The 52,859-nt window shown below is 67.4% G+C and carries 58 protein-coding genes and 4 pseudogenes; 30 read left to right on the top strand and 32 right to left on the bottom strand.

From position 1 onward, the window contains the following. From PV679_RS30555 to PV679_RS30520, 8 genes and pseudogenes are all read right to left on the bottom strand, one after another. Positions 1-197: pseudogene (locus PV679_RS30555) on the bottom strand (ATP-binding protein); the annotation flags it as partial. Between the two features lie 28 nt (positions 198-225). Beyond that, a complete protein-coding gene (locus tag PV679_RS30550; protein WP_319683853.1) occupies positions 226-690 on the bottom strand; it encodes a DUF6238 family protein in 465 nt (154 codons plus the stop codon). 27 nt (positions 691-717) lie between these two features. Then, positions 718-1,023 (bottom strand): hypothetical protein, encoded by a 306-nt coding sequence (locus PV679_RS30545; protein ID WP_319683852.1) that lies wholly within the window; start codon positions 1,021-1,023, stop codon positions 718-720. Between the two features lie 83 nt (positions 1,024-1,106). Beyond that, complete coding sequence (locus PV679_RS30540; protein WP_416069837.1) at positions 1,107-2,612, bottom strand: SCO6880 family protein; 1,506 nt, start codon at positions 2,610-2,612, stop codon at positions 1,107-1,109. A 69-nt stretch (positions 2,613-2,681) separates the two neighbouring features. Continuing rightward, the gene (locus PV679_RS30535) at positions 2,682-4,010 is read right to left on the bottom strand and encodes an SCO6881 family protein (RefSeq protein WP_319683849.1); all 1,329 of its coding nucleotides are present in this window, start codon (positions 4,008-4,010) and stop codon (positions 2,682-2,684) included. 27 nt (positions 4,011-4,037) lie between these two features. Continuing rightward, the gene (locus PV679_RS30530) at positions 4,038-4,721 is read right to left on the bottom strand and encodes a hypothetical protein (protein ID WP_319683847.1); all 684 of its coding nucleotides are present in this window, start codon (positions 4,719-4,721) and stop codon (positions 4,038-4,040) included. Next, positions 4,721-5,035: a DUF6112 family protein gene (locus tag PV679_RS30525; RefSeq protein WP_319683863.1), complete on the bottom strand. Its 315-nt coding sequence runs from the start codon at positions 5,033-5,035 to the stop codon at positions 4,721-4,723. The genes PV679_RS30530 and PV679_RS30525 overlap by 1 nt, the downstream gene beginning before the upstream one ends. Before the next feature lie 125 nt (positions 5,036-5,160). Continuing rightward, positions 5,161-6,264, bottom strand: coding sequence for a C40 family peptidase (locus PV679_RS30520; RefSeq protein ID WP_319683846.1), 1,104 nt, complete (start codon positions 6,262-6,264; stop codon positions 5,161-5,163). A 517-nt stretch (positions 6,265-6,781) separates the two neighbouring features. On the opposite strand from PV679_RS30520, the gene PV679_RS30515 reads away from it, so the two are divergent. The 18 genes from PV679_RS30515 (at position 6,782) to PV679_RS30430 (ending at position 20,428) form a co-directional block, all read left to right on the top strand. Beyond that, positions 6,782-7,537 (top strand): site-specific DNA-methyltransferase, encoded by a 756-nt coding sequence (locus tag PV679_RS30515; protein WP_319683845.1) that lies wholly within the window; start codon positions 6,782-6,784, stop codon positions 7,535-7,537. Between the two features lie 143 nt (positions 7,538-7,680). After that, positions 7,681-8,331, top strand: a complete 651-nt coding sequence (locus tag PV679_RS30510; protein ID WP_319683843.1) for a DUF4913 domain-containing protein — start codon at positions 7,681-7,683, stop codon at positions 8,329-8,331. Then, on the top strand, positions 8,328-8,840 hold the full coding sequence (locus PV679_RS30505) for a hypothetical protein (RefSeq protein ID WP_319683842.1): 513 nt from the start codon (positions 8,328-8,330) through the stop codon (positions 8,838-8,840). The genes PV679_RS30510 and PV679_RS30505 overlap by 4 nt, the downstream gene beginning before the upstream one ends. 10 nt (positions 8,841-8,850) lie before the next feature. Then, positions 8,851-9,405, top strand: coding sequence for a DUF3631 domain-containing protein (locus tag PV679_RS30500; protein WP_319683841.1), 555 nt, complete (start codon positions 8,851-8,853; stop codon positions 9,403-9,405). A 133-nt stretch (positions 9,406-9,538) separates the two neighbouring features. After that, positions 9,539-10,231, top strand: a complete 693-nt coding sequence (locus PV679_RS30495) for a hypothetical protein (RefSeq protein ID WP_319683839.1) — start codon at positions 9,539-9,541, stop codon at positions 10,229-10,231. Between the two features lie 51 nt (positions 10,232-10,282). Continuing rightward, complete coding sequence (locus PV679_RS30490; protein ID WP_319683838.1) at positions 10,283-11,002, top strand: hypothetical protein; 720 nt, start codon at positions 10,283-10,285, stop codon at positions 11,000-11,002. 211 nt (positions 11,003-11,213) lie between these two features. Then, complete coding sequence (locus tag PV679_RS30485) at positions 11,214-11,576, top strand: SH3 domain-containing protein (protein WP_319683836.1); 363 nt, start codon at positions 11,214-11,216, stop codon at positions 11,574-11,576. A 67-nt stretch (positions 11,577-11,643) separates the two neighbouring features. Continuing rightward, the gene (locus PV679_RS30480) at positions 11,644-12,087 is read left to right on the top strand and encodes a hypothetical protein (protein WP_319683835.1); all 444 of its coding nucleotides are present in this window, start codon (positions 11,644-11,646) and stop codon (positions 12,085-12,087) included. Next, positions 12,084-12,506: a hypothetical protein gene (locus PV679_RS30475; RefSeq protein WP_319683834.1), complete on the top strand. Its 423-nt coding sequence runs from the start codon at positions 12,084-12,086 to the stop codon at positions 12,504-12,506. The genes PV679_RS30480 and PV679_RS30475 overlap by 4 nt, the downstream gene beginning before the upstream one ends. 11 nt (positions 12,507-12,517) lie before the next feature. Next, positions 12,518-12,949, top strand: coding sequence for a hypothetical protein (locus PV679_RS30470; protein WP_319683833.1), 432 nt, complete (start codon positions 12,518-12,520; stop codon positions 12,947-12,949). A gap of 84 nt (positions 12,950-13,033) precedes the next feature. Then, a complete protein-coding gene (locus PV679_RS30465) occupies positions 13,034-13,927 on the top strand; it encodes a winged helix-turn-helix transcriptional regulator (protein WP_319683832.1) in 894 nt (297 codons plus the stop codon). Then, on the top strand, positions 13,924-14,502 hold the full coding sequence (locus PV679_RS30460; protein ID WP_319683831.1) for a hypothetical protein: 579 nt from the start codon (positions 13,924-13,926) through the stop codon (positions 14,500-14,502). The genes PV679_RS30465 and PV679_RS30460 overlap by 4 nt, the downstream gene beginning before the upstream one ends. Then, positions 14,499-15,734, top strand: a complete 1,236-nt coding sequence (locus tag PV679_RS30455) for an MFS transporter (protein WP_416069836.1) — start codon at positions 14,499-14,501, stop codon at positions 15,732-15,734. Before PV679_RS30460 ends, PV679_RS30455 begins: the two co-directional genes overlap by 4 nt. A gap of 161 nt (positions 15,735-15,895) precedes the next feature. Continuing rightward, positions 15,896-17,089 carry an ATP-grasp domain-containing protein gene (locus PV679_RS30450; protein WP_319683830.1) on the top strand — a complete coding sequence of 398 codons (1,194 nt, stop codon included), beginning with the start codon at positions 15,896-15,898 and terminating at the stop codon, positions 17,087-17,089. 68 nt (positions 17,090-17,157) lie between these two features. Continuing rightward, positions 17,158-18,018 (top strand): DUF317 domain-containing protein, encoded by an 861-nt coding sequence (locus PV679_RS30445; RefSeq protein WP_319683829.1) that lies wholly within the window; start codon positions 17,158-17,160, stop codon positions 18,016-18,018. A 93-nt stretch (positions 18,019-18,111) separates the two neighbouring features. Next, positions 18,112-18,531, top strand: coding sequence for a hypothetical protein (locus tag PV679_RS30440; protein ID WP_319683828.1), 420 nt, complete (start codon positions 18,112-18,114; stop codon positions 18,529-18,531). Positions 18,532-18,589: 58 nt separating this feature from the next. Beyond that, positions 18,590-19,375 carry a DUF317 domain-containing protein gene (locus PV679_RS30435; protein WP_319683826.1) on the top strand — a complete coding sequence of 262 codons (786 nt, stop codon included), beginning with the start codon at positions 18,590-18,592 and terminating at the stop codon, positions 19,373-19,375. Positions 19,376-19,408: 33 nt separating this feature from the next. Next, complete coding sequence (locus PV679_RS30430) at positions 19,409-20,428, top strand: SpaA isopeptide-forming pilin-related protein (protein ID WP_319683825.1); 1,020 nt, start codon at positions 19,409-19,411, stop codon at positions 20,426-20,428. Positions 20,429-21,040: 612 nt separating this feature from the next. Here PV679_RS30430 and PV679_RS30425 read toward each other — a convergent pair. Further along, positions 21,041-21,139, bottom strand: a pseudogene (locus tag PV679_RS30425) (transposase); the annotation flags it as partial. Between the two features lie 158 nt (positions 21,140-21,297). Between PV679_RS30425 and PV679_RS30420 the strand changes: the two are divergent. Then, positions 21,298-21,468 (top strand): annotated as a pseudogene (locus PV679_RS30420) (transposase); the annotation flags it as partial. A gap of 11 nt (positions 21,469-21,479) precedes the next feature. Here PV679_RS30420 and PV679_RS30415 read toward each other — a convergent pair. The 3 genes from PV679_RS30415 to PV679_RS30405 all read right to left on the bottom strand — a co-directional run bounded on the left by PV679_RS30415 (position 21,480) and on the right by PV679_RS30405 (position 23,847). Then, positions 21,480-22,013: a mismatch-specific DNA-glycosylase gene (locus PV679_RS30415; protein ID WP_319683823.1), complete on the bottom strand. Its 534-nt coding sequence runs from the start codon at positions 22,011-22,013 to the stop codon at positions 21,480-21,482. A 116-nt stretch (positions 22,014-22,129) separates the two neighbouring features. Beyond that, entirely contained in the window at positions 22,130-22,747 is a 618-nt protein-coding gene (locus PV679_RS30410; RefSeq protein WP_319683822.1) for an alpha-ketoglutarate-dependent dioxygenase AlkB, read from the bottom strand. Positions 22,748-23,010: 263 nt separating this feature from the next. Then, positions 23,011-23,847: an isocitrate lyase/phosphoenolpyruvate mutase family protein gene (locus PV679_RS30405; RefSeq protein ID WP_319683820.1), complete on the bottom strand. Its 837-nt coding sequence runs from the start codon at positions 23,845-23,847 to the stop codon at positions 23,011-23,013. A 20-nt stretch (positions 23,848-23,867) separates the two neighbouring features. On the opposite strand from PV679_RS30405, the gene PV679_RS30400 reads away from it, so the two are divergent. Beyond that, entirely contained in the window at positions 23,868-24,035 is a 168-nt protein-coding gene (locus PV679_RS30400; protein WP_319683819.1) for a CGNR zinc finger domain-containing protein, read from the top strand. Between the two features lie 158 nt (positions 24,036-24,193). On the opposite strand, the gene PV679_RS30395 is transcribed toward PV679_RS30400, so the two are convergent. Next, the gene (locus PV679_RS30395; protein WP_319683817.1) at positions 24,194-25,030 is read right to left on the bottom strand and encodes an SDR family NAD(P)-dependent oxidoreductase; all 837 of its coding nucleotides are present in this window, start codon (positions 25,028-25,030) and stop codon (positions 24,194-24,196) included. Positions 25,031-25,066: 36 nt separating this feature from the next. After that, positions 25,067-26,200 (bottom strand): alkene reductase, encoded by a 1,134-nt coding sequence (locus tag PV679_RS30390; protein WP_319683815.1) that lies wholly within the window; start codon positions 26,198-26,200, stop codon positions 25,067-25,069. 550 nt (positions 26,201-26,750) lie between these two features. On the opposite strand from PV679_RS30390, the gene PV679_RS30385 reads away from it, so the two are divergent. Next, positions 26,751-27,392 (top strand): TetR/AcrR family transcriptional regulator, encoded by a 642-nt coding sequence (locus PV679_RS30385; protein ID WP_319683814.1) that lies wholly within the window; start codon positions 26,751-26,753, stop codon positions 27,390-27,392. Positions 27,393-27,638: 246 nt separating this feature from the next. On the opposite strand, the gene PV679_RS30380 is transcribed toward PV679_RS30385, so the two are convergent. The 4 genes from PV679_RS30380 to PV679_RS30365 all read right to left on the bottom strand — a co-directional run bounded on the left by PV679_RS30380 (position 27,639) and on the right by PV679_RS30365 (position 30,429). After that, complete coding sequence (locus PV679_RS30380; RefSeq protein WP_319683812.1) at positions 27,639-27,836, bottom strand: hypothetical protein; 198 nt, start codon at positions 27,834-27,836, stop codon at positions 27,639-27,641. A 68-nt stretch (positions 27,837-27,904) separates the two neighbouring features. Then, the gene (locus PV679_RS30375) at positions 27,905-28,531 is read right to left on the bottom strand and encodes an FMN-dependent NADH-azoreductase (protein WP_319683811.1); all 627 of its coding nucleotides are present in this window, start codon (positions 28,529-28,531) and stop codon (positions 27,905-27,907) included. A gap of 189 nt (positions 28,532-28,720) precedes the next feature. Beyond that, a complete protein-coding gene (locus PV679_RS30370) occupies positions 28,721-29,728 on the bottom strand; it encodes a saccharopine dehydrogenase family protein (RefSeq protein ID WP_319683809.1) in 1,008 nt (335 codons plus the stop codon). 152 nt (positions 29,729-29,880) lie between these two features. Then, positions 29,881-30,429 (bottom strand): DUF4437 domain-containing protein, encoded by a 549-nt coding sequence (locus tag PV679_RS30365; RefSeq protein WP_319683807.1) that lies wholly within the window; start codon positions 30,427-30,429, stop codon positions 29,881-29,883. Between the two features lie 120 nt (positions 30,430-30,549). Here PV679_RS30365 and PV679_RS30360 point away from each other — a divergent pair, with 120 nt between their 5' ends. Together PV679_RS30360 and PV679_RS30355 are read left to right on the top strand one after the other, a co-directional pair. Beyond that, entirely contained in the window at positions 30,550-30,768 is a 219-nt protein-coding gene (locus tag PV679_RS30360) for a hypothetical protein (protein WP_319683864.1), read from the top strand. Further along, positions 30,749-31,096: a protein NO VEIN domain-containing protein gene (locus tag PV679_RS30355; protein WP_319683861.1), complete on the top strand. Its 348-nt coding sequence runs from the start codon at positions 30,749-30,751 to the stop codon at positions 31,094-31,096. The genes PV679_RS30360 and PV679_RS30355 overlap by 20 nt, the downstream gene beginning before the upstream one ends. A gap of 167 nt (positions 31,097-31,263) precedes the next feature. On the opposite strand, the pseudogene PV679_RS30350 reads toward PV679_RS30355, so the two are convergent. Continuing rightward, positions 31,264-31,464 (bottom strand): annotated as a pseudogene (locus PV679_RS30350) (transposase); the annotation flags it as partial. Then, complete coding sequence (locus PV679_RS30345) at positions 31,404-31,742, bottom strand: hypothetical protein (RefSeq protein WP_319683805.1); 339 nt, start codon at positions 31,740-31,742, stop codon at positions 31,404-31,406. The gene PV679_RS30345 and the pseudogene PV679_RS30350, both read right to left, overlap by 61 nt. Before the next feature lie 664 nt (positions 31,743-32,406). Between PV679_RS30345 and PV679_RS30340 the strand changes: the two genes are divergently transcribed. The 4 genes from PV679_RS30340 to PV679_RS30325 all read left to right on the top strand — a co-directional run bounded on the left by PV679_RS30340 (position 32,407) and on the right by PV679_RS30325 (position 35,655). Then, positions 32,407-32,760, top strand: coding sequence for a DUF317 domain-containing protein (locus PV679_RS30340; RefSeq protein ID WP_319683804.1), 354 nt, complete (start codon positions 32,407-32,409; stop codon positions 32,758-32,760). A 363-nt stretch (positions 32,761-33,123) separates the two neighbouring features. After that, entirely contained in the window at positions 33,124-33,423 is a 300-nt protein-coding gene (locus PV679_RS30335; RefSeq protein WP_319683803.1) for a hypothetical protein, read from the top strand. Positions 33,424-33,428: 5 nt separating this feature from the next. Beyond that, positions 33,429-34,238 carry a DUF317 domain-containing protein gene (locus tag PV679_RS30330; protein WP_416069838.1) on the top strand — a complete coding sequence of 270 codons (810 nt, stop codon included), beginning with the start codon at positions 33,429-33,431 and terminating at the stop codon, positions 34,236-34,238. 169 nt (positions 34,239-34,407) lie between these two features. Next, a complete protein-coding gene (locus PV679_RS30325; RefSeq protein WP_319683802.1) occupies positions 34,408-35,655 on the top strand; it encodes an IS110 family transposase in 1,248 nt (415 codons plus the stop codon). A gap of 175 nt (positions 35,656-35,830) precedes the next feature. On the opposite strand, the gene PV679_RS30320 is transcribed toward PV679_RS30325, so the two are convergent. The 4 genes from PV679_RS30320 to PV679_RS30305 all read right to left on the bottom strand — a co-directional run bounded on the left by PV679_RS30320 (position 35,831) and on the right by PV679_RS30305 (position 40,217). Continuing rightward, complete coding sequence (locus PV679_RS30320; RefSeq protein WP_416069835.1) at positions 35,831-37,054, bottom strand: IS30 family transposase; 1,224 nt, start codon at positions 37,052-37,054, stop codon at positions 35,831-35,833. 158 nt (positions 37,055-37,212) lie between these two features. Then, positions 37,213-37,917 carry a hypothetical protein gene (locus PV679_RS30315; RefSeq protein ID WP_319683801.1) on the bottom strand — a complete coding sequence of 235 codons (705 nt, stop codon included), beginning with the start codon at positions 37,915-37,917 and terminating at the stop codon, positions 37,213-37,215. A 56-nt stretch (positions 37,918-37,973) separates the two neighbouring features. After that, a complete protein-coding gene (locus PV679_RS30310; RefSeq protein WP_319683800.1) occupies positions 37,974-38,408 on the bottom strand; it encodes a hypothetical protein in 435 nt (144 codons plus the stop codon). An 81-nt stretch (positions 38,409-38,489) separates the two neighbouring features. Then, the gene (locus tag PV679_RS30305; RefSeq protein ID WP_319683798.1) at positions 38,490-40,217 is read right to left on the bottom strand and encodes a relaxase/mobilization nuclease domain-containing protein; all 1,728 of its coding nucleotides are present in this window, start codon (positions 40,215-40,217) and stop codon (positions 38,490-38,492) included. An 85-nt stretch (positions 40,218-40,302) separates the two neighbouring features. Between PV679_RS30305 and PV679_RS30300 the strand changes: the two genes are divergently transcribed. Continuing rightward, complete coding sequence (locus PV679_RS30300; RefSeq protein ID WP_319683796.1) at positions 40,303-40,788, top strand: hypothetical protein; 486 nt, start codon at positions 40,303-40,305, stop codon at positions 40,786-40,788. 9 nt (positions 40,789-40,797) lie between these two features. Here PV679_RS30300 and mobC read toward each other — a convergent pair whose 3' ends face one another. The 6 genes from mobC to PV679_RS30270 all read right to left on the bottom strand — a co-directional run bounded on the left by mobC (position 40,798) and on the right by PV679_RS30270 (position 45,644). Next, positions 40,798-41,331 (bottom strand): plasmid mobilization relaxosome protein MobC, encoded by a 534-nt coding sequence (gene mobC, locus PV679_RS30295; RefSeq protein ID WP_319683795.1) that lies wholly within the window; start codon positions 41,329-41,331, stop codon positions 40,798-40,800. Between the two features lie 261 nt (positions 41,332-41,592). Then, positions 41,593-41,784, bottom strand: a complete 192-nt coding sequence (locus PV679_RS30290) for a hypothetical protein (RefSeq protein ID WP_319683794.1) — start codon at positions 41,782-41,784, stop codon at positions 41,593-41,595. Further along, positions 41,781-43,076: a DUF2637 domain-containing protein gene (locus PV679_RS30285; protein WP_319683793.1), complete on the bottom strand. Its 1,296-nt coding sequence runs from the start codon at positions 43,074-43,076 to the stop codon at positions 41,781-41,783. The genes PV679_RS30290 and PV679_RS30285 overlap by 4 nt, the downstream gene beginning before the upstream one ends. Next, complete coding sequence (locus PV679_RS30280) at positions 43,073-43,741, bottom strand: WhiB family transcriptional regulator (RefSeq protein WP_319683792.1); 669 nt, start codon at positions 43,739-43,741, stop codon at positions 43,073-43,075. The genes PV679_RS30285 and PV679_RS30280 overlap by 4 nt, the downstream gene beginning before the upstream one ends. A 116-nt stretch (positions 43,742-43,857) precedes the next feature. Then, positions 43,858-44,616, bottom strand: coding sequence for an ATP-binding protein (locus PV679_RS30275; protein WP_319683790.1), 759 nt, complete (start codon positions 44,614-44,616; stop codon positions 43,858-43,860). Continuing rightward, on the bottom strand, positions 44,613-45,644 hold the full coding sequence (locus PV679_RS30270; protein WP_319683788.1) for a hypothetical protein: 1,032 nt from the start codon (positions 45,642-45,644) through the stop codon (positions 44,613-44,615). Before PV679_RS30270 ends, PV679_RS30275 begins: the two co-directional genes overlap by 4 nt. Positions 45,645-46,502: 858 nt before the next feature. Here PV679_RS30270 and PV679_RS30265 point away from each other — a divergent pair. Next, on the top strand, positions 46,503-48,131 hold the full coding sequence (locus tag PV679_RS30265; RefSeq protein ID WP_319683856.1) for a helix-turn-helix transcriptional regulator: 1,629 nt from the start codon (positions 46,503-46,505) through the stop codon (positions 48,129-48,131). A 326-nt stretch (positions 48,132-48,457) separates the two neighbouring features. Next, complete coding sequence (gene fabG, locus PV679_RS30260) at positions 48,458-49,162, top strand: 3-oxoacyl-ACP reductase FabG (protein WP_319683855.1); 705 nt, start codon at positions 48,458-48,460, stop codon at positions 49,160-49,162. 184 nt (positions 49,163-49,346) lie between these two features. Here fabG and PV679_RS30255 read toward each other — a convergent pair whose 3' ends face one another. Next, the gene (locus tag PV679_RS30255) at positions 49,347-52,097 is read right to left on the bottom strand and encodes a DEAD/DEAH box helicase (protein ID WP_319683786.1); all 2,751 of its coding nucleotides are present in this window, start codon (positions 52,095-52,097) and stop codon (positions 49,347-49,349) included. A 135-nt stretch (positions 52,098-52,232) separates the two neighbouring features. After that, positions 52,233-52,859 (bottom strand): lanthionine synthetase LanC family protein (locus PV679_RS30250; protein WP_319683785.1); only part of this gene is annotated, 627 nt, incomplete at its 5' end.

The following is a 52,859-nucleotide window of genomic DNA, read 5'->3' as shown; positions in this document are numbered from 1 at the left end:
CCGCTCGGGGGGTAGAGCGGGGCGGGTGTCTCGTGCGCGGCGGGTGTGCTTTCTGCCTGGTGGTCGCTGGCTTCGGCACGGGCCTTGGCGGTGGCCTCGGCAATCTGGCGACGGGCTGCCTTGCGGCTGGCGCGGTCGGTTTCGTGGGGGGTGAACAGCGGGCTGGCGGAGACGCGACGGGCGGGCCGGTGGCTCATCGGAGGCCCTCGATTCTGCGGGTGGTGCTCATCGCACGCAGGCAGTGGTGTGCGCGCGGAGGTCGGTGGGTGTGGTCTTGCGCCGGATGATGTGTCCGGCGGTGAGGTGGCGCTGGCAGATGGTCAGCACGGGCGGCCCCTCGGGCAGCCGTTCCGGGGGGCACGCGCTCGCCGCGGCGCTGTCTGCCGTTGTGTTGCTGGGCAGCAGGTGGAAGGCCGAGTGGATTTCGGTGGCGGCCTGCCACAGGCGGGTGTGGGCGGTGGCCAGGTGATGGCCCGCTGCCGGATGGGGTGGCCGGGTGGCGTCGGTCAGGTGGTCGAGGAGCTGGTGCAGCGTGGTCAGGTGGGCGTGCAGCGCGTCGAGATGGACGCGGTCCGCGGGCGCGGGTGGTGTGTCGGTGTTTTTGCCGGTGTACGCGCGGGTGTGATGGCGGATGCCGGCGCTCGCGGCGCGCAGGTAGGGGGAGGAGTCGGTCTCGGGGGGAGAATTCACAGAGGTCCCTCGCTGTGGTGAGGCAGGTCAGCGGCGGTGTGTCCGCAGGGAGGCCGGGCCGTGTGGTGGTGGAGCGGCCTGATGGCGGCGCTCCAGGGCGGTGCGCAGGTGGTGGTCCTGGTCTGCGGTGGCGTGGGCGGTGAGCCATTCGACTCCGGCCCAGCTGGTGCGGCAGTCGATGCGGGCGGGGTGGCCGGTCTCGACGATCACCCGGTATTGGAAGCTGCCGCCGACGGGTACGAAGGTCGCCTGGCCGTGCTCGGTCGGGTGGAAGGGGAGTTCGGCGGCCATAGCGAAGACCCGGGCGGCCGTCGCGGGATCGACGACGCTCACAAGAGTCCGCCTTTCTGAAGAGCGGCCCCCTTTTTTTCAGAGGGCGGTCGGCGGATGAAGAGAGCCCTTCGGAAGGGCCCGGCTCAGGCCGCGAGACGGTCCTTCTTCTGAGCATCAGTGCGTGCGAGGGGAAGTGCGGCAAGGGTGAAGGCGTCGGGCTGCTGGTAGGTGAGCCGTCTCAGGTCGACGCCCGAGGTGACGGCGTGGGTCTCGATCTGCGCGCAGGCGGCGTCGAGGAGGGCGTCGGTCTCGGCCGTGACGGTGACCAGACCGGTCAGGGCCACGTCGGCGTGCCCGGCGATGAGCTGGCGCTCACGCTGCTTGACGTCGGCGTACTCGACGGAGTCGGCCTCGCTGTCGACCTGTCCCCGGCGGGCGCGCTCGTTGGCGTCGGCGATGATCGCGCTTTTCTTCCGCTGGACGTCCCGCAGCGCAGACTCGAACCCCTGCGGCATATATATAAGGGACAGGCTGCGCCGCACTCCAGCCGTGAACATGATCCCGTGGAGGAACCCGGCTCCTATTTCGGTGCGCGGCCAGTTCTCCACCCAGTACGTCGCGTGCCGCGCGGAGTCGGTGGCGAGGCGGTCGTACTCCTCGAACTGGACGACAGGCCCGGCGGCTGCGGGGTCGGCCTCGGCGCGGCCGGTTTCGGACCACTGCTGGAGTGCGGCGAGCGCCTTCGGGTCGTAGGCGGTGCGGATGACGGCGGCGATCTCCCGTGAGGTCAGCCAGCCGGTCACCTGGAGTCCGGCGGTGCGGGCGGCCTGCGCGATGCTGGCCGTGGTCTGCTCCATAACGGTGAATGCTCCGGGAAGCCCTCCGCCGGCCTGCGCGATCAAACGCCGGGCGGCTTTGAGGTCGAGGGAGATGGCGAGGTAGGTCTCGTGCGGGGCGGCGGCGGGGCCGGCCGAGGCGACCAGGTCGGAGTAGATGTGTCCGGCGATTGGGGTCTGGGGCTGACCGTTCTGGGTCCAGTGGCGGGTGAGCGTGTTGCCGCTGTCGGGGACGGTGCGCTCCAGCACCTGCACGGTGGCGATGTGCCCGGTACGGGCGATGCCGGCCAGTGCGCGTCCCCAGCTATTGGCGTTGTGGTTCTGGGTGGCGGGGTCGAGGAGGGCGAAGGCGCGGCTGGTGACGCGGGCGATAGCGGTCAGCGTCTGCCGGTGCGGGTCGTGCACGGCGGCGGCCTGCGTCCCTGCGGGGGTGACCACACGCAGGGACGCGGCGGTGCCGGGCAGGTGGAGCAGACCGTCCTGCCGGGGGCGGGAGACGGGCCGGGCCAGCCACAGAGTCTGCACGGTGCAGCGGCGCAGAACGTAACGGGCGACGATCGGCGCCCAGTCGACCAGGGAGCGGCCGTGCCGGCGGATCGCGACGAGCGCACCCGACGCCGCCCACAACGGGGTCAGGGCGATGGCGCCGAGCAGCCCGGTGGAGACCACCGTCATCAGCAGCAGAGCCAGCGTGCAGGAGACGAGGACGAGTTGGGGCAGGGAGAGCCCGAGGAGGATGCCGCGCCTGGACCGGTGCGGGAATTTCACGATGAGTGGTGGGACGGAGTGTTGCGACAAAAGAGGCCGTTCCATAAGACGCGGGTGGGGGCCGGGAAGGGGACGCACGGTCGCTGGTCTGTCCCGCCCCGGTCGCGGGGAAGGTCAGATACCCGTGGGCGGTGGCGGCCCGGCGGCAGGCCCGCTGGCTGACGGGCTAGAGGAGTGCGGGGCCTGCGCAGCGCCCTGTGGGGGCGGCGAGCTACTGGACGGGGGCGGCGACATGAATCCGCCCCTGTGGCCGGCAGAGCCGAGCTGTCCGCCAATGTCGTGGCCCGGGCTGGCCGGTGCGGTTCGAACCGCCTTCCCCGGTTCGTCCTTCGGCAGGTCGCCGCCGGGCGGGAGGCTCGTGCCGCTCTCCCGGCTGCCGCCAGTCGGGTTGGCTGCGATGTCACCGGGGAAACCGTCGCCGCCGGGTACCGTGTCGGGGCCCTGCGGGGTTGCGGTCGCTCCGGCCGAGGCGCCTCCGGTACCGGCTGTTGCTGCCATCGAGGCTGCCTTGCGGCCGACACGCTCGGCGTGCTGCTTGGCCAACTGCGCACCGGCACCGCCTGCCCGGTGGAGGGTCTCGCCGTCGGATCCCTCGGCTGCCCAGTGAATGAACTTGAACGTCGCGTACGGACAAAGCAGCACCATGATCATGACGACGATGCCGGCCATGACGTCCGCGAGGGCGGTGAGTCCGTCCTTCGCGTCGCTCCGGCCCATGGCAGAGATGCCCAGTAGGAAGACGATCGTCATCAGGAGCTTGGAGACCACGAGGGTGGCGGTGGCTTCGATCCAGCCCTTGCGCCAGCGCCGTGCGGTCTCCCAGCCCCCGCCCGCACCCGCGAAAACCGCCAGCGTGACCAGGACGAGGATGCCGACCTTGCGGACCATCATCACGCCCCAGTAAAGGAGTGCGCCGAGCGCGGCACCAAGCGCGGTGATGGTGGGAACCATCCAGCCAAGCCCGGACAGGCCGGCGATCTCGGAGACCTTGATAATGCGCCGCACAGCGTCATCGACAGAGGAATTCGCTGCCCTGAACAGCCCCTCGGAGAGGGCGTCGACGACTTCGAGGGCCACGGTGGTCAGGGCGATGGCCGCGAAGGAGAAGAGGACACCGGACGCGGTGCCGGTGAATGCCTGGGTGAGGGCCTGTCCGTCGCGTCGGACAGCGGCGCGGATGAGCTGGGCGCAGCAGGTCGCGACCAGCAGGACGAGGCCGATGGGGAGGATCAGTTCGTAGTTGTCGCGGAACCAGGTCGTGTTGAGGTCGACGCGGGTGGTGGAGTTGACCGCCTTTGCGGCGAAGTCGGTGGCCACCGCCGCGAGTTCACCGGAGGACTTGGCGATCCAGTTACCGATCGCCTGGCCTGGATCGGTGACGAAGTCGACCGCGCCGGTGGCATCGCAGACATGGTCCGCGAGGGGGAGGTCACAAAAATCCATGAAGACTCCTGCTCGACGGTCGGGGGGTCACGGCGCGACCTGGGGTGCGATGGACACCAGAGCGCAGTCGTGGTCAGGCCGGCACTGGACCGCGAGTGTTACGGAGCGGTCCTCGGCGCCGCCGCCGTTCGCCCAGGCGATCTGCTGCTTACCAGTCACGGTGACGACGTAGATGTACGCCTCCGTGATCGCGGACGGATGCTCCGACAAGGCCTGCCGGAACGCGGACGGATAGTGAGCCTCGGTGGCCGTGCCGTCGGCATGCTGGCCGTTGTCAGCCATCCGCGACCACAGCACTGGATCCGGCACCTGCCCCGAGACAGATGCCCAGTCGGCGTAGGTGCTTTCCTTCGTCATCCACCTGTTCATCCCGGCGAGCTGCTGGTCGTGGCCGGTGGTGCGGGTGTCGTAGGACCACACCATCGCCGCAGCGGCCTTGGCATAGCCGAGAGGTTCACTGATCTGCGGAGGCTCGGGCACTGACCCCATCCCTCCGGAGGCCGGAGACGGTATCGCCTCGGACCGCGCAGTGCTGGGCTTGCTCCGCGAAGCGCTTCTGTCGTCGTTCCGCGCGCTCCGGCCGGTCAGAATGGCGGCCAGGCCCGCGCCGACGAGGAGAGTGGTGAGGACCAGTACGACGACCAGGACCCGGTGGTTGGCCGATCCGCGGGAGCCGAGACTGGAGAGCGGTGTCCGAACGCGGCTGGGCATCAATGGATCTGCGTCCCCAATCCGGAGAAGAACGCGACGATGCCGTTGGCCGCGCCGAGGCCGAGCGCCGCGCCGGCCGCGACGGTCACGCCTTTCTTCCCATTGGCTTCGGCCTGGTGGCCGCCGGTGTGGTGGCCCCAGGCCCACACCGCGAGGGATACCGCAAGGGCTCCGACGACAGCCACGATCCCGAAGAGATTGATCGAGTTGACGACGGTGCGCAGCACGTCCAGGCCGGGAAGACCACCACCCTTGGGCGAGACGCCTGGGTCGTAGGCGAGAGGGAAAAGCCGTTCTGCGGGAGGGATGGGAATAACGAAACTCCTTGCGTGCACAGGCCGGATGAGGCCCACGGGAAAGGCGGAAGTAGGGAAGCGGCAGCCGGCCGCGGCGTGCCGGCCAGGCGGGCCGGGACGCCGATCGTGGAACGGTGTCTGGGTCAGACGACGCGGCGGGCGGCAAGGATCTGCCAGTCGTTGAGCGGCTCGATCCGAACCGGACGGCCGGTGCGCGGTGCGTTGATCACCAGGCCGTGACCCATGTACATGCCGACATGCTCGGGCCGCGCGGGAGTGCCGCGGGTGAACAGCAGGTCGCCTGGCCGCAGGTGGGTGAGTGGGACCGGCTTGCCTTCGTTGATTTGGGTGTACGTGGTGCGAGTGAGTTTGATCCCTGCGTGGGCGTACGCCTGCTGCATGAGCGAGCTGCAGTCGCAGCGGCCCATCGGATCAGGCCCGTGAGCACCGGTACAGGTACCGCCCCACTGGTAAGGGGTGCCGAGCTGATGCATCGCCCAGGTCAATGCCGCACGCACCGCCGCCGGAGCGTCCTTCGGGACCGCGTAGCCCTCGGGTACGGTCCCTTCGGGGAAAGGCCCGTACCCGGAGCCGTCTTCACCCGGCGCACAATCACGGAGCGGCGTGTCGGCAGGGGAAGGTGTGGTGTCCGTGCTGCCGCGCGGCAGGACGGCCGTGATGGTCTTCTGCAGTGCCCTCGCCAGCCCCTCCCACTGCGCGTACGCGTAGGGGAAGCCGGAGTGCTGGACTTCCTGGGCGGCTTGGGTGACGGTCAGCTGCTGCCAGCCGTTCACCTTGAGCAGTGCCGTGTAGAACTTGGTGCTTGCGAAGACGGGGTCACGGATCTGTTCGGGGGTGCCCCAGCCTTGGCTGGGGCGCTGTTGGAACAGGCCGAGTGAGTCGCGGTCGCCGTAGACCAGGTTGCGCAGGCGGGATTCCCGAAGCGCCGTGGCAATAGCGACGACCTGCCCCTGCGGGGGCACATGCAGGGAAATGCCGGTGGCGACGATGACCTTGGCGTTCGGGATCTGTTCCGCGGGGAGGTCCAGGCCCGCGACATGGACGTTCGGATCCGAGCCCGTGCCGCTGAGGATCGAGGCGACCTGCCGGGTGACCGTGTCGATGTCGACGGCGGGGCCCACGGAGCATGAGGTGGTTGAGGCGCCGCCGACCAGGGCGGCGGCGGTGCCGGCCAGCAGAAGGAGGGAGAGGCAGAAGACGCCGACAGTGGCGGCTACACCCTTCAACCCCGGCCGCCTCCCGGCAACTCGTCGCTCTGCGGACGGTGTTCGGGCGGATAGAGGCATGCAAGTGTCACGGGATACGTCCCTGAAGTGAAACCGCGCGGTGCGCGGAACGGGGGCCGTTGAGGCAGGTGAAGGAGGAGCGAACGGCCCTGGTACGGCTGCGAGCTGCTTCTCGCGGCGCGTCCCGGCCGGGGCCGCCCAGGTGGAGCAAGGGCAGGGTGAACCTCTACGGGGGCGTGAGCGCGGGGAAGCCATCGGCGGTGTTCGCCGGGCAGATACAAAACTGTAGACCCGAATCCCCGGTTGCCGAAATAGTTCACCGCGGTGGGCACATATCCAGGCGGATCTGTCCCGCGATAGTGCTCAACCGGGGATCCGGGTCTACAGTTTTAGTTCCTCCCCGCACACCCTGGCCTCACTTGCCGAGGCTTTGGCATGCCCGCGTGCGCCGGCACGTCGGCGTATGCGCTGGAGTACTGATCCCTCTCCTCTGTCCCGACCGTATTGAGGTACACCTTTGCCTTTTTCTCTCCATCAGGGCGACGCGCTGAGCGTCCTTTCCGGCCTGCCCGACGACTCCGTCGACTCTGTCATCACCGACCCGCCGTACAACTCAGGCGGGCGCACCGCGAAGGAACGCACTACGCGGACTCCCCGGCAGAAGTACATCTCCGCCGACGCCGGCCACACCCTTCCGGACTTCACCGGCGAGAACATGGACCAGCGTTCCTACGGGTTCTGGCTCACGCAGATCATGACCGAGGCGCACCGTCTGACCAAGACCGGCGGCACCGCGCTGCTGTTCACCGACTGGCGGCAAATGCCGGTCACCACCGACGCGCTGCAGGCGGCGGGCTGGCTGTGGCGTGGTGTCCTGGCCTGGCACAAGCCCGCGGTCCGGCCGCAGAAGGGCCGCTTCAAGCAGTCATGTGAGTTCATCGTCTGGGGCTCCAACGGGGCCATTGACGGTGAGCGCAACCCCGTCTACCTGCCCGGTCTGTACTCGGCGTCGCAGCCTTCGGGCAAGCAACGGCAGCACATCACGCAGAAGCCTGTGACGGTGATGCGTGAGCTGGTCAAGATCTGCCCCGAAGGCGGCACCATCCTCGATTTCACCGCCGGGAGCGGCTCCACGGGCGTTGCCGCCCTGCTGGAGGGCCGCGACTTCATCGGCGTCGAGAAGACCCCCGCGTACGCCGAGATCGCCGCCGACCGACTGACCGAAACGGTACGGCAGACCCTGTCTCAGGAAGACGTTGTTCTGTCCGCCTGAGTCCCGCATTTCGCCGGACCGGACCAGTGCTGCACCGCTGCGGAGGATTTATAGCAGCTAATCCCCGGTTAGCGAAACCGGGGATTACGCGGATCGTAGTAGCCGTAATTCAACGCCTCTCTGCAGCGCAAGGAGACCCATTCATGTCTGAACCTCCAAGCCTCCGTGGGGAAGGGGAGTTGGAACCGGTCCGGCTACCGGAGACCAGTCTGGAAAACATCGAGACGAGCGTCCGCCGGCTCATGGACCAGACCGCGGAGCAGGCCAGGCAACTCGACACTCTGGCCGTCGCCCCCCTGCAACCCCCCAACCCCTTTGCTGCTTTCGGCCTGCCGGGAATGCCAGATCTCCCGGCACGGCCCGCCCCCGCGGACCCGAGGCCGATCCATGAGCTGGAGGGCGAGGAGTTCGAGAACGAGCTGGACGCCCTGACCGACTGGGTGGACGACTTCCTCATGCGCATCTACGGCGCGGAGGTCACCACCGCAGCCCCTTGGTGCGAGAGGTGGCAGCAGCACGGCGACGTGGTGGCCTGGCTGCACGCCCTGTGGATGGCCTACCAGCAGCACAAGGACCCCGAGGCCGGGCTGTCCGGGATGTTCGTATGGCACCGCGACTTCCTCACTCACGCCATGGCCGCCGTACGGGCGCCGGGCGGACCGCTGTCGGCCTGCATGACGTCACCGGACCGTGCCGCCCACCGCCTCCTGCACGGACCGGCCCGCTCGGAACGCTCCGTGCGCGTCGCCGAGGACGTGGAGGCGCCCGGCGGGCAGGAAGGAGTCACCGGGTGACTGGGCAGCCGGCGTTTGGCCTCAGCTTTGATCCCCGTGCCCTGACCGACTTGCTGCAGGCACCCGGAGATGTCCGGCACCTGGCGCTGGGAAGGCTCCAGGATCTCGTCAACGCCGATCTCTCCGGTGACCGGCTGACTGGCGAACTGGACGGTCACCGCGCGCTTGACGTCGGCGCTCGGACCGAATGGCGTCTTCTCTACGGCCACCGTCCGGCCCCGCCGGCTTCCGCTTACGACACCGACATCCACGTCATCGCCGTACGCCCCGGATCCGGACGGAACGAGCACGACGCCGCCCGGATCCGGCTCGCTCGTACCCTCCGCCCGACGAGCGCGTTGGCCTATGCCGCCCGGGCTCGCTCGCCGCAACTGGACGCGTGGCGAGCTGCCATCACAGCCCAGACGTCGCCCTACGCGCTGCCCGTTCTTATGCGCCCCCGCTCTCTCCGTCCCAGAAAGGCCCTGTCCGTTGAAGGCTTTCCCCACTCTCCTCGACTCGCTCGCTGACTCCGTTCTGATGGTCGAACCCGTCGAAGAGAATCCGCACCACCGCGCCATCCTCGACAGATTTCTGGAACTCCGGGACCTCGACCGGCGCCTCCTCGACTTCGCGGCCGACCGCGGCCCGAACGAGCTCAGCGCCGCGGAACTGCTCGATCAGCTCACCGCACTGCTCGTCGAGCGCATGGCCGTCGGACACGTTCTGACCCGTCTGATGTCCACCGACTGCTGCTGCGCAACCACCAGGGTGGAGCAGTCCGAGAAGGAGGACGACTCCCTGTCCTGCCCCGGCGAGCATCCTCAGCCGGCCAGCATCGTGCACGCCGCCCTGTCCATTTTCGGGAATCTCGGCGACCCGGAAGCCGTGGCTTCGGGTGACCTGGTGACCGGCCTCCGGCAGATCCCGGGGGTGGCGGAGGGCCGCTGGCGCTACCGCGACCTGACTCAGTCCCGTCTCGCCCAGCTTCTGGCCCCCTACGAGGTCTCCACCCGCGATGTGACCCTGCCCGACGGGCGGCGCCGTAAGTCCTACCGGCGTTCCACCCTGATCGCAGCCCTGCCGGACCGCTGACCTGTATCCGCCCACAGGCCGCCGGAAGAGAGGGTTCCGCTCTGGGATGCCGTCCAGAACAGGCCCGCGCTTCTGGCCCTGTGGCTGACCCCATGGGACGCAGGCACGTCATACGCGAGGAGTTTTCTTCTTCATGTCCCTCCCCACCTTGCCGGTGGACAAAGCGCTGACGGCGCTCGATCACCGCATCGAAGCGGCGGTGGGCTGCAGCGTCGACCAGTTGTGGCAGCACCGCGAGCGTGGTCTGCTCGATGAGCCGTCCTCCCGCCTGGCTGATGCTCACCGCGGTCTCGTCCGGGCGGAGACGTCCGTCACCTTCTATCGTTTCATGCTCCGCCGCCTGGCTTCCGGGAGGTTTCCGGTCGACCAGGCACTCTTCGCCCGCATCGACCGCACCGTGGGCCGGCTGCAGAAAGCCGCCGCCGCCCGCGACGAGCACCAGCAGCTGGTTCTCGCCGCGCTGGGTCCCGTCGAGACCATGCGGGCACAGAAAACAATCCCTGAGGGAGCGGAGCTGAGGGCGCCGGACTTCGCCGCGCTGCTGGCCATCGCTCAAGGAGCCAAGCTGCATCATCACCTTCTTACCGGACGGCTGTCGGTCGTGACGGCCTCTGGTGTCCGTGTCACCCCGTCCACGCTGGAGCGCCTGGAGGAGGCCGGGCTCGTGACTCGGGACGAGTCTCATCCGGTCCAAGCCGGGCAGCCCGTCACTGTGACAGACGTCGGCCGCACCACTCTGGCCGGCGTCCGCCGCCCCGGCATCGCCGCGGCGCCCTCATCGCCGCAGCCAGGCGCCTGGCCGAGTACCGGTCGCGCCCGCAGCTGAACCCACCATTCCTGCCCGAGACCTGTGGACAGGTCCGAACCGAAAGTTCCGATGCCCGGACCCGATTTCCGACTCGACGGCTACCGGGCGGCCAACGCCGTGGCGGCGGAGCAGTTCTGTCGGCACATCACGGACAACGAGATCGACCTACGCGTCCTGGCTCAGCACCACACGCACGATGAACAGCACAGCTACTTCGTGCTTCATGACGGGTCCGCCACCTGGGGCACCCCCGATGAGCCCCAGATCGTGGCCCTTCACCTTCGGCGTGACACCAGGTCTCGTACGTTCCGTTTCCAACATGCGACGCTGCCGCTGCCCGCCATGGCCCAGTCCTGGCTGATCGCCCGCGGCTGCCCCAAGAACGCCGTCCGCCTCTCCCCGGGAACCGGAAGCACGCCAGCTGACGAGGCGACGAAGGCTCTCGAAGAGCGTCTCCTGGACGACGGAGATCGCTTCGCCCTGCTCACCAGCTACACCGACGACTCCAGTACAAAGCCGCAGACCATCGTGCTTCTGCGCGCCGTTGCTGAGCACACAGCTTTTCCGTTCCGGGTGCTGCTGGAAGAGGCTGACCTGCTCTCTGGCACACACACCCTGCGCGAGGGCGCCTTCACTGACCTGGGGGCCGTGTCCGACTGGTGGGACCAACACCGCAGCGGCGGGGTGATGCCTCTTCTTCCTCCGCTCCCGCCGGCTGATCTCCTCCGATCGCCGGGACTCCCGCCACGTCCTGCGCCGCCCACGAGACCCTCCGCGCACGGGCGCTGAACTCTGACCGCCTGCCTGCCGGCTCGGTGCGGGTCCTCTGGGTGAGCCGCGGCCATTGATTCGCGAGCAGCATCCCCTGCCGGCGCAACATAGCAGGCATTCCCCGGTTACCGAAAACGGGGTTTCTCCGGACTCTATTAATCGGCCCGCGCATTCCCTTGCGGGGTCTCGATTCGTGTCCTTCTTCTATTGGCCTGGAGGCCAAATCTTCATGCGCGCATCCTCCCGTATCGCCGCCTGTACCGCTGTTCTCGGCGCATTCGCGATCCCACTCACATTCACCTCTCCGGCCGACGCGACACCGCAGGTGGTTCCATCCTCCGTCACGACGGTCGCCTCGGGTACCCGGCCGTGCGACCGGCCCGGTCCCTGGGTGATCGGCACATCAGCGGTCACGATCCGCTCCAAGGCGACGACGAAGTCCACCGCGCTCGGCGTGCTCTACCGCGGCCACAAGTTCACCGTTACCAAGTCCAGCGGCAATTGGCACTACCTCACCGACAGGACCACAGGCGTGAAGGGCTGGGTGTCCGGTACCTACGTCTACCGTGACGCCTATTTCTGCCTCGACTAAAGCGCCGCACCGCACCGCGAAAAGCGCGGCTCACCCGATCCCAACTCAGCCATGAAAGGAATTCACCGTGCCTGACGACGACGTGCTCGCCGTGGTCACCGAGCTGATCGAAAGTCACTTTCGGATGAGCCTTCCGGACCTGCGCCGCGCGGTCATAGCCGCACCACAGGCCAACAGCCAGGCGACTGCTGCCGTCCACTGGCATGGCCTCCTGGCGCAGTCCGAGGAGGCGTTGGCGCGGGCCGAGGACGACCTCGTGACCGTGTTGATGGTGAAGGTGCCGGGGGAAGTCGATGAGCCGCCTTTGGAACTCGCACACCGGGTGAATCTCGCGGTGACGGTTCGGGACGGACGGGTGACGGTGATCCGCCACCTCCTCGACACACCCGCCCCCGCGGGGTATGTGTGGAGCGGTCCGGCGCCGGTGGCCGGCCGAGCGCCAGCTCTCCAGACGAGACCGCCCGCACGGCCCATGACCTCTGCGGCCCCTGTCCAAGGCGTGACACGGTGAACGTCGCGCACGTGCCAACCAGCCAGGACCAGGCGCTCGAAGAAGCCTTCGGCGCCCCGGTCGCCGAGCTTTACAGCATGGTTTCCGGTATGGCGGCGTCCGCCACCTTGATGCGGGCGCTGGAGCTGCGGAGCTTCCTTGCGGTGGCCGAAGAACAGATGGCCCGAGTCCGCGACCGTGTCCTCGCGGACACCGCCGACGACCACGACAGAGATGCCCTGACCACGGATGACCTGCGGTGGGACGTCCAATGGCTGGAGGCGGCGCTCACTGCTCGCGCCGACTACATCGCCGCCCTGGGGAAGTTGCTCCACGCCATGAGGCCCGCCCCGGTGCCGGGCAGGCCGTTGCGGGCCAGCCGGCAGAAGAGCACCACCGGACTGGCTCCGGCCGGGCCGGCACGGGAGTGCCGATCGTAAAGGCCCCGCCCATGCCCCACGCCAACGCCCAGACCGTCGCCGGGCGTATCGAGGACCTGTACGGGGCGCCGCTCGCTGATCTCGCAGCCAGAGCTGATGCCCTTCCCATCAGTGGCATGCTCGCCGCCTTGCTCGGCAGTTACAACGACCTCGCTCTCGCTGAGCGGTCCATCGCCTTCCACCTGCAGCGACTGCGTCAACTCAGCTATCCGGAAAGGGAGACCACTCCCTTCGACGCCGGCCACATTCTCGACTGCGCCCGACGGATCGCCGAGGCCGTCGCAGTCCGCGACGCCCACACCAAGACGATGACCGCTGTCCTGCGGAGCCTGCAACGCGTCCCCGCCCCGGACACCGGCTCCCCGGCCTCGGTACCAGCTCCGGCGCCAGTCCCGCCCGCCCCGCCGACGCATCATCCGGCCACCACGGCTCCTACGCGCTGAGCCAATACACACCCGCCTGACTTCCGGCATCCGTCGTCTTGCGGCGCGCTGACCCACCCGTCACCCGTTGAGGAGTTCCCCCCTTTGTCCACCACCCCTGTGCCCCGTACGACCCTCGCTGATCTGCAGCGCGTCGCGGAATCGTTGGAGATGATCAGCACGCGCTGGAGAGTGTGGGTACTGATGACGCTGTCCGAGAAGCCATTGCGCTACACGGAGATCAAGTCCAAGTTGCCGTGGCTTCATGACGGCTCGCTCGCCCCCAAACTCCGCAAACTCTCGGAGAGCGGCCTGGTGGAGCGCACCGAATACGAGGCCCGGCACGTCACCTATGGTCTGACCGCACGCGGCACCGAGCTGATGCCCGTCCTGAAAGTGATCGCTGCCTGGGGCGACGCGTGCCTGGTGAAGGACACCGTTCTCAATCCGCTGACCGGCAGGCGGGAGCCGGAGCGTATCGCGTCGGCTCAGAACGTAGAGGACGCCCTTCTTCTGCTTACGCCGCGTCACACCACGGCCATTCTGTGGACGCTGCGGATGAGGGGAGTCACCAGTATCGCAGCTTTGGAAAGTGTCGTGATGCCGTCGCACGCACTCAACGCGATCTATCCGCCGTTGAGGCGGCTGGTCAAGGACGGGCTTGTCGAGAGGGACGGGGAGCACTGCGTTCAGCTTTCCGCGACGGGCCTCGCCCTGGCCCCTGTCTACCGCTCAGTTTCCGCCTGGGCAGCCGGACGCCCGCTCAGCCGCGCCGGCACCCACCCGGTTTGGGGAGATCCGACACCATCGTCCCAGACCGGTCCGGGCACCCGGGCCAGCACCCAGGCACGCATCCCAGCCTCAGCACCCCCGGGGGTCCGTGCTCCCGCTGTGCCGGCTCGGGCTCCGAAGGCCGCCTGGCAGCCGGGCGACCTGTTTTCCGCCCCGATGCCCGCACGTCCGGCTGTCTTTTCGCCTGCCGGGGGTCAGCGCCGTTGAACCACAGCGAGATCCTCAACGCGGAGCAGGTGACCCGCGTGATCCACGAGCTGTCGCTCCCCGGTCTTATCCGGTTGGTCAGCGAGATCGACGACAACGGGGCGATCGAGCACGGCATGCTCGGACGCACCTTCCCCGACCTCACCCGCCAGCAGATCCGCAACGCCCTCGCGGCCGGCCGCGAACTCCAACTGCTGCGGGAGGGCACCAGGGCCATGCCCTTCCTTCGGCTTACGCGTCGTGGCGCTGGACTCGCTGACGTGTACGACCAGCTCGCCCGCTGGGCCCGCGTGCGCGACTACCCCAGCCGCACCAGCACGTTTGTCAGCCGCGTTCAGGGAACTCTTTCCCTCCTGGCCCAGAGATGCAACGGCAACGCTCTCTTGCTCATCCGACACGCCGCACACTGCGTGGCGCCTGGCACCAGCCTCGTGTCCGACACGGCGGACGAGGGGTTGCAGCAGTCCTGGGCCGCACTGTCCCGGTGGGTGCAAGCCGCCCCGTCCACTGTCTCGGCGCCGACGCCGGCGCAGTCCGCTGCCGGTGGGGCGGACACCCCGAAGTGGGCCGCGTGAGAGCTGACGTCAGTCCGCGGGTGTTTGCCTGCCTGGACCGCTCCGGCCTGTGGCGCCATATTTACCTCCCCCGCTCCGCCGACGCCGGCGCGACGGCGATGACCACGTATGGGATTCCGTTGCTGGTCCTGGCGACCACCGACTCGGCCGCGCTGACCGGTCTCGCGTTCGCGCTGGAGTGGGTGCCGCGCCTGGGGGCGTTCACGCTCGCTGGGGCGGTAGTGGACCGATACGGCACGACGCGGGTATTCCGTCTCGCCTGCCTAGCCCGCGCCGTGGTGGTCATCGCCGCCGCGCTGCTCCTCTCCGCGGTGGATGGCAATGGCGGAGCGACGGTCACGGTGATGGTGCTCGCCGCCTCGACCGGGGTGCTGTCGGAGTTTTCGTACATCGCGGCGGAGACGGCGGGCGCTTCGGTCAGCAGGGAGGCCGGGGACCAGGCACACCGGGTGCAGTCAGCGCTGATGGGCATCGACCAGGTGGCTACGTTGTCGGGGCCCGCACTGGCCGGTCTCCTCCTTGAGTGGAGCGGAGCGACCGGGATGCTCAGCGCCGTCGCGTTCTTCTCCCTGCTCGGCGCCGGCCTCGCTCCCCGGCAGCCCGCCGTCCGGCCGACCGCTGCCCCGGTGCCGGCGATCACCGGGTTGCGAACGGGCTGGGCCACCCTGCGGTCATTGCCGGCCCTGGGCTGGCTGGTGATGGGCGTGACCCTGTCGAACCTGTCGCTGGGCCTGCTCCAGGCCGCGACCCCCGTCATCGTGGTCAAGGAACTCGGCCACTCCAGCGCCGACGTCGGGCTCGTCTGGTCCGCCGCAGCCGGCGCGTCCCTGCTGGCCATCGCCCTGTGCCGCAAAGCCATTGACCGCTACGGTCTCTGGCCGGTCGGCGCGCTCTCGGGAGGCATCGCCGCCTGCGCGTGCCTGGCCCTCTCCACCGCCCACCACTACACCATCTATCTGGTACTGACCGCGGCCCTCATGGTCGGCGAGGGCGGCATAACCGTCGTCCTGCGCACCGTGCGCTCCCACCTCATCCCGCCCGACAGGTTCGGCAGCACCCTCTCCCTGACGATCCTGCTCCTCCTGCTGCCCTTCCCCCTCGCCGGAGTACTGGTGGCGATCACCCCGCCCCATCTGCTCGGTCACGCCATTGCCTGCTGCGCCGTACTCCAGGCCGTCGGGCTCACCGTCGCCTTCACCCGGCTGCGCGCCTACCCCCTCCGACGCCCGTAGGAGCTACCCCTTCCGGAGACCTTTGGCCTGTCGCCGCGCATCGACTTCAAATGACCCGCCACTCCGCCGGGCTCGCCCCACCGCGGCCCCGTCCCGTCCCTTCACTCCCCGGAGCTCTTCCTTTGTCTCGACCTGTTGTTCTGGTAGTCGCTGCCGCCGATATGGACGCCGAGGCGTACCGCGGCTACTGCCTGGAAAACGTTGCTGCCGCCTACGATGTCGTGCTGATCACCGGTACTGAACCCACTTGGGAACGCCGCTTTCTCACGGACTGGGAGGTCGCCGACCCCACCGACCAGGCCGCGCTGTCCACCGCCGGCCGCGCTCTGGCCGCACGCCACCAGCTGGCCGGGGTGGTGACGTGGACGGAGTGGTACCTCATCCCCGTCGCGCGCCTCGCCCGGCAACTCGGCCTGCCCGCCGATCCGCCGGAGGTGATGCGGGCATGCCGCAACAAGGCCACCTCCCGGACCCTGTTCGCCCGCCACGGGGTCCCCTCCGCCGCGTCCATGACCACGCGCTCCCTGCTGGAGGCCGCGCTCGCCGCCGAGACCATCGGCTACCCCGTCGTCCTCAAACCCGCCTCCCGCGCTGCCAGCATCGGCGTGATCCGCGCCGACCGTGCCGAAGAGCTTCCCGCCGCATGGGAGTTCGCCGCAGCCGGCGCGAGCCAGGACACGAAGAGTCCGCAGGTTCTGGTGGAGGAGTACCTCGACGGTCCCGAGGTCTCCGTCGAATGCGTCACCCACCGGGGCACGACCAGCGTCGTCGCTGTCACTCGCAAGACCGTCAGCCCGCCGCCGTTCTTCGAAGAGATGGCGCACTCGGTCGACGCGGCCGATCCGCTCCTCACCACGGTGGCTCCCGCCGCTACGGCAGCCATCAAGGCCCTCGGCATCACCGATGGGGTCAGCCACGTCGAGATGCGGCTGGTCGACGACCGCCCACGGCTGATCGAAGTCAACGGCCGGATTGCCGGTGACATGATCGGGCATCTGGTCCGCCTCGCCACCGGCATTGACCTACCGCGCGCCGCCGCGGACATCGCTTGCGGACGCACTCCCGACCTCACCCCGACACAGCATCAGGCAGCGGCCATCCGACTGCTCTACCCGGACACCTCCGGCGTCCTCGCCGATCTCCGGCTGGACGAGACCGGCGAAGAGCCGTGGCTGGAACGCGTCCGCTTCCAGCGCCGTCCCGGCGACGAAGTACTGCTGCCGCAGGACGGCGGCGACATGTTCACCGCCCGGCTCGGCTTCCTCATCACCACCGCTCCGACCGGCGACCTCGCCCAGGCACGCGCCCAGGCCATCCAGCGGCGCCTCGCCGTCAGCGTCGCACCCCTCACCTGACCACGAGCAGCTGCCTTCCGACCGCCCGCGCAACGCTGATCCGCTGCCCGTCTCCACCGGATGTGAACATGCCCGACCCCGATCCGATTGACGGAGACGTCTATGTCTCCCCGCGCTACCTCGCAAGCTCCACCTACAACGGCGATCTCGCCCTCGCCCCGCTGCTCCACCTCGGTTGGGACCTACGGCACGATGACCTCGCCAATGTGTATCTCAGCTCGCCCGACCACGGGGTCCGCCTCGGTTACCTGCCCGAGGGCGAGGACGACGGCCTCTGGCGCATCAGTGCCTACAAGGACTCGTTCGGCCCGCCGACCTGGGGCGTCTGTTTCAACGACGGTGTCCCCACCGAGTTCGTGACCGCGTTCACCACCGTCCTCGCCGCGGCGTACGAGCAGGGGCCGGACGCCTACCTCGCCCGGCCGGTCTCCGGGACCGACGAGCACGACCCCTTCCTCGCCATCGTCCCGCTCGCGAAACAGGGCTGGGAGATCGACCGTCCCCGCCGGGGCGTCTTCGCGATCCAGGCCCCGGACGGGCTCGCCGGGATGGAGTTCACCACCGGAGACCTCGATCCGGAAGCCGAGCTGACCACCCGCAGTGCCCGGTGGCACCTGTGGGCCGGTAAATCCATCGACCGGCCCGTCTGGTACGCCACCGCCAGCACCGACACCCCCGTCGCCCTGCTCACCGCTGTCACCCAGTGCGTCTCCGACCCGGCCCCGCTGCCCCGCTGGCGCGAGCAGACATCCACCTACAGCGCGGGCATGGCCCAGCTCACCCCCATCCTGCCGCCGCAGCCACCGGCTCCCACCCCCCTCGACGTCCGTCGGGCTGCCGAATCACGCCGCCCGGCCGCGCTCCCCGCAGCCAGCGTCCCGCGCTGGAGCACCACCAGCCGGCCCGGCCTGCCCGGCCCTCGCCGGTAGGACCAGCCCGCCCGCTACCGGAGAACCCTCTTGTCCCCGCGAGCCCCCGAGTTCTTTGCCGAACTCCGCCTTCCCTTCCCCAGCGGAACCGCCGTGGGCAACACCTACTACGCCACCCCCATCGCCGACGGGACGCTACGTCTGCAGATCAGCTTCACAGACACGATGTACAGGAACATCTATGGCGGTCTGCGTCTGACAGTCATGCACGTGGACCGAGGCGAGATCGATGCCGTGGCACTCAGCTTCGCCGGCCACAGCACCTTCTTCCGTCGTGAAGGAGCCCTGTACCACCGCAACATGCCGGACACCTTCAACATCACGCTCGCCAGGCCGGGCCAGCCGCTATGGGAAGGCGCCGACACCGCGGGACTGCGCGACGCCATCGAGAGGTACACCGCCGTTTGGTTCTCCGGTGCCTGGACCGCGTCCGCGCCGAGCCGCGCTGCAGGCCGCACGGCGCACACGGCGCCCGCTGTGCCGACCGGCCGCAGTGGCACCCGCGCTTGTTGAGCCGCGCCTACACCGCCAGCCCCGGCGTTCGCACTCTCCCCGCAGGAGCCCGTCCGTGATGACACACCCCTTTGAGAACCTCGACCCGGCCCAGACCTTGAAGGTCCTTCCCCGGCACCTCGCCGGGCCCGGCGAGGTTGACCCTCACACCGTGTGGGCCTTCCCCTTCGACGACGGCTGGCACCTTCACCCGGCGGACGAAGGCATGGTGTTCGCCACCAGCCCCTGCGCCCGGTTGTGGACCCGCTTCGACCCCGAACCCGAGAAGCGGGGCAAGGGGACGTGGACCATCAGCGCGAACCGTATCCCCTTCGGTCCGAATGCCTGGCAGATCACCTTCGATGCCACCACCCCCGTCGAGCTGCTCCACGATGTCCATGCCGAGCTGCTCGACCTCTACCTCGAAGACCGGCACAGCGACCAGGACCGGCTGTTCCAGGACGAGACGGCGCCGCACGAGGCGTACGCGCCGCTGCTCAGCCACGGATGGAGCCACGACGTCAAGACCAATGGCACACAGACCTTCCTCACCCCGGAAGGACTCGGCGGCGTACAACACCGCTACGCCATCAGGGACTCCAGCGGGCCAGCCTGGCGGGCCTGGGGCGGATACCCCAGCGAACCGCACTGGAGGGCACACTTCTCGTTCGGCACGCCCACCACACTCGTCGCGGCCTTCACCGCCTCGCTGATCTCCACCGAGCCACTGCACCGCACCGTCCAAGACGTACCCGCCCACACCCGCCGAGCCCTCTACGTCGCCACCACGACAGCCAAGCAGCCTCACGGCAACACACCTGTCGCCCCGCCGCCTCCCGCCCCGGCCTCCGGCCGAACCCGCTGACCTTCCCCGCTTGAACAAGGAGTCCCCTTCCTCGTGCACGCCCGTTTCATCGTCCGATGCGCCGCCGTCGCCGCCGTGGTGACTGGCACCCTCACCTGGGCGCCGGCCGCGACCGCCCAGCCCCACGAACCGACCCCTTCGGCGTCCGCCGCCTCCGCCGAGACACCGGCCCCGGACGCGGGTAGCGTCGAGATCACCACGAAGGACACGGCCGGGGACGTCCTCCCCGGCGCCGTGTTCCTGCTGCTCGACTCCGCCGGCCAAGATGCCGGACGCGGCAAGACCGACGCGCAGGGGAAGCTGACTTTCCCCGACCTCGCGCCGGGCGTCTACCGGCTCAAGGAGACGGCCTCTGGCAGCCCGCTCCACGAGGTCGTGGCCGACCAGGACGTCATCGTCACCCCGGGCGCCGCCACACGTCTGACGATCACCGACCCGTTCAAGGCAGCCAAGGTCCTCCTGCAGGCCAAGGACGACAAGACCGGCAAGCTCCTGCCCGGCGCGACGGTGAACATCGGCACCGGCACCTCGACGCTGCTCACCCTGACCACCGGCGCCAAGGGCACAGCCTTCGGAGAACTGCCAATGTCAAGCCGGAAGACGGAGTTCTGGATCTGGCAGATCAAGGCCCCCGCTGGCTACGACCTCTACAAGCCGTCCAAGACGTTCACCGCGGGCCCTGGCGCCCCGGTGACCGTGACCATCACCAACGCCAAGACCACGACCACCCCCAAGCCCGACCCCTCGGGCAAGCCGACACACGAGTCCACCGGCACCCCGTCCACCCCTGCGGGCAAGCCGAGCGGTAGTAATACTGGCGGGGCGAAGCCCTCCAGCACGCCGGACACCGAATCCTCGCCCACCGCAGCGACGACCCCGGCCAGTGATACGACACCGAAGGCACCGGCAGGCTCCCTCGCTCACACCGGCGCCGACGCCACCCCGTGGATCGCCGGAGGCGCGGGCCTCCTCGTCGCCGTCGGCGTCCTCACCCTGGCCGTCACCCGCCGTCGTACGCCGACCGAGCCGGACGACAACAGCAAGAACAGCTAACCGCAGATCCAACACCGCCAGCAGGCTCCCCGGGACGCCCGGAGGGCGATGAACTTCGAGATCCGCAAGGAAGAAGCGTGCCGGATCGACGGGATCAACCGCCGGCCCGGCAAGAGATGGCTCAACGGTTACCGCTCGCCGCCCATCCGGAAACACCAGCGGAGACGCCTCCCGGGCAATGGCCGGGCCGAGAGCGCGACGAGAGCTGACACAACCGATCAACTACCGACACGAGGCCCCCGGATCCGTCCGGACCCTGCGGCCTCAGGCGTATCAGGCCGCTCAGCCGGATGGGTTCAGCCGAGATGTCCTGCGGCCTCGGCCTGTGTTTCAGCCATGGGATCCGTCCGCGTTGGCGGGTGACGAGAAAACAGACAGGTAATTCGCGCCAAGCGTAGAAGCTGCCCGTGCCTCAGCGCGGCAGCCGCTGTTACTGGTTTCCTCCGGTCGTGGTCGCGCCGCGGGTTGCCCGAACCGGGACGACGGCAGCTGATGAGACTGACGCCGTCCCGGTATCAAATGTGGTGGCTGGCCCCGTGAGACGGTCCCGATCCTGGCGGCCTACGGCTTGGCCGGGCCCAATCGGCGGAAGCGGGTGTGCAGCGTGGCTCAGGACCCGTACCGCTCCGGCACGTCCCGCCAGGCCGTGCCCGTCCGGAACTTCCACACGATCCCGTTGAGGACCATCCGGTCGTCCAACCGCTTCCGCCCCCGCTCCGATCACTCAGCATCCGACAGTTCATGACGACGTATCACTCGACCATGATCCATCACGCAAGATCATTTGACGACAACTCCTAGTAGTGCCTGGTCAGGTTCACTCGCTGAAGGCGTGTCCCCTTGATTGCCTGTGCTGTTGAGTGGGTGTGATGGCTGAGGAGTTGGCTGCGGTCCGGTGTGATCTGGAGGACTTTGCTGCGGAGGTGTTCGAGTCGTTCGGGAGGGCGGATCAGCGCCGGTGGGGCGGGGTCTATCTGCGGGGTCTGCTGCTGGAGGGGCGGCGCAAGTCGGTGGAGCCGATGGCCTCGCTTTCCGGGAAGGGCCGGCGTTGTCACCCGCGCTGGGACCGGTCGGGCAGTCCGGCGTGTTGACGGAGCAGAGCGAACTCGGCAGCGAGGGCGAGAGGCGGGTAGTGAGCGTTGCGTCCGCTGGGGTTGGGCAGGATCCATACCTGGGCTCCGCCGATGGTGCCGGGCTGCAGGCCGGTGCGGGCCTGGGGCGCGTCGAATGCTGTCCGATATCCGCTGACGCCGAGAAATGCCGCCCAGGAGGAGCGGGTGCGCGCGAGTCGCTGCGTCAGGTCTCGTGCGCCGTCGGCGAGTTCTTGCCGCGTGAGCTGATCGGCCCGGGAGGTCGGCCGGCGTACGATGCTGGTGATGCCGAGGCCGAGTGCCAGCAGATCTTGTTCTTGCTCCGGGCGCATTACTGCCGGGGTGAATCCGGATGCGTGCAGTGCAGGCCAGAATCGGTTTCCCGGTGTCGCGAAGCTGTGTCCGATCGCGGCGGAGGCGGGTGCGGGATTGATACCGATGAACACCACGGTCAGTCCGTGGGCGAGTACGTCTGTGAGCCCTTCGCTGCGCACTGTGCCTGTCTTCCGTGGTGATGGGTGTTGTCCGCGCGCGAGGTGATTGCGGCTTGTCCGGGTGGTGGCGGTTGTCTTCTTCGGTTGTTCCATGTGCTGTCGTGGCTCTCCTGGGGTTAGGGGGTCATTTGTGCGGTGCTTTGGAAGTTGACGCTGATGCGGGCGGAGGCGGGTGTGGTCTGCTTGGGAACGGCATGGAGCCAGTCGGTCTGGCAGCGGCCGCGCATGACGATCAGGTCGCCGTTGTCCGGGACGAAGCGGGTGCTTTTGCCGCCGCTGCGGGGCTTGATGAGGAAGCGGCGGGGGTGGCCGAGAGTGAGAACGGGGACGGTGCAGATCTCGCGTTTGCAGCTGATGTAGTCCCCGTGCCAGCCGGTACTGTCGCGCTGGTCACGGTAGAGGTTGACCCAGACTCCGTCGTAGGGGATGTCGTAGATCTCGGAGAGCCGGCCGGCCAGAGTCCGCAGCGCGGTGACGGGTGCGTCGTCGATCTGCGGGTAGTCGGCGGTCAGGCGTGGCTCGTCGATCTTCTGGTTGTAGATCCACCGCTGTCGCTGTGACCAGTCGAGGTCATGCCTGAGTTGCCCGAAGAGGGTCTGGGGCGAGCGGATGAGGCGTGGTATCACCTCGATCCAGCTGTTGTCGTCGAGGTCGTGGCGTTCGATTTCGGTGAAGTCGTTGTCGAATTCGAGCGGTTGGTCTGCGGCGGGCGCGGCCAGGTCGGCGAGGGACATCTGGATTCCCTGGTCTGTGTGCCGGCCGGGCTGCTTTCGGGCGTCATCGGGGACCGGTGAGGGGCGGGATTGCGGCATGAGTGTTCTCCTGGGTCGTGATCGTCGCTCTGATCTCCCTGGCTGAGGTCTCGCCCTCTGCTGGCGCTTCGGGCTGCATCAGCCGCTGTACGGAATGGGCAGGGGCCCGTGCGTGCGCTGACGCCCGGGCCCTTGTCGTTGTGTTTCTGTTTACCGGTGCCCGCCGGGCGGCCGGGATGCCGGATTCAGTGGACGGGGAAGGCGCTGTTGAGGGCGCCGAAGTCTTCGGCGTCGTTGAGGGTGGTGTAGGTGCCGGAGGCGAGGATTTCCGTGGCGGCCTTCTTCGCCAGGCCGTAGGCGGCCTGGGAGATGGCCGAGCCGACGCTGACCCGGCGGACTCCGGCCTTTCGCAGTTCCTCGACGTCGGGGGCGCCGGGGCCGGCCATGACGTTGAGCGGGAGCGGAGTGCGGTTGGCGAGTTCGGCCAGGATGTTCAGGTCGAGCAGGCCGGGGACGAACAGGCCGTCGGCTCCGGCTTCGGCGTAGGCGGCGGCGCGGCTGGCGACATCGTCCAGGCGTCCGGCTTCTTCTCCGATGCCGAACAGGAACACATCGGTACGGGCGTTGATCACCAGGTCCGGCACTCCGGCCTCCTGCGCTGCCTGACGGGCGGCACGGATCCGGGCGGACTGAGCGTCGGCGTCGTGCAGAGGTCCTCCCGGTGCGAGGGAATCCTCCAGGTTGATTCCGACGGCGCCGGCCTCGATTACCGCGCGCACCGTCGCGGCGACGTCCTCGGGTGCCGGGCCGTACCCGCCTTCGATGTCGGCGGTCACCGGAATCTCGACACTGCGCACGATTCGCCCGATCGCGGTCACGGCTTGCGCCCGGGACAGGTTCTGTCCGTCGGGATATCCCAGCGCCCACGAGACGCCCGCACTGGTGGTGGCGATGGCCCGGACGCCTGCGGCGGCGATCACCGCGGCGCTGCCGGCATCCCAGGCATTGGGCAGCACGAGGACATCGTCCTCGTAGAGGGCCCGCAGGGTGGCGGCTTTGGCGCGCTGCTGATCCGTACTCATGGTGCTGCTCCTTCGTTGGTGTGTCTGCGAGGTTCGGCTCGCAGACGGACTGGCTGCTGTGGTTCTATGACCGCACCAAGTCCCACCGGCGGCGGTGGTGGTGGTGCTCGATGGAAACGTGCGGCAATCGCACCAAGGTCCGCGCGCGCCGCTCCCGCGCCGCTTCTCGATCCTCGGCTGCCTCTTGAGATCGGCCATCACCCGGTGCGCCGGACGAACTCTGCGCGGTGGGGTTGCTGTCGCGACAAGGCATCCGGGGCTACCCGTGTGACGGGCAGGCGCCCGGCGGTCACTCCGGCTTTCGTCGCGGCTGGCGGTCGCAGGAGCGCGCGGGGATTGTGCGAGCTCAGCCGTCGGTGCTTCTGGTGATTTCGGCCCACTTCTCCAGGTCGGTCATGCGCGCCTGCAGTGCGCTCAGCATTGCCTCGGCACCGGAGCCGCCCAGCGCCAGACGCCTTGGCGGATTGTCGCGGCCGACGATGGAGCGGATGCCGGCGGCGACTCCTTCCACACTGGCGAAGGCTGACGGGGGCAACTCGCCGATGGCCTTCTGGGTGGCACGGACGGTCTGGTCGTAGTCCTCATGGGTACGGGTGGCCGCGTCGAGATTGCCGAGGAAGGGCGTAGCGGTCAGGGCGGGCTGGATCAGCGTGACCTTGATGTTGAGGGGGGCGACCTCAAGGGCGAGCGCGTCGGACAGACCCTCCACGGCATACTTCGTGGCGGCGAGCAGCCCCACGCCGGGGTCGGCGGTCTGCCCGTAGAACGACGAGCCCTGCAGGATATGGCCCGAGCGCTGCCGACGCAGTACGGGCAGTACCGCGCGCAGCACGTTGAGCACGCCGAACACGTTGGTGTCGAAGACGGCCCGCGCCTGGGTGTCCGTGGCTTCCTCGACCGCGCCGAAAAGGCCGTAGCCGGCGTTGTTGGCCACGACATCGATACGGCCGAACCGGTCGACGGCCTGCTCGACCGCGCCGTGGACGGACGCCTCGTCTCGGACGTCCGCCGCGATGGGGAGCAGACGCTCGGCCGGCCCCAGGTCAGCGGGGGCGGCGCCGGCGCGAGACACAGCCGCCACCGACTCTCCGGCTGCCAGGGCCTTGCGGGTGAGTTCGAGACCGATACCGGAGGAGGCGCCGGTGATGAACCAGATACGTGGAGTGTTCACAATCTCTGTCATGAGATGCCCTTAGGTAGATAGCTCGCAACGCAGCAGCTACGGCTGTTGCGGCTCGGGGCCGTCATAGAACGGGTAGTCGGTGTATCCGTGTGCGTCGAAGGCGTAGAAGGTGCTGCGGTCGTAAGGGTTCAGCGGAAGACCGAACTTGATTCGCTTGGGCAGATCCGGGTTGGCGATGAAGTGGCGTCCGAACGCGACCAGGCTGGCGGTGCCGTTGGCGACGCTGTCCTCGGCGGTGTCCGGCTGGAAGCCGCCGGCGGCGATGATGGGCTGGTGGAAGAACTGCCCCAGTTCCTGCGCGGCGACCGGGGCCTGGTCTGCGGCGATGGTTTCGCCGCCTTTTACCCGAGGTTCGATGATGTGCAGGTAGGCGAGTTCGAGCTCGTCGAGTCGCTTTGCGGCGTACTGGAACAGCAGACGCGGCTCGCTGTCTGCCATGCCGTTGAAGGTACTGCTGGGTGAGAGGCGCGCCCCGACGCGGTCTGCCCCCCAGACTGAGATCACCGCTTCGGCAATCTCGGTGAGAAGCCGCGTCCGGTTTTCGAAGGATCCGCCGTAACGGTCGGCGCGCTTATTGCTGTTGTCCTGGAGGAACTGGTCGATGAGATGGCCGTTCGCGGCCATGATCTCGACTCCGTCGAAACCGGCGCTCTTCGCGTTGGCAGCCGCGGTGCGGTACTCACCGATGAGACCGGTGATCTCATGGGTGTGGAGTTCTCGGTGTGGTGAGGGCTGGACGAATCCGCTCGGCGTGACGACGAAGTACTCCGGACTGTTCCAGTAGGTCGGGTCGACGGAAGCCGTGACGGGTTCTTCGCCGGTCACGTCGACATGGGTGGTGCGGCCGGCGTGCCAGAGCTGCATGAACATCCGGCCGCCCTTGGCGTGCACCGCGTCGGTGATCCGCTTCCAGCCCGCCACCTGGCCGCCGTTGTAGATTCCTGGTGCTCCAAAGTATCCGCGGGCGCGGGGAGAGACCGCTGTCGCCTCGGTGAGCAGCAGCCCGCCCTCGGACGTCCGCTGAGTGTAGAACTCCAGCATCAGGTCGCTGGGGGCGCCGCTCGGCCACTGCGCTCGCAGGCGGCTCATCGGCGGAAGCACGATGCGGTGCTTGAGTGCGACAGATCCGATCCGCACCGGTGTGAACAGTTCGGCTGTGTTCATGGTCATGGTTGTCTCCTGGGGACCGTCCGTTCGGGGAATGGCGATCGGCATGCCGTCATACAGCCGATCAGGAGGGGTGTTTCGCAGGCACGATGCCACCCGCAGAAGCGTGCGGGACGGCAGAACGCGACCGCCGCGAGGCCGATGCGTATCGGCGTCTTGCGAGGGGCGCCGGGAAAAAGCAGCCCGCCCCCCGGACTGCCGGCCGTGTGACGGCCGGGACTGGCAACAAAGCCTTCAGGAGAGGCGGCGAAGCCAGCCTGGACGACGCGTCCGTCCGCCAGGCCGTCATCTCGGTCATGGAGGAAGGACGTGAACGCCTGGTAGCGCCTGCGATGGGGTCAGACATAACTCTGTCCTCTTGGATGAGTGACGGCGTGTTGACCGATCCGCGTCCACAGCCTGCTTGTCGATCGCGTCCGGCGTTCGGCGGTGTGCCAATCCACGGCTCGGAAGCGATGCCGGTAAGCGACTGGGCCGTTCAGCCCATTTGTGACCCACCTAACAGCATATGGATTGGGCTGTCAAGCCCAATCTTGGGGAATATGCTCGCGTTATGACAACCGAGCGGGAGGCCGCAGGCCCCAAACTGACCGCCAAGGGGCTGGCGACCAGGGCGCGCATCGTCGAGCGAGCGGCAGAGCTCATCTACGCCCACGGCGTCCGCGGCACGACCAACGAGATGCTGCGGGAGGCGGCAGGCGTCAGCGGTTCGCAGCTCAATCACTACTTCCCGGACAAGGAAAGCCTCGTACTCGCCGTGATCGAGTGGCAGGCGAGACGGATTCTGACCCTGCACACCAGCGAAGCCTTCGCCCATTTCGACACGATCGACGCACTGCGCGACTGGGCTGCGTACTACATCTCCTACGAGCTCGCCTGCCGGGAGGGCTGCACGCTGGGGTCGCTCGCCAGTGAGGTCATGAAGGCCGATCTTGATGTGCGTGAGCATCTCTTCTCCGAGTTCGAGCGCTGGAAGGACGTCTTCCGGGCAGGCCTTGAGCGCATGCGCTCGCGCGGACGGCTCCGCGCTGATGCCGATCCCGCTCAGCTGGCCCATCTCCTGCTGGCCGCTCTTCAGGGGGGTCTGCTGCTCGCTCAAGTGGCGCAGGATGCCGCACCGCTGCGCGATGCGCTGACGGCCGCGATCGACTACGTGCAGACCTTCGAAACGACACAGGATTCGGTCCATCCGTGACTCGGAAGCGTGCAGCGGTGCGGCCGGCTGATACTGCGCTTCGGTCAGTGGTCTTCGCGGAACGCCAGCCGCCGAAGAGGACGGTGAGTGCCGACCGGCCGCCGAGGCGGACCGCGACCATAAATCGCCAGCCTCGCCAGTAGTTGCCGACGAGAGCCGAGCGTGGCCGAGCGGATCAGCCGGCGCAGCGAGGAGGGGCCTGCGGTCTCGTCCTCCTGGAGCGGTGATTCGGGCAGGGAACTGCCCTCAATGCGGAACACGAGCTCTGCGGCTCGATCTGCCGCCCAAGTCGTCGAACTCCCACAGGCGGAAGGCGTGGCCCTTGGTGCCCTCCGTCCACGCGTGCGTCACCAGCGTGGCCTGCCGCCTGCCGGAGAGGAAGTTCTTGGCCTCACATCCGTCGGGCACGGGGAACGCGCGGCGGGGCGCGGATGCGTTGCTCACGTCCCACACCTGCCGATCACAGACCGACCGGCCCCGTAGTCTTCGCACGGTATCCCCGTGTGCTCGGATCAGAACGACTTGCCGGCATCCCGAGCCGTATCGAGAGCGGCAGCCCGGTCCTCATCCCGGTTCGGTGACAGGTAGATCGGCTGGAAGCGGATCTCGGTCATATCATCGACACCGGTGACGTGCAGCCATTCCTTCAAGTACTCCGACTGGAAATCCCGGCTGTAGGAGGCCGGAGCGCCGGGGTAATAGACCGAGCTTGTGTAGACCGCGGTCGCCTTTTTTCCGTGCAGCACGGGCACATATCCGCGGGCTTCCTCGAAGGCGAACGTGATGCCCGGCTGGGTCACGATGTCGATCCACTGCTTGAGCACGTAGGGAATGCTCAGGTTCCACATGGGGACACTGAAGAGATACTTGTCCGCGGATGCGAATTGATCGGCGTACCGCCGTGCCTGCTCCCACGCCTGCTTCTGTTCGACCGTGAGCTCCTCGCCGCCGAAGACGCTCATCTTTGCGCTCGCGCCTTCCGGCCCGAACCTCGGCAGAGGCTCTTCCCAAAGATCCAGCGTCACGATCCGGTCCTCGCGATGCGCCTCCTGGTAGGCATCCAGGAACACCGACGCCAGGGCGCGTGAATCCGAGGCCGCGCCTCGCGGACTGGATGCTACGTACAACAACGTCGACATGCCAACACTCCCGTCTGAATGGAAAATCCATCGAATCTAGGTAGAAACTCACCTTCGCGCGAAGGGGGCAGAACTCGGACGGAAACCGTCTCCCGACTGATCGACACCGATCCGAGAGTCAGATCCTCGTGCGCCATGCTGGCCCATCTGACTTGCCGTCCAGGCCCGACAACCTTTCGACGGTCATGCCTAACCGCGCACGAAGGACTCCAGGTCGAGTGCAGCAAGGAAATCTGCAGCCTTGAAGAGTTCGCCCGGTGTATGTGTACCAGCGGGGACATCCCGGGCCCGCAGAAGACGCTCGGCTGCCTCGCCGATCATCGACGCGGTAGCGGAGTAGCTGTCCTGTCCGCGCGCACTGGCCCTTCGCTGCTCGCCGTCCCGGGTGACGACCGCTTCGACGATGAAGCGCTGGGCTGAACGTCCCCTGGCATCGATTCCCTCCGGAGGAGGAGTCGACGGGTCGCGGGCATCGTCCAAGGCGACCTGGCTGAGATAGTTGTGGATTTCGGAAGCCTTGAGGTGCCGCGAGATGAGAATGATTTCACTGAACGGCATCTCTTCCAGAATCTGCTCGCCGAACGGCTCTTCGAAGCTCCATCGCTTCCGCACGGAACTCGACGCGGGCACCAGCTGCCCACCAGCGATGACCTGCCTCCCGACGGTGTTCATGGTGTTCCGGGAGCCGATGGTCGGATGCCAGCTGTCGAGGCCGATCAAGATGTCGACGGCATCCGCACTATCCCATTCTCCGAGAGCGGCCACCGTCAGCAGGTCCGCGAACCCGCCGTAGAACGCCATGGCCGGGACGACGGCGACATTTTCTCGGCGAGCGGGCTTGTCGAAGAATTCCAGGATCTCTTGCGCTGCCTTCTGCTCGGCGCAAATATCCATGTAATGGGCTCCAGCTCGTATGGCCGCCGTCGCAACCGCGTGCGCTGTGTTCGCGAAAGGTCCAGCACAGTTGATGACCAGCTGAGCGCCCCGAACGGCCCTGTCGAGTGCTGCCGGATCATCGACAATTGCCTGGCGGGAAATGATATTCGGGGATCCGAAATCCGCTGCCGCAAGCGCCTGCGAGTTACGGGCAACCGGAATGGGCGTCAGACCGCGGTTCAACAGCTCCGCAACGACGAATTTGCCAGTGTGTCCGGTGGCCCCGAATACTGCGATGACCGGTTCGCTTATCTGATTCATGCTCTTGCACTTCCTTTGGATCCGCCCGCCTGCGTCTCAGGCGGGTGATTTCTTGTTTACCTTCGAAGCTCACGCCGATGAAGGGATATAGCGCACGTGTTCACCGACCCGTCAGCCGTTTGTTATCGTCAGCGGAAAGAAGGATCCGGCCGCTATGGATGCGTTACTGACGCACGTAATATCGAGCAGCTTGCTGATAACGTGATTGCTCCGGAGACTTCCACGTCGAATCCTTGCGGCCAGAAGATACTGAGAATTCCATCTTCAGGTCCGATACACACGTCCTGATGTCTGACTCTGCCTTTCTGGAACCAAGTCGCCCCGGCGGTGAGTGCTTTGCACTCGCTTTCACGCTCAAGGAAATGCCGGAACTTTCCGGATACCACGACGGCATAGTAATCACTCGAATGGATATGTGGTGGCGCTTCAATGCCGCCCGAATACTTCATGAGAAAGCTGGTGGGCTCCGCCTCTCCAGGGTTGCCGAAAAGTCGAGAAATGAAGATTCCTCTGCCGCTTCCATCGAGAGGGCCGACAGCTTCCCACGTTAGGTCCTCCGGACAGGTAACGATCACGCCGCATTCTGTGGTCATATCAACCTCCACGGTCGAATTTATGTTTACGTCCAATTGATGAACGGACGGGATGCGTGACTTGAGGGCCCGCTTCGGCAGCCGGGTTCCGCCCTGCTCGTCGATCACAGCTAGCGTTCGTGGACGTTTGTGACTCACGGTTCAAGAGTGGCACCTTTAAGTAATTGGGCTATATGACCCATTTGTGATCCACTTAACATCATAGATATTGGGCTGTCAAGCCCAATCATGAATCTGCAGCTCCACGGCAGCCGCAACGTCTTCGCCTCGCTGACTCCCATGGCCCCGGGGAGAGGGGGAGAGTCGCCCGTCGGCCGTGGTGGCGCCGGCAGAGGAGAGACCCGAAGGTTGTCGGCCGCGCAACGGGAGGCGATCGGCTACACCAGGGAGTGGTTCGCCTACCAGTGGCTTCGCCGCTACTACCCGGCTGCGAACGAAACCAGCTGAGTCTCGACGAACCGCAGGAAGTTCTTCCCCGGACTCCCTGGGGGGCGACGAGCTCGGGTATGACTTCCGTATCGGTAGCAGCCGTCAGCCCTTGCTGTTCGAAGTCAAAGCCAGTCAGGGCGAGGTAGGCCAGATTGAGCTCGGCGAGAGCGAAGTCCCCACGGCTCAGCGGCACACCGGCAGCGACCGCTGGCGGATCCTCATGGTCACCTCGGTGCCGGAACCCTCTCGGCTCCGAGTGGCGATGCTCCCCAATCCCTTCAGCCCACGAGGCCGCGACCTCTACCAAGAGGAGGGCGGCGCGCTGCGCCTCTCGTATCGCCTGTGAGCCAAGAACTCTGCCAGCCCCTCCACCCGACGTACCCGTGGTGGCACCAGTGCTAGTAGGGCTTGGCCAGGTGTGTATCGGTTCTGGTGTGTTGCGGTGGCAGGTGGGGCAGGCGCCAGTCCAGACCGCGAGGAATAACTGCATGTCGCGGGCGACCTGGTAGAGGCTCAGGCCGACGCCGTCTCTTTTGGGGAGCGGGTGATGCGCTGGAGGGCACAGAAGGCGTAGGCGACGGAGACGAGGGTGACGTGGTGGTGCCAACCCCGCCAGGTGCGGCCCTCGAAGTGGGCCAGGCCCAGGGCCTGTTTCATCTTGCTGTAGTCGTGCTCGATGCGCCAGCGCAGCTTCGCGGTGCGCACCAGGGTGGCCGGCTCTGCCCGTCATCGTCCTGGTACTCGTAGTCTTGGCGGATGCCGACTTCGTCGGTGAACGTGTCGGTGAACGTCTCGCGACGTGTGTATTTCCCGTCGGAGCTCCAGCCGTCATGGCTCGTGATGCGGGTCTCCGTGCGACCCTTGTAGGTCTCGTCGTACTCGTTGAGGAAGTCACTCAGGAACGTCGCCTCGTCGTTTGTCAGGCGCGTGCTGGAGACGTCCAGATGCTCGCCGATGTAGTCGCGGAGCTGCTTCTTCTCGTGTCGATCCACGTGTCCATCCCTGTTCTCGTCCGGTGGCCCGGAAGGCATCCAGACTGATGTTGATCATGCCGGGCTCCAGGTCAAGTAGAGCTCGAACCAGGTGACATTCTCCAAGCACTCGGGGGAGACCGTCAGCAATCCGCGGTAGCGGAATCTGAGGATCTTCCCGACGAGCACCAGGTCTGCCGCTTCACCTCGTGGTTGCGCTGGGTCGCCTCGCCCACCCCTTCCTCGCAGTCGTTGATGCCGACGCGCACACCTGCCGTCCTGCCCACGACACCGGGTTGATCCCACCCACCTGCAACGAGATCCAGCGCTGTTCACGACACCCGTAGTCCGACCCATGCGTGATGCGGCCCCTCGGCTCGACTGTTGGCTTGGCGACGCCGTCATTTGGCCCGAGTGCAGGCCAGCCATTATCGCCGACAAGTCACAGGCCGGACATGAAGATCACGATCTGCGGTTGGAGCACGAGGCTAGGTCAACCAAGGGAGCTTCCTGCCAGCCAAGCTAGTCCGCCCAGGTCACAGACCGACAGCGGACTAACTCCGCTGTCAACGGACAGTTCGCCGGGGGCAGACATGAAAGATCGCGAAAGGACTGGCCAACGGTTGCAGAGGCATGTCAACGTAGAGATCTCCCCGAAAACACCTGGTCAGAGAGGTGATTGCCTATGTCGGTGGTCCCCACCGATCCTGGATTCTCTACAACCGCCGAGGCCCTGCGACTGCACGTCTGGCAGCTCGGCCCTGGCCAGCCCTCACTGGTAACGGACCTGTTCTCGCCCGAGTTGTTCCACCTCGTGGTGGACGATCGCGCGGATGTTCACATCAATAGCAGGGATGGCCGGTTTTATCTCGGATGGTTTCCCTCGGGCCGGCCCGGGACGGACGGCGAGGGATGGAAGCTCTCGGTGACTGGTACAGCTTCGGCCCCCGGATACAGCATCAGCTTCGACACGGAGACCCCCGCTGAGATTGTCGCGATCGCCGTACATCATGTCCTGGCAGGTTCGCGCCCCCTGTGACGGTCTATCTGCCCTGTCCTCACACGGACTCGACTGTCTCCGGTGAGCTGCCGTCGCTGGCCTCCAGGGGCCATGTGGCCTGGACGACGTGATAGTCGCGCTTCGACGCCACCGCGTGCATGGCTGTTTTTTCCACATCTTCGACGCATGTCCGGGCGGGACCACCGGCAGCGCATCGAACTTCTGACGTCTGCCTGGTGGCGGCGAGTACCGTACCGCCACCCCTGCTGCGGGCCCAAGGCCAATTTCGCCCTCGTATATGCCGGGCGGCACCAGTGTCCCCGTGACGCCGTGACCATGGACCGTTCGCCTGCCGGCCGTATCCGGCTAGGTCCCCCTGCGCTCACCCCAAGGAGAGCCATCTTGGAACCACAATCGGAAATCACCGCTGGTGAGTTGATCGACCGACTGTCGGGCTGTGACCGCGATGCGCCGGTCCGGCTGGCCATCAATCCGTTCTTTCCCATGGCCCACCGCCTTGCCCACGTGGTCGCGGCCACTGACGAGGACGGGCGTCCGGTGGTCTTCCTCGCCGAGGGCCAGGAGGAGGACACGCAGCTCGGGTATCTCCCGCCCGACATCGCCGTCGCACTCACCTGGCAGGAGCCGGACGTTGCGCCCCCGCACAGGCGCCGCTCAGCCCGTCGCCGCGACAGCGAATAACCCGCATCCCTGCCCTTCAGGAGGCGCTCCTGTATCCGCACCACCCCCTCGATCCGTCCGCCGCTCGATCCCCTGACCCGGTGTACTGGGTCACCCCCCGTCACCTTGCCGGTGATGACGGCATATTGGCCGACCAGGTCAGCGCCACCCTGGCCAGCCTGGGCTGGACCCGCCTGACCATCATCCGCGGGCGTCAGGAACCAGACCAGGCGGAAGAAGAGCGGCAGGTCCTGCGTAGCACAGTCCTCCACCTCAGCCCCGACCTGCTGGCGTGGGCCCAGTGGACCCTGGCCGACGAACCGTTCCTCCTCGGTGAGCTGCCGGTGGCATGGCAGGTCTCCGCCCGCGGTGACACGGACGGCCCGGTGGCGGAGTGGAACGCGTACTTCAGCACCGGCGTCCCCTACGAGGTCCTCGGAGACTTCCTCTTCGCCCTCGACGCACGCCCCGATCCCGCATCCGGTTACGACGGACCCGAAGCGGTCTTGGCTGCGCTGACCGGACAGGGCTGGGGCCGTGATATCGACCATCCGGACACCACCGCCACCGATCCGGGTTTTGCCTCCAGCTTCACGCTGTGTCTGCTGCCGCCGCTCATCCAGGACTTCGACCCGCGTCCCGACCGGATGGGCTGGCAGGCTTGGGCGGAACCGGTCCTCGGAGCCCCGTACCTGTGGTCCGCCGCGTTCAGCGCCAGCGTCCCGCATGACCTGGTCGCGGCCTTCGCATCGTCACTCGCCTCACCGGTACCGGTCCCGCGCCGGGCGCTGCCCGAGGGCACCGAAGGCAGGCTCATCCTCACCCCGCCGAGCTGAAGGTCACCGGCCAGAATCTACCCGGTGCGACGGCACCGGGTGGGCTCATCTCCCCGAGGGACAGCAGCCAATCCCTGGCCTCCATATGCCCTCCTCCGGATCACGACGACGCAGACGTCTGGCCGCGCGCGGTGGCGACTTTGGCCTCTCGCTAGACCGACGATCAGATTTGACCACCGAGGAAGGGAGACGCTTGCCGCGATTTTGGTGCGGGATCGACTGGTCGGAGGCTTTGAACGATGTGGCCGTGGTCGACGAGCACGACCAGATGGTCGCGCACACCCGTGTGGAAGCGACGGACGAGGGGGTGAGGGAGATCCTCGCACTGCTGCGGGGCCTTCGCTCCAGTCACCGGCACAGTCGCATGCAGGTGCCGGTGGCGATCGAGACGCCGCACGGCCTGCTGGTAGCCGCCCTGCGCGCCAAGGGACAGCCCATCGTCGTCATCAACCCCAGCGCGGTCGCACGCTACCGGGGCCGGATCAGTCCGGCCCGTAAGAAGTCCGACCGGACGGACGCCGTGCTCCTCGCCAACATCCTCCGCACCGACGGCGGTCTCCACCGGGCGATGCCGCGCACGTCGGAACAGGCCGCCGCGATTGCGGTCCTGGCGCGGGCCCAGCGCCGGGCCGTACGCACCCGCCGATATCAAGCCAACCAGGTGCGGAGCCTGCTGCGCGAGTACTACCCGGCGGCGCTGCTCGCGTGGAAGGATCTTCCCGATGGCATCGTCCGCGCCGAGGCACGCGCTCTGCTGGCCCTCGCTCCCACCCCCGGGCAGGCTGCCGCACTGAGTAAGCGGAAGATCGCGGACACGATCTCCGGCGTGGGACGCTCTCGTCTGGTCGACGACCACGCCGAACGGCTCCGGTCGGCTTTCCATCAGCATCACCTGCGTCGGCCGCCACTCATTGAGGCGGCCATGGGAGAGCAGATCCGGACGGCCGTGGGCCTCCTCGACCAGGCGTGCACCGCTGTCGAACAGCTCACCGAGGCCACCACGGACGCCTTCCAGGCCCACCCGCAGGCGCGCGTCTACGCCTCCTTCCCCGGCTGCGGCCCGCTCATCGGCGCCCGGCTGCTCGCGGAAATCGGCGATGACCCCGACCGTTTCACCGTCCGCGGACTACGCGCCTACGCCGGAGCCGCACCCTTGACCTGGGAGAGCAGCAGCAGCCGCGTGGTAACCCACCGGCGCATCGCCAACTCGAATCTCAAAGCAGTCGGCCACATCTGGGCATTCACGAGTCTGACCCGGTCACCAGGCTGCCGCGCCCACTACGACCGCCGCCGCGAGCAGGGCGACCGCTACGCCGCGGCGTTGCGGAACCTGTATGGGCGACTGCTGTCCAGCCTGCACTTCTGCCTCAAGAACGCCACTCGGTACCGGGAAGAGGCCGCGTTCCCGCAGAGGTAGTGCACGGGGCGGGCATGATGGCGGCCGGGAACACACCCAGGAACAACCCGGGCCTTCGAGCCCTTACGCGGGAACGGTGCCCGGCCGCTCTCCGCCCGCCCCGCGCCGTGAACCGCGCAAGGCCCGCCCTTTCATTGGCGCCTTCCAGTGGTCGTTGCAACACGTGGTCGGTTGTTCAGGCCGCGAGCAGTTTAAGCAGACGCTCGGCTGGGGTTTCCCGGCCGAGCGTTTTGCGTGGGCGGCTGTTGAGTTCGGCAGCTACCGCGTCCAGGTTCTCGCGGGTGTGGACGGACAGGTCGGTGCCCTTGGGGAAGTACCGCCGCAGCAGCCCGTTGGTGTTCTCGTTCGAGCCGCGCTGCCAGGGACTGGCCGGGTCACAGAAGTAGACCGGGATGTCGGTGGCGAGGGTGAACTCCCGGTGCAGCCCCATCTCGCTGCCCTGGTCCCAGGTCAACGACCGCTTCAGGTGGGTCGGCAAGGTCTGCGCGGTCTCCACCAGAGCATCGCGGACCAGCTCGGGGCCCCGGCCGTCGGGCAGGTGCAGGAGCATCACATAGCGGGTGGAACGTTCGACCAGGGTGCCGATGGCGGAACCACTGTCCTTGCCGATGATCAGGTCACCCTCCCAGTGGCCGGGCACCGCCCTGTCGGAAGCCTCCGCCGGGCGCTCGCTGATCATCACCATCGGGTCGCGGTAGCGGGGCTGACGCTGCTGGGCCTGTCGGCGAGGCTTGCGCCGGGTGCGGCCGGTGCGCAGGGCGCGGGCCGGCTCACGGCGGAGTTCGCCGCGGCCCTGGACGTAGAGGGCTTGGTAGATCGTCTCGTGGACCACGTGCATCTCCGGCCGGTCGGGGAAGCGGGCCCGCAGGGCCTGGCAGATCTGCTCCGGGCTCCAACGCAGGTCCAGATGTTCTTGGATGAAGTCCCGTAGCTCGGGGTTCTGGCCGATTCTCCTCGGCTTCGGACGGGGCCGACGAGCATCCGCGCGGGTCTGGGCGGCGTGTGGGCGGTAATGCCGGGCGCCGCGGGGATCGACGGTGCAGTTGCGGCGGATCTCCCGGCTGACCGTCGATGGACTGCGGCCCAGCTCGGCGGCTATCGCCCGGACTGTGGCCTTCTCCCGCAGCCGGTCAGCGATGTAGATCCGGTCGTCCTCATCCAGGTACCGGGACGGACCGGAAGACGGCATCACCGGTCGAACCGGTGATGCCGCCGTGTCCCTGCCGGACGCATTGCGTCCGTTCCGCCACCGCCTGCCGGTCTTCGGGTTGATCCCGACGATCCGGCAGGCTTCCCCGTTGGTCATCCCCTGCTGCATGAGCTGGAAGTATGCCGCTCGCTCCGCAGCAAGCTTCACGGGTCCTCGCGGCGTACGGTCCCCACGGATCTCGAAGTCCATCGCATCCCCTGAGTTGGGGTGTTGCGACGACCACTAGAACGGAAGATTTGAGGGGACGGGCCTTGCGTCATGCCGGTGCCTGCGTCGTGCTGTCCTCGGCCCGGGCAGGTGTCTGCCCCGCCGTTTCGTGAGGCATGGCGAGGGTGGACGGCACCATGTCAGTTCGCGGACCGGGCCTTGGCCAGCGCCTTGTCGATATGGGTGTCCACCAGGCCGGGGGATCCGGCGACCAGGACAACGGTGGTGCCGGTACGGATGGCTGTCTGCTTGACGATGGTGGTGCGTCCGCCGACGGTGTAGGTCATCTGCAGACTCCATTGCTCGTCACCGAGCTGGGGTGCAGCCGCCCGCTGGGTGGCTATGTCGACCGGCGTGCTGCCGGCCACGACCTGATAGGAGGGGCACGACGTCAGGGCGTCGAAGATCCGGTCGGTGCCCTGGGACAGCTTCGACTCGGTGTCGCTGTAGAGCTCCTCGGAGACCTCGGATTCGCTGGTGCCCGCGTAGAGGAAGGCGGCCTTCGCGCGGCGCGGGAAGTTGAGGGATCCGCCGGCCGCGGCGTCGCCGCCGAGCTGTTCCAGCGCGGGGCAGCCGGTGACCGTCACGTCGTCGTGGAGCGACGGGGTCTGCGGCTTGAGGGTGTAGCCCTCACCCAGGTCTCTCTCGATCAGCAGACGTTTCTGCAGCGCGGCCGAGGACAAGGGTTCGCTGGGCGTCGCGTGGCTCGTCGTGTTCTTCTGCCGGGTGGCGGCCGGGGAGGAGGATCCGGGCGTGGCCGAGGGGCTGTTCGAGCAGCCAGGCAGGGTCAGGAGGGTGAGGGCGGTCAGGCCGAGGACGGCGGCGGAAGTGGTGCGAAGGAACATACGAACCCCTGGGGGTGAGACGGGCCGTGATGTGTCTGCGGGGCGGTTGTTTGGGGTCAGTGGCCGAAGGAGTCGAGGCCGTCTTCGAGGGTGGCGTGCCAGTGGGTCATCGGGCCCGAATTGCGGTTGAACCAGGCTGTGTCCAGGCGGTGTTCGAGCGTCTCATGGCCGGCGCGGCAGCGAAGCCATACCTCCTCCCGGATGCTGATGATGATCCAGTCCCGGTACGTGCCGCACTGGGGGCAGGCCGTGACCTCCCCGTCGATGATCAGTGGCTTGTCCCAGGGCATCAGCATTCCGGTCAGCTCCTCACGGCGCGGCGTCCGCAGGTCTGGCGGCAGGAAGTCGTCCACCACCGGCTCGCCGGGCGGTGCCAGGGTGGGCGGGCAATCCGGCAATGGCCAAGCGGGGAGCGCTCTCAATTGTTCGTCCCAGGCCCGCTCCCTCTCTTGGAATTCCCGGGCCTCTCGGCGCTTTCGGCTGATGAACATGCCCTGTCCCCTCCGTCGTCGTGCAGGCCATCACGACATTGCCGGATCGCGGTGACCACTTTCAACTCGTAAATCTCACACTCAACGGGCCTTGTGGGGCTGATTCTTCTGGTCTGCGGGAAGAGGGGCAGGGCGCGACGGGAGTCGCGTGCTGGTGCCGCTTTCGACCTTCGGCGTGGTGGAGGCGTCGGCCGGGAGATGGGCCGTGCGTCGTAGGCGCCATACCAGCACGTCGCTGACCGCTTCCGCTGTGTCCAGTTCCCGCCGCGCCGCTGCTGCAGTCAGCAGCGTGGCCGGTTCGTGGCCGGCGGCTTCTGCGTCAGCGAGGGTGGCGGCCAGGGCGTGCCAGCCCGGTTCGGCGAGGATCCGCTCCGCCAGCTCTGGCACCGCTTGGCGCAGGGTGGTGACGTGTCTGAGCATTCGGGGCTGAGAGAGCTGGCGGCCCCGGTCGTGCAGGGCGGTCATCGGCCGTTGGGCTGCTGCCTGGTAGGCGACACGCAGGTGTTCGGCTGCCTGCCGGGCGGCAGCGGCCTGTTGGGCGTGCTCTTTCTTCCCGTGCCAGTGGGCGGACGCCACGACAAGGAAGACGATCATGTCGATTAGCATCGCTGTCGTGGCGCCGTCCTCTCCCCGGCCGAGTGCCGGACCGCCGTGGACAAGATCGCGGGCGGCCTGACGCAGCGCCCGGTCATGACCGCGCTCCGCTCGTATGTGGGAGCGGGTGGCCCGTTCGAACGCGAACGCGGCCTCGCGCAGTTCGCGTCTCGTGTGGGCTGCGGAGGTTTTGGCGAGAGCGTCCAGCACCTCCCCGGCCGCCGCGATCTGCGCGGTGGCCTGTGCGTCGTCACCGTGGTCGACGACCAGCACCGCCTGCCAGACCGCGGTTGTCGCTCGCCGTCGCGCCGTTGCCGGTCCCGACGGCCGCTGTGCCTGGCCAGTGGAGGCGTCTCCGCTCTGGGCCGTGGTGGGGTCGTTGCCGGACCAGCGTTCACGGATGCGGGGCAGGGAGAGGTCGGGGGCGAGCTTGGACCCGGAGTAGAAGACCGGCTCGCCGTCCTTGTTGCGGTCGTCGGGCAGTGCGACGGTGTAGCCCAGCAGGTCACCGGAGGGTGCGACCCGTGTCCGGACGAGGAGCCCGGCGGCCCGGAGCCGGTCGAAGAACTCGCGTTGGTCCTGGGCTCCGGCCACCGCGCGGCGCACGGTTTCCCGCAGTTCCTCGCGCGGTGTCCGTTCCCTCTTCTTGCGTGTGGCCTTGTGCCGTTCGGCGCTGGTGGGCCGTTGCGCGGCGGTGCCGTCTCCGCGGTTGAGGCGGCGCAGCCCCAGCTCGGCTTCGAGGAGGCGTGCCTCCGCCTGGACGCGGGGAGCATCGTGGTCGAGGTCGGGCTTGTAGCCGTCCTCGCGGACGAGGGTGGCGATGATGTGGATGTGGTCGTCGGCGTGCCGGACGGCCGCCCACCGGCAGCCCGCACCCTGGTCCGGGTCGTCGATCCCCGCGGCGGCGACCATGCGGCGGGCGATGTCTCCCCACTCCTCGTCCGTCAGGATGCGGTCCTCTGCGGCGTTGCGGACGGACAGGTGCCAGACGTGTTTCCTCGGCCGCTCCGAGGCGTCGATGTTCTTCAGGGGTTGGTCGAGGAGCTGCTGGAGTTGCTTCAGGGTGGCGGTCTTGTCACGGCCGGGGTCAGGGGCGTTGTTGTCCCAGGACGAGACGAGGTGCGGGTCGGTGTGCTCCTCGTACTTGCCCGGCCCGTACAGGTAGTACAGGAGGCCGATGGTGCGCTGTCCACGCTCGTGGATCCGGGGGATCATGCTGCTGTCCTCGACCGAATTGATCAATTGATGTGGTCAGCGGGAAGGGTGCGTTCCAGGTCCTCGTGGTGGGAATGCACCACGGATGAACTGGATATCGCCGCTTGCCGCGCTCGTGGGAGTTCTGCTCGGGGCCGGCGCGACGGCGCTGGCCGATCATCGGCGGTGGCGCCAGGAGTCGGTCACGCGTCTGCTGGAACTGCGTACGGTTCTGTATGTCGAGTACTTGGTCGCGATGGAGAAGACGGGGAGAGACCTCCTCCGCGTGCTGGAAACTACGGCGGCCGAGGAACGCGGGAGAGCGGCAGACGCGGCTTTCGCCGGCTTCAATCTCGGCGGCACATGGCAGCAGATCCGCATCGTGGCCTCGACCGACGTGGTCCAGGCTGCCGACAGCGTCTTTCGCTCTCTGAAACGTGCGCGCGACTACGTGGCCACCGCGGACCAACGAGACACCCGGGGACTACGCGCCATGAAGGACGAGGTCGGGGCACTGCGAGACCAGTTCCAGCAGACCGTGCGAAGCGACGTCCGCGGCCTGCTGGCCGGCAGTGCCTCGTGGTCGGCGTGAGTTGCGCGATCACCGCTGCTCAAGCAGCCGGTCGGTGGCCGCCTGGACGCGCGACACGGCACGCTGGACCGCGGCAGCGACTGCGTCGATCTCCGCTGGTCGTCCGCCGCTGTTGATCGCACGGGCTACCTGGTTGAGGTTGTTGCCAACCTGCCCGAGATGCCGGCGGGCCGCGAACAGTTCGCTGACCAGCTCTCGATGGCCGGCAACGGCGGCGGCCGTGTTGTCGAGGTCGTGCGCGGCGACGAGGCCGCTGCGGGCGAGAAAGGCGGGCAGGCTTGTTCGTGTCGCGGTGGCGGCAGCGGTGAGCACTGTCTTCTCGGCGTCATTGAGACGGACGTAAATCACGTGCACGCGCTTGTCGGCGCCGGACTTCGGCGAGCGCTTACGCACGGTCTTCTTGACGTCGCGGCGCTTGCGTCGCGACGGCTGCTTCTCCGGCTGCGATCCGCCCCCGGTCGCTGCCTCCCGGACCTGCGCCCCCCGGCGCAGGTCCGGTCCCGCCACCTTGGGGGCGGGTTGCGCCGAGGCCGTCTTCCCCAACGGGGAAGACGGTCTTGGCGGATAACTTGCTCCTTCTGGGGTCGCGTTGGGGCCTTGGCCTTCCGGCTCGTGGGCGGGGGCGTTCCGGTTCGTCATCGGATGTAAGTCCTTGTGGTGTGGGTGCGATGCCGGACCTCGTCATCCAGGCCGGCTTTCGTGGCAGAGGTGACGTGTGCGAGTGCAGAAGGGGGCGGTGGCCCGGCGTACGCTGGGCCACCGCTCGGGCAAGGCCGGTCATGGGGTGGTGGTGCTCGGGCTGGGTCAGCCGCATTCGCGGCAGCGCTCGAAGTGCGTGCTCAGGGCTCTGGCTTTGGCCCGCTTTGTACCGTGCGCCTTGTTCGCGCTGGCCTTCGCGCGCGGTGTGCCGGGATCGCGGTCCGCGTAGTTGCGCAGGTACTGGAACTCGCGCTCGTATTCAGCGGCGATGCGGGCGAATCGCCGGCAGGTTTTCATCGGGTGCTGCTCCTCTTGGCGTTGCTGCCGCTTTCGCTGCGCAGGCGGCGCAGGACAGGGGTGAGGTTCTCGTTGCGGATGGATATCTGCTGATCGCGCATGATCTGCCGCAGCTGCACACGCGTGATGGCCTCGTTCCCGCTCCGTGCCAGCACCGCCGGCACATGAGGGCGGATCCGGGCGACGATCTCGTCCTCCGAGAACCGCGCCCGAGACGGGGACGGCGAGACCCCAGCCATCGGGGACCGGTCCCCGGTCCCCTCGGCGCGGCGCCCGGACTGCCTTGTCCGGGGGACGTCCTTATTCGGGACCGTCCCGGGGACCGTGCCAGCCTGGTCCCGGTCCCCACCATTGGGAACCGTGCCCGCTCGGGGACCGTCCCCGTCCACGTAAGCCCGGTCCCGGTCCCCACCGTCGGGACGCGGGACGCGGGGACCGTCCCCGCTGCCGTCGGTCACCGGGACCGTGTCCGCCGGTTCGTCCGTTCCGTTGTCGGGGACCGAGGAATCGGCGACCGTGGCGAGACGGTGCGGGCGGGCTGCGGAGACAACTGCCGTCTCTGCGCCTTCCATCATGGTCCCGTTGTTGGTCCCGCCTTCACGGTCGGCGAGTTCAGCCCTCCGCGCCGGGGAGGGCGAGTGCCCCTGATTGTGGCTGAGGGAGGCGGGATCCGGGTCCCTGCCGGCCGGGAAACCTGTCGCGAGAGCCGGTCCCGGGCGCCTCTCCGAGGGACGGTCCCCGTGCCGGGCCTGGTCCCGTGGGGAGCCGGGACCAGGCTGAGAGTGCGGGGGACTGGGGACCGTTGTGGCGCGGTCTCCGGTTGGTCCCGCCTCTGTCCCCGTGAGGATCGGGGGACGGTGCCGGGTGATGAGGATGTAGAGATGGACGGCGCCGGCGAGGGCCAGCGGGGCGAGGGTGGACAGGATCGCGACGACGGTGTCGCCCAGGCGCAGACCGCCCGGGGTGGTCTGCTGGTTGAGGCGGACTGCGTGGAGGGAGTTGGCCCAGATGCTGGCGGTGGTCGCGGTCCCGAAGAGCATCCAGACGTAGGCGCGGGCCCGCAGGGGCGCCGCGGAGAGGACGAGCAGGGCGCGGACACCGTAGGCGATGAAGCCGTCGATTACGAGAGGGAAAAGGTAGGTGAGGAGTCCGCGGACGTGGATGGCGACGGCCATTTGCTGCAGGGCGTCGTAACTCAGGGCGCAGCCGGCGGAGCCGAGGGCGATGATGGCCAGGCGATCCCAGTTTCCGATCGGGGCGACGGCGACAGGCGTGGGGCTGGGGTGGGTCATGCGGCCCTTCCGAGCTCGTCGATCAGCTCCTTGGTATGCACGTGGCGTTCGACAGGGGACGGGGCGCCGGTTCTGTCGTCCTCCTCCTCGTCCGTCCCTTCCTCGTCGTCCTCTTGTTCTTCGGTGTAGTTCTCCTCGTCGCCGTTGTTCTGGTCGTCGTAGAGGTCCCACCATCGGTCGCGGTCACGGATGTCGTGGGCGGCCTCGCGGAGCCGGTCACGCATCCAGTCCAGGTCGCTCTGGAGCAGGTAGGCCAGGTGCTCGGCACTCCAGCCGCGCAGGTAGGCGTGACGGATGACGGTGTCGCGCTCGGGCTTGCTCAGCTGCACGTCACGGCCGGCGAGGGCGGCACGTACCCGGGCATAGTCGAGGCGCGCGCTGATCTTGGCGTGCCAGGGGCGGCGCTCGGCTTCGGTCAGACCGCCCCACAGACCAGTGCGGATCTCGTTGTCCAGGGCGTAGTTGAAGCAGTCCCGCTTGACGGGGCACTTGCCGCAGAGCTTCTTCGCCTGGGCGATCACTTTGTGGTTGCGGGATCTGGGAAAGAACAGCCGGTCGGCGTCGGCGGCCTCCATGCCGTAGCAGCGACCGCGGACTTGCCAGCTGTGGTCGGCGATCCCGCGCAGGGCCGAGAGCGGTGAAGCGTTGGTGGTGATGTAGCGCATGGGTGTCTCCGGTGCCTCGCGGGCCGGTGGAGGGTCACACGGCGGGAGGCAGGACAGGGGCGCGGCAGCGGGTGCCGTCCCGAGGAAAGCGGGGGAGAGGCGAAGGGGACCGGGGTTCAGCGGCGCGGGTAGCGGCGGTCGGGGCCGGAGAACTCGACGGATGTGCACATGCCGGACAAGCGGGAGAGCACGCGGTCGCCGACCTTGTCACGCAGCACTACGGGCTGTGTTTTCACATCGGCGGTGCGGACCGGCAGCAGATTGCTGGTAATGATCGTCGGGAGCCGGTTCTCCGCCCGCCAGTTCACGAGCCGGAAGTTCAGCTCCTCGGTCCACTCGGTCGCCCTGGCGGCGCCGAGATCGTCCAGGAACAGCAACGGCACCCGCGCGATGCGGCGGAGCAGGAACTCCGGATCCGTCCCCGGACGGGGGCGCGTCTCGGCGTACAGGTCCGCCAGCGTCGTGGCGTGCCACCGCACCCCGCACCCCGCGCGGATCAGTGCCCTGATGGCCCCGTACGCCTGGTGCGTTTTACCGGTACCGGTCGGGCCCCACAGCAGGAGCGAGGGGCCGTGGGCGATCTGCCGCCGGCCCGAGCCGCCCCAGTTCGGATACAGCCCGCCGGAGTTCGGCGCGACCGCCGCATCCACGATGGTCCGCACCCACGTGAGGACGTCCGGGTGGTCCGCCACCGCGTCCCGGTAGTCGAAGGGGATACGTTTCTGCGCCGTCTCCAGGGCCGGTATCGGCTCCGGGGCGTCGGCAGGTGCCGGCCCTTCGGTGGTGATGCCACGAGCCGCGAGGCGGGCTTCGAGGCGGGCGCGGAGCCGGTCGGAGACCACGGGCTGGGGATCGGCGAGGTGGGCGCGGGTCACAGGCCGCCTCCGAACGTGGTCGGCTCGGGCGTCGTGTTGAGGTACGGGGTGTAGGCGGATCCGCTGCTGGCCCACAGGCCCCCGCCGGAGGCGCTCGACGGAGGTGACGCGCTGTGCGGCGAGGCGTTGACAACCTCATTCACCAGGCTGGGCAACACGCTCGGGTGCAGACCTTTGCTCCGCAGGCGGTCGAGCGCCGTGCGGATGTCGCCCGGCTCGAAGTCCTCGGCCAGGAGGGTTTTGATCTCCCGTCCCAGGTGCCCGAGCGTGCTGCTGGGCGGGCGGCGGTGGCAGCCGCTCGCGTACTCGGCCACCAGTTGCTTCGCGGAGACGGTCTCGGATGCGGCGTCAGGGGCGGGCGCCCCGCGCCCCGTAGGTACAGATCCAGGATCCAAGATCCTAGATCCAGTACCCGAGCCCTCGCGAGGACCTGTCGAGGACTCACCGAAAGCGCCCTGACCTGCGACGTTGCCAAGAGATATGGATGCTGCGGCTTTCGCGTCGGATGAGAGGGCTGGACGGGTGACGCCCGAATCGGCGGGCGCTATCTCCGGGCTCGACTCACGGAAGGTATCCGGTGAAACCGTCGTATCGAGGTCTCGGACAGGGCTCGGGGAGACTTCACCGAGACTCTTCTGGGAAATCGCGACAGGGGCATCAACGGGCCGGGCAGGGCAGCGCCGTTCCTTGCACTTGCCGCACCTCTCCGCTTCCTCGTGCCGCGGGCACCGGGGCGCTCGCGGCGCGGAGGCATTGTCGATCTTCTGGTGCCGCTTCCACGTCACGATGTGCAGCCAGTTCCGGCCGTCGCAGCCGGTGAACCGGCAGATCAGTCCCGCCGTGGCCAGCTCCTCGAGGTCGCGGGCGACATGGGTGGGGGTGTGCTCGGGGCGAAGGGCCCACAGGCGTCCGGCGATGATCGCCGGGTGGTCCCGGTGCCGGCCCGCGTCATCCGCCTGAGTCATCAGGCCGATGAACGTCAGCATCGCGGTCACCGAGCATTCGGCCAGAGCTTCCGACTCGAACATCTCCGGCTTAATAGTGCGGATACGCGCCATCAGACATCAGCCCCGTCCCGGCCGCCGCGGTCAGGGCCCGGAACCAACTGCTCGCGGGCAGGTGCAGAAGGGGCGGAGGCTGCCGCGCCGGCCGGGATGCCCGGCCTTTTGCGCATGGCAGTCGTCATGCAACACTCTCCTCTGAAGTGAAGTCGCACCGGTGTGCCCCGTCACAAGGGCCGATGCGGCGTGAGTGAAGCTCCAGCCCATGCGTGGGCGAGAGAGTCATATGCCGGTCGGCGTCTGAGAGTTGGCCCTCTCAGACGCCGCCGCTATTTCGCAGCCTTAACCCGGCCGCTGGTTGCACGCGGTCCACATCTCACTCCTCTTTTCTGGCCCCGGGCGGACTGCCCGGCTGGCGACGACGAACATAAGCGCAACCTCCTGTCAAGATCCAGACTTAGCTCTTGCACTCTCCACAAGTCGTTCCACACAGTGCCGCCCAGCCGAGCGGAGACAACCGCCGGTCAAGCGACCGGCTGGCGTCCCCTTAATTCACAGCACCCGGATCACGACCGCGGCCACGCCAGGAGCACCCCAGCGGACGACGGCGAGCCCTGGTAACAAACCACCGACCACGGGGTGACCAGCCGTAGCGATTTAAGCCGCGCGGCCGAGAATCGTCAACGCGAGGCAAAACTTCTCTACGCGCGTAGTTTCAGCGCATAACGGGGGCCCGAAGTTGTTTACCTGTACCAATCAACTCGCCTTCCCCGATGCATAATTGACTGAGCGCCAGGTCGATTACCGGGCGCGAATCGAGCCAGGGAAGACCGGACTGCCGGCCACGGAAAATGGCGACCCGCAAAGAATTGCGTGTTTCCTGACATGCAAAAAATTGCGGCCCGGAATGACTGTTTCACTCCGAAAGCTTGCGATTGTCCCGCCCAGTTGAGGTCAAATGTCCACCCACGGTCGCTGGAGCCACTTTGCCATCGGCACTATGAACATTTCACAGTGATCGTGACGAGGAAACCTATTGCCGGGAACGCTTTCCGATCTCGTATGGTTTTCCCAGGAGGAAGCCGGAGGCGGCCTCCGCGATATGAAGACATCTCTCTTAATCACCGCAACGAGTCGCGCACCCGTCGCGTGACAGACAGACAGAGCGAGGACGCAATGGAGCTGGAGGGCACGACCCCGGACCCCGGGCATCTGATGGGGCTCGCGGGACTGCTCCGCGCGTGGCGCACAGCCGCCGGCGCGCGTAGGGGCACTCCCTTGACGCAACCGATGGTCGCCGAGGCGCTGGGCAGGTCCGTACGCTGGTACCAGGACCTGGAAAGCGGCGCCACCATGCGTCTGGACCGGGCTCAGTGCGATGCCTTGGCCGACGTACTCGAACTGGGGCGAGATGAGCGCTCCGCTCTGGTCCTCTACAGCATCGGGGGCGCAATGAATATCTCGTCGCCGCCGGAGATAGGCGTGCAGCGCGCCCTGCAGTTGCTCATCGACAAGCAGATGCCGAGCCCTACCTACCTGACCGATGGACTGTGGAACATCCGCGGTTTCAATCAGGCCATGGCCGACTGGTGGCCCTGGGTCCTGGAGCCGGGCGCCAATCTCATCAAGTGGGCGCTCCTCCACCCCGACGCCCGCGTCCAATACCACGACTGGCCACAGCACGCGGCAGCCTACGTACGGCTGTTGAAATTCGCCCTGGCCAGCCGCGGCGATGACAGAGCAGAACTCGTCCAGCTCATCAGCGACGTGTGTGCCGACAGCAACGTCCGCAGCATCTGGGAGTCGAGCAGCGAAGTCAGCGAGAGCCGCGACGGCCACCACTTCCGCATGTCACTGCCGGCCCGCAACTGGATCCCCGTCGAAGTCGTCAGCCACGTCCTCTACCCGGCGAGCCTCCCCGACCACCGGCTCGTCGTGATCACATGGCTCCAGACCGGCGACGAGGAAGACGACGTCCCCACCGACGCACTCGCGGTCTCCTGGACGCTGCCGGCCCAGCAGCCAGCTCCTGTACTGGCCGGAGCCTACAAAGACGCGCAGCGCCGCATGGTCCACAGCCTCACCGGACGACGGTCCGTCGCCTCCGCACGGGACGCCGCTTACCTGGCCGGCGACGATGCGATCGACCTCCCGGAACTGAGCAGGCTTATCGGAGGCGGATGCCGGCTCACTCTCTCCCCCTTGAACCGATCTGTCATCTGGGCCACGCCGGAACCCGACGGTGAATGGGCCATTGTCGAGATCAACGCCAACACGCTTGCTCTCCGCCTCCCCCACGCGGCAGAACGCAGCGAAACCGTGGAGGAGTACAAGATCCTTACTCGCGCAATCCTGCCCTCCGACCCCCGCCACGCCGTCAGACAAATCCAGAGCCTGCGATCGCAAATGCGCCACCGGATGGGCGTCCTGGACTCCATCCACCATGAACTGTGGCAGGCCGACCACAGCCTTCCCCCCTGCGAAGCCGCCGCCGTCCCCCGGATCGCTTCCTAAAGGCCAGCCGGGTAACCAGCCACCGCCGCATAATCTCCACAACGGCCCTGCGCTGCGACCGTCAACGGCGGCAGCGCAGGGCCGTTACGGGTATGCAGGCTGAAGGCCGCTATCTCCTCCGGGGCGATTTGCCGGAGCTGGGCGGTCAGGCTCAATGGACCCGCCCGGGTTAGGCGTTGGCGCTGTTGCGGCGGGGCATCGATATTTCACACGTCACAAAGAACGGGTGATGAAACTTCGTCACCAACCGCGCAACGCATGCCCACAGGGCAAGTTGAGCGCCGCAGTCAGCGTTTATGCATCATCCGCAGCGAAAGGCGTACATGTTGAGCCGCTCGATACTCGTGACTGGTGGCAACCGGGGCATTGGCCTTGCCATTGCCCATAGCCTTGCGGCTGCCGGTGATCGAGTTGCCATCACGTATCGGTCGGGAGAGCCTCCCCAGGGCTTCCTCGCCGTAAGATGTGATGTCCGGGATCCCGGACAAATCGAGAGCGCATACGAAGAGATAGAAGCAAAGAACGGCCAGGTACAGGTCCTGGTGGCCAATGCAGGCATCACCAAGGACATGCCGCTGGTACGGATGTCGGAGGAGGACTTCACCTCAGTACTGGACGTCAACCTCACCGGCACCTTCCGGGTCGTCAGACGTGTGGTTGGCGGGATGCTTTCGGCGCGGGACGGTCGGATCGTACTCATTTCTTCGGTGGTGGGCCTGCATGGGGCATCGGGGCTGGCCAACTACGCTGCGTCGAAGGCGGCTCTCCTCGGTTTCGCCCGATCGGTGGCCCGAGAAGCCGGTCCGCACGGCATCACCTGCAATGCAGTAGCTCCTGGCTACGTTGATACGGACATGATGAGTAAGATCAGTCCGGCCCAGCGTGAAAAACTCCTGGCACAGGTTCCGCTCGGCCGGTCCGCTCACCCGCAGGAGATTGCCGCCGTCGTGCGTTTCCTCGCCTCAAAAGGCGCCGCCTATATCAACGGCGCCGTTGTGCCCGTCGACGGCGGCATGGGCATGGGACATTGATCCCACGATTCGCGCACAACCCAGCAGGATTTTCAGCGGAGCCTCCTCGGAGTGAGTCCACGGGCAGCCCGGAGACGCGCCGGAGGCATGGTGCTTCACGCCAGCGTCCCCGCAGCCGTACAGCCAAGACGGCGGCTGAGGCACGGATTCCGGGTCGGGCGAACGTGCCGCCCCGGCGGATTCATCAGGTCGGCCATCGCATGCCGATCTTTGTGAGGTCCTTGATGTACTTCATGGAAAGCTTTCCCTTTTTGAAGTCGGTTCGCTGACGGGAGATCCAGGCACCGAGACGCAATTCCGCCGGCGGCTCGGTGACATATTTGACCGGGATCTTCAAGTGGCGATGGGCTCGATAAAATTCTTTGGCTGCGGCGAAATGCTCAAGCCACAGGGCCTCATTTACGTCCCAGATCATTCCGAGCTTGTCCAGCTCTGATATTTGGTCGACTGTCAGCTTTCCGCGAATTCGGCGATCCCGCGCCTTTGATATCCACATCCCGAGTTTGAATTCCACGCCGTCCGCGTCGGTTATTGTCTGCAGAGCCGGCATGTTGAGGTTGTCGAACTTCTCGTGATATAGGTGCGCGAAGCTGAGGGCGCGCTGCCAGGCCCGTTCACGGGTTCGCCCCGGCTTCATGCCCAGGCTTTCGAGTGCCGCAGTGCGTTCGGCACTGAGCGTACCGGCTTCCATTTCGGCGTGCTGTCGATACAGCCATTGGCCAAGATCGACCTCGCCGGCGGAAATTTGCTCGATGTGCCGTGCCGGTATATCGAGGTTGCCGTGGCGGGCGTGGTATTCCTGCACTGCTTCGAAATTGCGACGCCACTTGTCCTCACGGGCCTTCCAGATCATTCCCAATTCATCGAGTTCGATGATTCTCCCCGGAGGAATCGTCTTGTGCCCTTCACGCTTGCCTGCCAGCCACAAGCCCAGTGGGAAGCCTTCGGACCTGTCCGTGGCTTCTTCGACGTGGTCGCGAGGGACACGGAGATGCCCGTTGCGACGCTGGTATGCGCGGGCTGCTTCGATGCCCTGCTTCCAGTCCTCCGCGAACACGGACCACACCATGCCCAGCTCGTCCAGCGCTTCACGCTGCCGGGAGGGCAGCTGACCTCGCCGCCGTCGGAGGCCGTTGATCCACATGCCGAGGTGAAATGGGTCGATCTCAGGGGTGACGTAGCTGCGTGGGACGCGCAAGTCGCCGTGCTCGGCACGGTATTTGGCCGCGGCTTCGAGGCGCCGCGCGAAGGTCTCGTCGAGGACATCCCAGACCATGCCGATCTCTTCGAGCTGGGCATGCCGGGCCGGCGACAGGTAGCCGTCGTTGTGGAGCTGGCGGGCCCGGCGGATCCAGTGCCCCAGGGTGAGCCCGGATTCGGTGACGAAGTCGGTGCGGACCAGCAGGTTGCCGTGTTCGTCGGCGTAGGCGGCGGCAGCCCCAAGGTACTCTTCCCATGATGTGGTGGAGGACCGGACTGCCTGCACTGTGATCGCCTCAGCGAACCGGTCGGGCACCGGTATGCCTCTGAACTGGAGCCACTTCGGCAGCTCCGTGAGGGTCCCCCCGGAGGTCCGGTGGCTTCCGCCCAACGCGCGGCGCCGGGCATCCAGTTCCGCCCCGAGAGCTTCGTCATGAGCGGCCAGTGCGCTCACCACCTGCCATACAGGCGCGTATGCCGAGCCCTGGAGGGCACTTACAGGATCCTGCCCGGGTTCCATCAGGACCGGAACGAGGATGTACGCGGTCTTGTCCTTCATGCCGCCCAGGCGCAGGGCCCGGCCGACCGCCTGAACTGTGTCGATCGTGGACTTCCGAGCGGAAATGAAGGCGAGGCCGTCGACGAGCGGCGCGTCGTAGCCTTCCGAGAGGACCCGTGCGTTGGAGATGACCACCCGGTCGAGGCGATCGTCCGCCAGTTTCTTGAGTTCCTTACGCCGCTGCGCCCGCCCTTGAGAACCGTGGACGAAGCCCGTTGTCAACGTGTCCGCCGGTCCGAGCAACGCGTCCGCTTCGGGCAGGGTCTGGGAGAACCAACGTGCGTCGGTCACCCGGCGGTGGTACGTGAGCATGCGCTGGACCTTGAACTCGCGGGCTGCCCGTAGAACCGCAACCTGACGTGCCAACATGGGTGCGGACACTGCGGACGGCCCGAGCTGAAGAAAAGTGCTGCTGTCATGTTCGGTGGCAAGTCGGTGCATCTCCTCGTCCGTGACCACGGAGACAATGACGCGGTAGCCGGCCAGGAGCTTGCGCTCCCGGGCCCTCGCGAAACTGAGCCGGTGGGCGACGCGGCCGAACACCTTTTCGTCGTCCATACTGACAACCTCGGACAGATCGCCTTCACGCACGCTCACCAGGCGCGGTGTCGCCGTCATATAGAGGCGCGCGGACGCGGGCACCAGCACGTCGTCGTGGATCACCGACCACTGCCGGCCCTTGACCCCGGCCGAGCGGTGGGCCTCGTCGACCACAACCAGCTTCCATGGCTGCACACCCCTGATCCGGTGGGCTGCGACGAGCTTCGGCAGGCTCTGGTACGTGATGGCCACGGTACTGCGCCCCCTCCGCGCGCGCAGCAACTCCGCCAGCCGGCCGGCGTCGGAAGTGACCTCGATCTGAAGGTCAGTCAGGTCGTTGGCCGCGTCGCGGTCCATGACTTCTCTGTCGCCGCACACAGCGATGATGTGGCCCAGCGCCTCACGACCCAGCGCGTCCAGCCAGCCAGTGAGTGTCTGGGCGACCAGGTCGAGCGTGGGCACCACGATCAGCACGGGCCCGGACGGCGATACCAGACCGGCTACTTCAGCTCCGACCCGCGTCTTCCCTGTACCGCACGCCATCACGTTGGTGACGCGCGCCGCCGAGCGGAGCTCCCTCGTGAGGTCCTTCACCGCTTCTTGCTGGTGTTGCCACAGGGGTGGTGCTGCTGCCACGTTCACGTTCTCTGCTTTCGATTGTGCTGGTGTCGTACGAGCCGCCTGGGCCGCGGCGTCGTCGACTGGCGTGCCGGGCGGGGACGGACAGGATGGCTTGCTCGGTGAGGCTGGGGGGTTCACCTGATCTTTTCCTCAGCTCAGGAGGAGGCAGGCGTCCCAGTCGCTGGCGGGACCGGAGTCCTGCTCGGCGCTCTGGAACGCCAGGATTGCCCCGGTGGCCCCTTCGAGGAAGCCGGTTTTCTCGGGCGGCCCGACGGTAAGGAAGTGTTGGCTGAGCTGGGCGAGGCGGGCGGCGAACATGGAGGGGGTTTCGGCGTCTTCGGCGACGCGCTGAACGGTGCGCAGCACACCGCCGACGCCGTGGCAGAGTCCGCGGTTGGTGAGCTGGTTGATCTGGAGTGGGTCAGCCAGGCAGTACAGCAGTGCGCGCTCGGCCATCCGCTTGCGGTGGTCGTCGCCCAGGGCGATCGCGGCGAGCTGCTGCGCGCGGACCAGGCCGGGTGTGCCGTAGCACCAGGACGGAGCGGCCGGCCAGGTGGGTACGGCGGTGGTCTCGGTGATCCATCGTGGCCAGCGGGTGCCGCGGTGGTCGTGTTGGCGTATCTGGTCGAGCCAGTGGCAGATCCGGGTCATGGCCGTGTCGTGGCCGTTCACGGTGATGCCTCGTTGTTTGGCGAGGGCGAGGAGGGCGAGTGGGCCGGAAATGCCGTGGGCGAGGCCGGCGTTGGCGTGGCCGTTCGGTGTGGGGGCGTCGGGGTG

Origin of the sequence: Streptomyces sp. AK02-01A (genome assembly GCF_033795305.1) — a bacterium.
Lineage (GTDB): Bacteria > Actinomycetota > Actinomycetes > Streptomycetales > Streptomycetaceae > Streptomyces.
Note: the sequence above shows the minus strand (reverse complement) of the source record. Positions and strands in the feature narration are given on the sequence as shown.

What these genes read in the sequence shown, in the direction of transcription:
- PV679_RS30540 (WP_416069837.1), bottom strand. Translation starts at nt 2,612, where the DNA reads ATGGAACGGCCTCTTTTGTCGCAACACTCCGTCCCACCACTCATCGTG.
- PV679_RS30535 (WP_319683849.1), bottom strand. Translation starts at nt 4,010, where the DNA reads ATGGATTTTTGTGACCTCCCCCTCGCGGACCATGTCTGCGATGCCACC.
- PV679_RS30530 (WP_319683847.1), bottom strand. Translation starts at nt 4,721, where the DNA reads ATGCCCAGCCGCGTTCGGACACCGCTCTCCAGTCTCGGCTCCCGCGGA.
- PV679_RS30510 (WP_319683843.1), top strand. Translation starts at nt 7,681, where the DNA reads ATGTCTGAACCTCCAAGCCTCCGTGGGGAAGGGGAGTTGGAACCGGTC.
- PV679_RS30500 (WP_319683841.1), top strand. Translation starts at nt 8,851, where the DNA reads ATGGTCGAACCCGTCGAAGAGAATCCGCACCACCGCGCCATCCTCGAC.
- PV679_RS30495 (WP_319683839.1), top strand. Translation starts at nt 9,539, where the DNA reads ATGTCCCTCCCCACCTTGCCGGTGGACAAAGCGCTGACGGCGCTCGAT.
- PV679_RS30490 (WP_319683838.1), top strand. Translation starts at nt 10,283, where the DNA reads ATGCCCGGACCCGATTTCCGACTCGACGGCTACCGGGCGGCCAACGCC.
- PV679_RS30485 (WP_319683836.1), top strand. Translation starts at nt 11,214, where the DNA reads ATGCGCGCATCCTCCCGTATCGCCGCCTGTACCGCTGTTCTCGGCGCA.
- PV679_RS30470 (WP_319683833.1), top strand. Translation starts at nt 12,518, where the DNA reads ATGCCCCACGCCAACGCCCAGACCGTCGCCGGGCGTATCGAGGACCTG.
- PV679_RS30450 (WP_319683830.1), top strand. Translation starts at nt 15,896, where the DNA reads ATGGACGCCGAGGCGTACCGCGGCTACTGCCTGGAAAACGTTGCTGCC.
- PV679_RS30445 (WP_319683829.1), top strand. Translation starts at nt 17,158, where the DNA reads ATGCCCGACCCCGATCCGATTGACGGAGACGTCTATGTCTCCCCGCGC.
- PV679_RS30435 (WP_319683826.1), top strand. Translation starts at nt 18,590, where the DNA reads ATGACACACCCCTTTGAGAACCTCGACCCGGCCCAGACCTTGAAGGTC.
- PV679_RS30410 (WP_319683822.1), bottom strand. Translation starts at nt 22,747, where the DNA reads ATGTCCCTCGCCGACCTGGCCGCGCCCGCCGCAGACCAACCGCTCGAA.
- PV679_RS30405 (WP_319683820.1), bottom strand. Translation starts at nt 23,847, where the DNA reads ATGAGTACGGATCAGCAGCGCGCCAAAGCCGCCACCCTGCGGGCCCTC.
- PV679_RS30395 (WP_319683817.1), bottom strand. Translation starts at nt 25,030, where the DNA reads ATGACAGAGATTGTGAACACTCCACGTATCTGGTTCATCACCGGCGCC.
- PV679_RS30390 (WP_319683815.1), bottom strand. Translation starts at nt 26,200, where the DNA reads ATGACCATGAACACAGCCGAACTGTTCACACCGGTGCGGATCGGATCT.
- PV679_RS30385 (WP_319683814.1), top strand. Translation starts at nt 26,751, where the DNA reads ATGACAACCGAGCGGGAGGCCGCAGGCCCCAAACTGACCGCCAAGGGG.
- PV679_RS30375 (WP_319683811.1), bottom strand. Translation starts at nt 28,531, where the DNA reads ATGTCGACGTTGTTGTACGTAGCATCCAGTCCGCGAGGCGCGGCCTCG.
- PV679_RS30370 (WP_319683809.1), bottom strand. Translation starts at nt 29,728, where the DNA reads ATGAATCAGATAAGCGAACCGGTCATCGCAGTATTCGGGGCCACCGGA.
- PV679_RS30360 (WP_319683864.1), top strand. Translation starts at nt 30,550, where the DNA reads ATGAATCTGCAGCTCCACGGCAGCCGCAACGTCTTCGCCTCGCTGACT.
- PV679_RS30340 (WP_319683804.1), top strand. Translation starts at nt 32,407, where the DNA reads ATGTCGGTGGTCCCCACCGATCCTGGATTCTCTACAACCGCCGAGGCC.
- PV679_RS30320 (WP_416069835.1), bottom strand. Translation starts at nt 37,054, where the DNA reads ATGGACTTCGAGATCCGTGGGGACCGTACGCCGCGAGGACCCGTGAAG.
- PV679_RS30315 (WP_319683801.1), bottom strand. Translation starts at nt 37,917, where the DNA reads ATGTTCCTTCGCACCACTTCCGCCGCCGTCCTCGGCCTGACCGCCCTC.
- PV679_RS30310 (WP_319683800.1), bottom strand. Translation starts at nt 38,408, where the DNA reads ATGTTCATCAGCCGAAAGCGCCGAGAGGCCCGGGAATTCCAAGAGAGG.
- PV679_RS30305 (WP_319683798.1), bottom strand. Translation starts at nt 40,217, where the DNA reads ATGATCCCCCGGATCCACGAGCGTGGACAGCGCACCATCGGCCTCCTG.
- PV679_RS30300 (WP_319683796.1), top strand. Translation starts at nt 40,303, where the DNA reads ATGAACTGGATATCGCCGCTTGCCGCGCTCGTGGGAGTTCTGCTCGGG.
- PV679_RS30290 (WP_319683794.1), bottom strand. Translation starts at nt 41,784, where the DNA reads ATGAAAACCTGCCGGCGATTCGCCCGCATCGCCGCTGAATACGAGCGC.
- PV679_RS30285 (WP_319683793.1), bottom strand. Translation starts at nt 43,076, where the DNA reads ATGACCCACCCCAGCCCCACGCCTGTCGCCGTCGCCCCGATCGGAAAC.
- PV679_RS30280 (WP_319683792.1), bottom strand. Translation starts at nt 43,741, where the DNA reads ATGCGCTACATCACCACCAACGCTTCACCGCTCTCGGCCCTGCGCGGG.
- PV679_RS30270 (WP_319683788.1), bottom strand. Translation starts at nt 45,644, where the DNA reads ATGTTCGAGTCGGAAGCTCTGGCCGAATGCTCGGTGACCGCGATGCTG.
- PV679_RS30265 (WP_319683856.1), top strand. Translation starts at nt 46,503, where the DNA reads ATGCAAAAAATTGCGGCCCGGAATGACTGTTTCACTCCGAAAGCTTGC.